43 protein-coding genes, 2 tRNA genes and 1 rRNA gene are annotated in these 43,848 nt (G+C 47.4%); 1 reads left to right on the top strand and 45 read right to left on the bottom strand.

What is annotated here, in order from left to right; translation table 11 throughout:
• Positions 1–359: 359 nt before the first annotated feature.
• The 35 genes from lysS to metG all read right to left on the bottom strand — a co-directional run bounded on the left by lysS (position 360) and on the right by metG (position 36,541).
• Complete coding sequence (lysS, locus tag KNP62_RS14900) at positions 360–1,850, bottom strand: lysine--tRNA ligase (RefSeq protein ID WP_214786226.1); 1,491 nt, start codon at positions 1,848–1,850, stop codon at positions 360–362.
• Between the two features lie 148 nt (positions 1,851–1,998).
• Positions 1,999–2,937 (bottom strand): tRNA dihydrouridine synthase DusB, encoded by a 939-nt coding sequence (gene dusB / locus KNP62_RS14895; RefSeq protein WP_243834802.1) that lies wholly within the window; start codon positions 2,935–2,937, stop codon positions 1,999–2,001.
• Positions 2,938–3,007: 70 nt separating this feature from the next.
• The gene (gene folK / locus KNP62_RS14890) at positions 3,008–3,505 is read right to left on the bottom strand and encodes a 2-amino-4-hydroxy-6-hydroxymethyldihydropteridine diphosphokinase (RefSeq protein ID WP_214786224.1); all 498 of its coding nucleotides are present in this window, start codon (positions 3,503–3,505) and stop codon (positions 3,008–3,010) included.
• A complete protein-coding gene (gene folB / locus KNP62_RS14885; protein WP_214786222.1) occupies positions 3,502–3,867 on the bottom strand; it encodes a dihydroneopterin aldolase in 366 nt (121 codons plus the stop codon). The genes folK and folB overlap by 4 nt, the downstream gene beginning before the upstream one ends.
• Entirely contained in the window at positions 3,860–4,645 is a 786-nt protein-coding gene (folP, locus tag KNP62_RS14880) for a dihydropteroate synthase (protein ID WP_214786220.1), read from the bottom strand. The genes folB and folP overlap by 8 nt, the downstream gene beginning before the upstream one ends.
• 11 nt (positions 4,646–4,656) lie before the next feature.
• The gene (locus KNP62_RS14875) at positions 4,657–5,475 is read right to left on the bottom strand and encodes an aminotransferase class IV (protein WP_214786217.1); all 819 of its coding nucleotides are present in this window, start codon (positions 5,473–5,475) and stop codon (positions 4,657–4,659) included.
• Entirely contained in the window at positions 5,459–6,043 is a 585-nt protein-coding gene (gene pabA / locus KNP62_RS14870) for an aminodeoxychorismate/anthranilate synthase component II (protein WP_214697212.1), read from the bottom strand. The genes KNP62_RS14875 and pabA overlap by 17 nt, the downstream gene beginning before the upstream one ends.
• Positions 6,040–7,419, bottom strand: a complete 1,380-nt coding sequence (locus KNP62_RS14865; protein ID WP_353047539.1) for an anthranilate synthase component I family protein — start codon at positions 7,417–7,419, stop codon at positions 6,040–6,042. The genes pabA and KNP62_RS14865 overlap by 4 nt, the downstream gene beginning before the upstream one ends.
• Positions 7,420–7,513: 94 nt before the next feature.
• Positions 7,514–8,467, bottom strand: a complete 954-nt coding sequence (cysK, locus tag KNP62_RS14860; RefSeq protein ID WP_214786215.1) for a cysteine synthase A — start codon at positions 8,465–8,467, stop codon at positions 7,514–7,516.
• Positions 8,468–8,551: 84 nt separating this feature from the next.
• Entirely contained in the window at positions 8,552–9,481 is a 930-nt protein-coding gene (gene hslO, locus KNP62_RS14855) for an Hsp33 family molecular chaperone HslO (protein ID WP_274665391.1), read from the bottom strand.
• A gap of 19 nt (positions 9,482–9,500) precedes the next feature.
• Entirely contained in the window at positions 9,501–10,265 is a 765-nt protein-coding gene (locus tag KNP62_RS14850) for a type III pantothenate kinase (RefSeq protein WP_214749858.1), read from the bottom strand.
• 93 nt (positions 10,266–10,358) lie between these two features.
• Positions 10,359–12,383 (bottom strand): ATP-dependent zinc metalloprotease FtsH, encoded by a 2,025-nt coding sequence (gene ftsH, locus KNP62_RS14845; RefSeq protein WP_074036633.1) that lies wholly within the window; start codon positions 12,381–12,383, stop codon positions 10,359–10,361.
• A gap of 105 nt (positions 12,384–12,488) precedes the next feature.
• The gene (hpt, locus tag KNP62_RS14840) at positions 12,489–13,034 is read right to left on the bottom strand and encodes a hypoxanthine phosphoribosyltransferase (RefSeq protein ID WP_012727721.1); all 546 of its coding nucleotides are present in this window, start codon (positions 13,032–13,034) and stop codon (positions 12,489–12,491) included.
• 35 nt (positions 13,035–13,069) lie between these two features.
• A complete protein-coding gene (gene tilS / locus KNP62_RS14835; RefSeq protein WP_214786213.1) occupies positions 13,070–14,296 on the bottom strand; it encodes a tRNA lysidine(34) synthetase TilS in 1,227 nt (408 codons plus the stop codon).
• Between the two features lie 68 nt (positions 14,297–14,364).
• Positions 14,365–14,436, bottom strand: a tRNA-Glu gene (locus KNP62_RS14830).
• Between the two features lie 9 nt (positions 14,437–14,445).
• Positions 14,446–14,522: transfer RNA gene (locus KNP62_RS14825), tRNA-Met, on the bottom strand.
• A gap of 142 nt (positions 14,523–14,664) precedes the next feature.
• Positions 14,665–17,277, bottom strand: coding sequence for a YhgE/Pip domain-containing protein (locus tag KNP62_RS14820; protein WP_214786211.1), 2,613 nt, complete (start codon positions 17,275–17,277; stop codon positions 14,665–14,667).
• A 202-nt stretch (positions 17,278–17,479) separates the two neighbouring features.
• A complete protein-coding gene (locus tag KNP62_RS14815) occupies positions 17,480–17,995 on the bottom strand; it encodes a S1 domain-containing RNA-binding protein (protein ID WP_214697200.1) in 516 nt (171 codons plus the stop codon).
• A 74-nt stretch (positions 17,996–18,069) separates the two neighbouring features.
• Positions 18,070–18,444, bottom strand: coding sequence for an FtsB family cell division protein (locus tag KNP62_RS14810; RefSeq protein ID WP_074036621.1), 375 nt, complete (start codon positions 18,442–18,444; stop codon positions 18,070–18,072).
• A gap of 42 nt (positions 18,445–18,486) precedes the next feature.
• Entirely contained in the window at positions 18,487–18,759 is a 273-nt protein-coding gene (locus KNP62_RS14805; RefSeq protein WP_214697198.1) for an RNA-binding S4 domain-containing protein, read from the bottom strand.
• Entirely contained in the window at positions 18,756–20,171 is a 1,416-nt protein-coding gene (gene yabN, locus KNP62_RS14800) for a bifunctional methyltransferase/pyrophosphohydrolase YabN (RefSeq protein WP_214786209.1), read from the bottom strand. The genes KNP62_RS14805 and yabN overlap by 4 nt, the downstream gene beginning before the upstream one ends.
• Position 20,172: 1 nt before the next feature.
• Positions 20,173–21,720, bottom strand: a complete 1,548-nt coding sequence (locus tag KNP62_RS14795; RefSeq protein ID WP_214786207.1) for a polysaccharide biosynthesis protein — start codon at positions 21,718–21,720, stop codon at positions 20,173–20,175.
• Positions 21,704–25,231 carry a transcription-repair coupling factor gene (gene mfd, locus KNP62_RS14790; protein WP_214786205.1) on the bottom strand — a complete coding sequence of 1,176 codons (3,528 nt, stop codon included), beginning with the start codon at positions 25,229–25,231 and terminating at the stop codon, positions 21,704–21,706. Before mfd ends, KNP62_RS14795 begins: the two co-directional genes overlap by 17 nt.
• Before the next feature lie 45 nt (positions 25,232–25,276).
• The gene (pth, locus tag KNP62_RS14785; RefSeq protein ID WP_214697190.1) at positions 25,277–25,834 is read right to left on the bottom strand and encodes an aminoacyl-tRNA hydrolase; all 558 of its coding nucleotides are present in this window, start codon (positions 25,832–25,834) and stop codon (positions 25,277–25,279) included.
• A gap of 55 nt (positions 25,835–25,889) precedes the next feature.
• Positions 25,890–26,846, bottom strand: a complete 957-nt coding sequence (locus KNP62_RS14780; RefSeq protein ID WP_214697188.1) for a ribose-phosphate diphosphokinase — start codon at positions 26,844–26,846, stop codon at positions 25,890–25,892.
• Positions 26,847–26,891: 45 nt separating this feature from the next.
• Complete coding sequence (gene glmU / locus KNP62_RS14775) at positions 26,892–28,247, bottom strand: bifunctional UDP-N-acetylglucosamine diphosphorylase/glucosamine-1-phosphate N-acetyltransferase GlmU (RefSeq protein WP_214786203.1); 1,356 nt, start codon at positions 28,245–28,247, stop codon at positions 26,892–26,894.
• A gap of 184 nt (positions 28,248–28,431) precedes the next feature.
• On the bottom strand, positions 28,432–28,731 hold the full coding sequence (gene spoVG, locus KNP62_RS14770) for a septation regulator SpoVG (protein ID WP_214786200.1): 300 nt from the start codon (positions 28,729–28,731) through the stop codon (positions 28,432–28,434).
• A gap of 140 nt (positions 28,732–28,871) precedes the next feature.
• Complete coding sequence (gene purR, locus KNP62_RS14765; protein ID WP_012727734.1) at positions 28,872–29,696, bottom strand: pur operon repressor; 825 nt, start codon at positions 29,694–29,696, stop codon at positions 28,872–28,874.
• A gap of 73 nt (positions 29,697–29,769) precedes the next feature.
• Entirely contained in the window at positions 29,770–30,633 is an 864-nt protein-coding gene (gene ispE, locus KNP62_RS14760) for a 4-(cytidine 5'-diphospho)-2-C-methyl-D-erythritol kinase (protein ID WP_214786228.1), read from the bottom strand.
• A gap of 100 nt (positions 30,634–30,733) precedes the next feature.
• Positions 30,734–30,970, bottom strand: coding sequence for a Veg family protein (locus KNP62_RS14755; protein WP_012727736.1), 237 nt, complete (start codon positions 30,968–30,970; stop codon positions 30,734–30,736).
• An 82-nt stretch (positions 30,971–31,052) separates the two neighbouring features.
• Positions 31,053–31,931 carry a 16S rRNA (adenine(1518)-N(6)/adenine(1519)-N(6))-dimethyltransferase RsmA gene (gene rsmA / locus KNP62_RS14750; RefSeq protein ID WP_214786198.1) on the bottom strand — a complete coding sequence of 293 codons (879 nt, stop codon included), beginning with the start codon at positions 31,929–31,931 and terminating at the stop codon, positions 31,053–31,055.
• Positions 31,928–32,488: a ribonuclease M5 gene (rnmV, locus tag KNP62_RS14745; RefSeq protein ID WP_214786196.1), complete on the bottom strand. Its 561-nt coding sequence runs from the start codon at positions 32,486–32,488 to the stop codon at positions 31,928–31,930. The genes rsmA and rnmV overlap by 4 nt, the downstream gene beginning before the upstream one ends.
• Positions 32,481–33,767, bottom strand: a complete 1,287-nt coding sequence (locus KNP62_RS14740; protein WP_214786194.1) for a 3D domain-containing protein — start codon at positions 33,765–33,767, stop codon at positions 32,481–32,483. Before KNP62_RS14740 ends, rnmV begins: the two co-directional genes overlap by 8 nt.
• Positions 33,764–34,531, bottom strand: coding sequence for a TatD family hydrolase (locus KNP62_RS14735; protein WP_214786193.1), 768 nt, complete (start codon positions 34,529–34,531; stop codon positions 33,764–33,766). The genes KNP62_RS14740 and KNP62_RS14735 overlap by 4 nt, the downstream gene beginning before the upstream one ends.
• 51 nt (positions 34,532–34,582) lie before the next feature.
• Positions 34,583–36,541, bottom strand: a complete 1,959-nt coding sequence (gene metG / locus KNP62_RS14730; RefSeq protein WP_214786191.1) for a methionine--tRNA ligase — start codon at positions 36,539–36,541, stop codon at positions 34,583–34,585.
• 330 nt (positions 36,542–36,871) lie between these two features.
• Between metG and KNP62_RS14725 the strand changes: the two genes are divergently transcribed.
• On the top strand, positions 36,872–37,165 hold the full coding sequence (locus KNP62_RS14725) for a transition state genes transcriptional regulator AbrB (RefSeq protein WP_012727742.1): 294 nt from the start codon (positions 36,872–36,874) through the stop codon (positions 37,163–37,165).
• 16 nt (positions 37,166–37,181) lie between these two features.
• Here KNP62_RS14725 and rsmI read toward each other — a convergent pair whose 3' ends face one another.
• From rsmI to rrf, 10 genes are all read right to left on the bottom strand, one after another.
• On the bottom strand, positions 37,182–38,051 hold the full coding sequence (rsmI, locus tag KNP62_RS14720) for a 16S rRNA (cytidine(1402)-2'-O)-methyltransferase (RefSeq protein ID WP_214786189.1): 870 nt from the start codon (positions 38,049–38,051) through the stop codon (positions 37,182–37,184).
• Complete coding sequence (locus KNP62_RS14715) at positions 38,023–38,301, bottom strand: GIY-YIG nuclease family protein (RefSeq protein WP_074036574.1); 279 nt, start codon at positions 38,299–38,301, stop codon at positions 38,023–38,025. The genes rsmI and KNP62_RS14715 overlap by 29 nt, the downstream gene beginning before the upstream one ends.
• Complete coding sequence (locus tag KNP62_RS14710) at positions 38,294–39,031, bottom strand: tRNA1(Val) (adenine(37)-N6)-methyltransferase (RefSeq protein ID WP_214697164.1); 738 nt, start codon at positions 39,029–39,031, stop codon at positions 38,294–38,296. Before KNP62_RS14710 ends, KNP62_RS14715 begins: the two co-directional genes overlap by 8 nt.
• 60 nt (positions 39,032–39,091) lie before the next feature.
• Positions 39,092–39,427, bottom strand: coding sequence for a DNA replication initiation control protein YabA (yabA, locus tag KNP62_RS14705; RefSeq protein WP_012727746.1), 336 nt, complete (start codon positions 39,425–39,427; stop codon positions 39,092–39,094).
• 23 nt (positions 39,428–39,450) lie between these two features.
• The gene (locus tag KNP62_RS14700) at positions 39,451–40,281 is read right to left on the bottom strand and encodes a PSP1 domain-containing protein (protein WP_074036570.1); all 831 of its coding nucleotides are present in this window, start codon (positions 40,279–40,281) and stop codon (positions 39,451–39,453) included.
• A gap of 6 nt (positions 40,282–40,287) precedes the next feature.
• The gene (locus tag KNP62_RS14695) at positions 40,288–41,280 is read right to left on the bottom strand and encodes a DNA polymerase III subunit delta' (RefSeq protein ID WP_214749813.1); all 993 of its coding nucleotides are present in this window, start codon (positions 41,278–41,280) and stop codon (positions 40,288–40,290) included.
• Between the two features lie 14 nt (positions 41,281–41,294).
• Positions 41,295–41,624: a cyclic-di-AMP receptor gene (locus KNP62_RS14690; RefSeq protein WP_031421800.1), complete on the bottom strand. Its 330-nt coding sequence runs from the start codon at positions 41,622–41,624 to the stop codon at positions 41,295–41,297.
• Entirely contained in the window at positions 41,624–42,262 is a 639-nt protein-coding gene (gene tmk / locus KNP62_RS14685) for a dTMP kinase (protein WP_214749810.1), read from the bottom strand. The genes KNP62_RS14690 and tmk overlap by 1 nt, the downstream gene beginning before the upstream one ends.
• 3 nt (positions 42,263–42,265) lie before the next feature.
• The gene (locus tag KNP62_RS14680; RefSeq protein WP_214786187.1) at positions 42,266–43,687 is read right to left on the bottom strand and encodes an aminotransferase class I/II-fold pyridoxal phosphate-dependent enzyme; all 1,422 of its coding nucleotides are present in this window, start codon (positions 43,685–43,687) and stop codon (positions 42,266–42,268) included.
• 74 nt (positions 43,688–43,761) lie between these two features.
• Positions 43,762–43,848: ribosomal RNA gene (rrf, locus tag KNP62_RS14675) — 5S ribosomal RNA — on the bottom strand; the annotation flags it as partial.

The following is a 43,848-nucleotide window of genomic DNA, read 5'->3' as shown; positions in this document are numbered from 1 at the left end:
TATAGCTCTTAAATTGACGAAGCTTGCGCTTCATTCAAAAATTGTAAAACTTATTTTTGCCTCATCGTTCAGTTTTCAAAGTTCGTCTGTCGCTCTTTGCGACTCTTAAAATAATACAAGTCATCGACACAGTTGTCAACCACTTTTTTTATTTCTTTCCGCTGCCATCAGCGGCAACGTTTATTACTTTACCGCACACCTTTAATTAACGCAAGGGTTTTTTATAAAGTTTTTTCAAAAAAGTTTTTCCGTTAGAGTTTACCCTTTATTCAACGGCTTGTTTCCAAGCGTTCATCCTTAAAAATAAAAAAAGAGAAGCTGGATTGCACCTACGTACAAACCGGCTCCTCTACTATTATTTACTGTTGATGACGCATTGTAGGGAAAAGAAGAACGTCGCGGATTGATGGTGCGTTCGTCAATAACATGACAAGACGGTCAATCCCGATTCCAAGTCCACCTGTTGGTGGCATACCGTACTCAAGCGCCTCAAGGAAATCGTTATCGAGTTCATGCGCCTCGTCGTTACCTGCTTCTTTTTCAAGCAATTGTGCTTCGAAACGCTCACGTTGATCGATTGGATCGTTCAACTCCGTGAAGGCATTCGCGTGTTCACGACGAACGATGAACAATTCAAAACGATCTGTGAAGCGTGGATCCGTTTCGTTTTTCTTCGCTAACGGCGACACTTCAACTGGGTGTCCTGTCACGAATGTTGGTTGAAGCAATGTCTCTTCGACCTTTTGCTCAAAGAACTCGTTGACGATATGACCGAACGTCATATGGTCCTGAACTTCCACACCATGCTCTTTCGCAAGGGCACGTGCTTCTTCGTCGGACATTTGTTGCCAGAAGTCTACACCTGTCTCTTCTTTAACAAGGTCGACCATGTGTGCACGTTTCCAACCGATGCCGAGGTGAATTGTATCTTCACCATATTGTACATCTGTTGTACCGAGTACTTCTTTCGCTACGTGCGCAACCAATTCTTCCGTCAAATCCATGATGTCGTTGTAATCGGCATACGCCTCATACAATTCGATCATTGTGAATTCAGGGTTGTGGCGTGTCGAGATTCCTTCGTTACGGAACACACGTCCGATTTCATAAACGCGCTCGAGTCCACCAACGATTAAGCGTTTCAAGTGAAGTTCGATGGCAATACGCATATAAAGTTCCATATCCAACGCATTATGATGCGTTAAGAACGGACGCGCCGCTGCTCCACCCGCAATCGTGTGTAACATCGGTGTTTCCACTTCTAAATATCCTTTTTGATTTAAGAAGTTGCGAATCTCAGAAATGATGCGGCTACGCAAAATGAATGTCTGGCGTGAATCTTGGTTTGTGATCAAATCAAGATAACGTTGGCGATAGCGCTGTTCCACATCTTTCAATCCATGATATTTGTCCGGAAGCGGGCGAAGTGCTTTCGTCAAGAGCTCAAACTCTTCCACATGAATCGAGAGTTCACCTACATTTGTTTTAAAGAGCTTTCCTTTGACACCAACGATATCACCGAGGTCTGATGATTTGAACAAGTCAAACGGCTCATCCCCGACATCGTTTTTACGAACGTAAATTTGAATCTGGCCTGTCACATCTTGAATGTGGGCAAAAAATACTTTCCCTTTCCCGCGTTTCGTCATGATGCGACCCGCTAACGTGACTTCTACGTCCTGCTCTGCTAAAGCCTCTTTTTCAACTGATTCATACTGCTCATGTAATTCACCTGCGTGCGCAGAACGATCAAAGCGTTGACCGAACGGGTCGAGACCGCGCTCGCGCATATCGGTCATCTTCTCAAAACGAACCTGCATTTGATCATTCATTTCTAACTCGTGGCTCACTATTCCATTCACTCCTCTATCCATATTGGGTTTATCCCTAACAAAAAACTGTCGACCCGATGGCCAACAGCACAGCCGAAGCCGTTCATTCGTTGTGGTGCACTTTTTCGCCAAACAAGCTTACCATAAATTAGTTCTTTTCTCTAGTTCACACTTCTGACAGTTGTCGTTCGAGTTGATCAACAAATCCATACAGGACCGCTGCGAAAGCCTCACGCGATTCCGTTTCATTGATTTGTTTGCGAATTGGACCACTGCCTTTCAACCCTTTCAAATACCAAGCCGCATGTTGACGCATTTCACGAACGGCCGTCAGCTCACCTTTAATTGCGCTCAATCGGTCGAGGTGCAACATGCAAATATCAATTTTTTCACGAGCTGCTGGTTCCGGTGGAAGTTCTCCCGTTTCGAGGTACTGAACCGTCTGATAGAGCATCCACGGGTTCCCAAGTGCAGCACGCCCAATCATGACGGCATCCACACCGTATTGATCAATGACACGCTTCGCGTCTTGTGGTGTGGCAATGTCCCCGTTCCCGATAATCGGCACGGTCGCGACTTTCTTCGCTTCACCGATCCAATCCCAGTTCGCAGTTCCCTCATATTGTTGGGCTCGCGTACGTCCATGAATGGCAATGGCTGCCGCCCCACCTGTCTGAGCCGCTTTGACGTTGTCCAAAATAAAGATGTGATCATCGTCCCAACCAAGGCGCATTTTCACCGTGACCGGTTTTTCGACCACATTCGTGACGGCATTGACCATCTCATACACTTTATCCGGATCAAGTAACCACTTTGCACCTGCGTCACATTTCGTTACTTTCGGCACAGGACAACCCATGTTGATATCAATGATGTCGGCATTCGTATTTTGATCGACGTACTGCGCCGCTTTGACGAGTGTATCTTTAGAACCACCAAAAATTTGCAAGCTGAGCGGTTTTTCTCGTTCATCGACATATAGCATGCGCATCGTCCGCGCGTTCTCCAGCAAAATCCCTTTATCACTGACCATTTCAGCACAGACGAGTCCCGCCCCGAATTCTTTTGCAATCAATCGGAATGCCGGGTTGGTCACGCCAGCCATCGGTGCAAGGACTGCACGGTTTTTAATATCTATATTTCCAATCTTAAAGCCTGTCAAGACAACACATCCTTCATTTCACCAAATTCGTTAGCAACTGTAACCGAACGACATCTTGGCGGTCTGCCATCGGTAAATCTGCTAGCCATGATGCGACCGTTCGTCCTCGGACGATGAGTTCTGGCGCAATCTCAGCTAACGGAGCGAGCACAAACGCACGTTCCTGCATCCGCGGATGTGGTACCGTCAAGTGTTCTGATTGTATATCTTCCCCATTATAATAGAGGATGTCAAGGTCGATGGTGCGCGGACCGTTCTTAAAGAGACGCTCTCGACCTAACTGCCGTTCAATTTGTTGAAGGGTGTTTAATAAGTCCGTTACAGATTGATGAGTCTCCACTTCGACCACCATATTATAAAATGATGGTTGATTGGTATAACCGACAGGGGCGGTCTCATAAACCGATGATTGCTTCGTGACCGTAACACCCATTTTTCCCATTTCATCAATCGCGTCAGACAATTGTGCGGCCCGCTCCCCGATATTTGCTCCTAATGCGATATAAATCATGTCGTGCGTCTCCTTGTCATCTCAATCGCCACCGAGTCGTAATGTCCTGGGATTGGTGGGTCCGGCTTGATTACTTTTACTGTCACACTTTGAATCAAATCATGATGTGCCAAAATGGCCGTCGTGATTCGTTCTCCGAGTGTTTCGAGTAAATTGACCGGTTCTCCTGTTACAATGTCTTCTGTAACTTGATATAACCCCGCGTAGCTGACTCCATCCTGTAAATCATCTGACTTCCCAGCAGGTGCAAGGTCCAATTCACACATTAAATCCACGTGAAACCGTTGACCGAGACGATTCTCCTCTTCAAACACACCATGATATCCATAAAAGCGCATGCCGTTCACAAAAATCTTATCCATGTCCGTTCCCCCTCATCATCGCATCCATCATCTTCGCTGCACGCATATTCTCTTTCACATCATGGACGCGTACCCAATCGCACCCTTTCATGATGCCTAAACACGTCGTCGCAATCGTCCCTTCCACGCGTTCTTCGGTTGGTAAATCGAGCGTTTGGCCGATAAACGATTTACGGGACGTACCTAGTAACACCGGATAGCCAAGACGCGTGATCAAATCGAGGTGATTCATGAGCTCTAGATTTTGCGCCACGTCTTTTGCGAACCCGATTCCTGGGTCTAGCCAAATATGCTCATCTTTCACACCCGCTGCATGAGCAATCTCAATCGACTCCTGCAAATCACTCACCACATCTTCAATAAAATGATGGTAGTCTCGATTTTCTCGGTTATGCATCAAAATGATGGGGACGCCATATTCAAAGGCGACACGCACCATCGACCGATCTCCCCACTTCGAGCCCCAGACGTCATTGATGATTGTCGCACCCGCTTCTAATGCCGCCCTCGCAACAGCAGGCTTATACGTATCAATCGAGATCGGAACATCTATTTCTTGTACCAATCGTTCGATGATCGGGACGACACGTTCAATTTCTTCTTCTGCAGAAACAAGCGCCGCACCGGGTCGCGTCGATTCACCACCGACATCAATCGCATCCGCACCTTCTCGTACGAGTTGCTTTGCGTGACGTACGGCTTCTTCGACCGCTGTATATCGTCCTCCGTCTGAAAACGAGTCCGGGGTCACGTTTAAAATACCCATGATTTTCGTCATGTTTCAGCCTCCTATCCAAGTGAACGAACGAGCTCCGCCCACACTTCGTTAAATCGTTCCCCGTCTTTACCGGGGTATTGCAGATTTCCATAATGCGTCACCGGAGCGACTTGCTGAATCGAGTTCGTCATCCAAATCTCTTTTGCTGCGGTTAATCCATCAAATGTCACCGATTGCTCCACCACGGGAAAGCAATCGATTACCCATTGTCGCGTCACGCCCGCGAGTGCTCCGCTCGAAAGGGGTGTCGTATACAACACATCATCAGATCCGACCCAAAAGATGTTCGACACGAGCCCTTCCACCACGTAGCCTTGTTCGTCCGCAAACAATCCTTCAGCATCCTGGTCTTGCAAGGTGCGTTTTCCGAGGATATTGTTCATGTAATGATGCGACTTCAATCGAAAAGCCGCTTCAGGACGACTTCTTGGGAAAGGGATCGGTTCGACTCGCTTCTCTTGTGGCACAACTTCTGAGGAGAGCGGTTTGGCAATCAACGTGACGTTCGGTTTTTCATATCGTCCGGCATACAGACCGAGCGGCGCGACTCCTGCCGATACGTTCAATCGGATATACAAGTCAGGAGCTTCATTTTGACGACACAATTGCTGAATCGCCGTCTCGATTTCTTCCTTCGTGTACGGAAAATCAATCCACAGCTCATCTACACTCTTCATCAATCGTTCCCAATGCGCATCGAACAAGAACGGAATGAAATCATATGTTCGAAACGTCTCGAATAAACCCATCCCATATAAGAATCCATGGTCCTCGACGGGAATCCATGCATCCTCTCGCTCAACAAGGTTCCCGTTATGCCAATACCACATGGCGGTACTCCTCGATAAAGTTTCGAATCATCTCTTTTCCATGTTCGGTCAAAATCGCTTCAGGATGATACTGAACGCCTTCAATCGGGAGCGTCCGATGCCGGAGTGCCATGATTTCTTTCGTTTCTGTTTCTGCTGTGACCATCAAACATTCCGGTAAGGTAGAACGCTCCACAGATAACGAGTGATAACGGGTCACGACCGTCTGCTGAGGAATATCCTTGAAAATCGACTTCCCGTCATGTTGAATCTTCGACGTTTTCCCATGCATCAGCCGCTCCGCATGAACGACGTCTCCTCCGAATGCTTGCGCAATCGCTTGATGACCGAGACAAACACCTAAAATTGGAATACGCCCTGCGAACGCTTGAATCGCCTCGACGCTAATCCCGGCTTCGTTCGGTGTACAAGGTCCAGGGGAAATGACCAGGTAGCTCGGAGCAAGTTTCTCAATGTCTTGAATCGTCACTTCATCGTTTCGATAAACGACCAGTTCTTCACCGAGTTCTCCAAAATACTGCACTAAGTTGTATGTGAATGAGTCATAGTTGTCGATTAGTACAATCATGTCGTCTCCTCCGTCATTTGCTTCGCCGCCCATAGCGCCTTCGCTTTGGACAGAGATTCTTCATATTCTGAGACCGGATCCGAATCGATGACGATGCCCGCTCCCGCTTGAACGTATGCAATCCCATCTTTCACGACCATCGTTCGAATGGTGATGTTGAAGACGAGATCATCGTCCCAACTTAACCATCCATATGACCCGGTGTATAATCCCCGGCGAACTGGTTCAAGTTCTTCGATAATTTCCATCGTCCGAATTTTCGGTGCACCGGTAATCGTACCACCAGGGAACATCGCTGCTAGCGCCTCCGCTCCTGATACTTCATCACGAATCGTACCCCGTACGTTCGAGACGATATGCTGAACATGTGAATACTTTTCAATCACCATCAATTCGTCCACATGAACACTACCGTATGCCGCGACTTTCCCGAGGTCGTTCCGTTCCAAGTCGACGAGCATGACGTGTTCCGCTCGCTCCTTCTCATTTTCAAGTAGCGTGTTCGCCAATTCCAAGTCCTCAACATCATCTTTTCCACGTGGACGCGTACCCGCGATCGGTCGCGTTGAAATGTCAGACCCGTGTTTTTCAAGCAATAGTTCCGGTGAAGCGGAGACCATTGTCAGTGCGTCATCCACAAAGTATCCCATGTAAGGAGATGGATTCATTTGACGAAGCGTATCATAAACACGACGGGGGTCGGCGCGTAACGGTTCGGATTGACGAACGCTCAAATTCACTTGGAACACGTCGCCTTCCACGATATAAGACTGAATTCGTTTGACCGCCTCCACAAATTCGTCCTGAGACATGGAGCGCGAACGCTCGACAGGCAATTGTTCAGTCGGCTTGAATGCGTAGTGTGATTCGACGTTCCACATGGCTGCCAAGCGATCTGCTTTACGTTCGGCATTGCCCTCTGCTGTGACCATCAAATAGAGCGTCGAATTCTCTTCGTCGAACACAGCCACTTCATCAAACAACAGAAACGAGACGTCCGGCGTCGCTAAATCATCTTCTGCCTGGCTCGGGAGTCGCTCAATCGTTCGAGAAACGTCATAGCTGACATAACCAATCATGCCACCGAAGAAGGGAGGTGCCCCTTCCGGACGCTCAGCTTCAAATCGTTTCCGCACTTCACTAACCATCTCGATTGGTTTCCCATACATCGTTTCAGTCGTTTCCCCTATTTGTAAGAGACCGACACCGTCTTTTACATGGAAGCGACCGAACGGTTCGATTCCCGCAATCGTATACCGTCCTGCCCTTCCACTTTCTAGCCATGCGTGGTACGGCTGGTCTGCTGTCAACGTCATGTATGCCTCATACATCTTTTCTTTCGTCATCCGCTTCGTTCTGAACGCTGTCGATCTCACTTGTCATTCCTCCGTCTATTCATTCATGCCTTTTATTGTACACAAGAAAAGGCAGCAACCGAAAGAGAATGTCTCTCGATTACTGCCTGAAATGTTATACGCGACTCTCGTTTGATTCTTCATCAAATTGATAAAGCGGTGTGCTCAAGTAACGTTCTCCGTTTGACGGGATAATCGCCAATACGTTTTTCCCTTTACCGAGGCGCTTCGCCGTATCAAGTGCCGCTGCAATGGCAGCCCCTGAAGAAATCCCACCGAGGACACCGTTCGTGCGTGCCGCTTGGCGCGCGTATTCAAACGCCTGGTCTGTCGTGATTTGAAGGACACCCTCATAAATCTCAGTATCCAGAATGGATGGGACAAAGCCGGCACCAATTCCTTGAATCTTATGAGGTCCTGGCTTCCCACCAGACAAGACTGGAGAATCAACCGGTTCAACCGCCAAAATTTTCACGTCTGGATATTTCGCTTTCACGACTTTTCCTGCACCGGTGATCGTACCACCTGTACCGACTCCCGCGATGAGAGCATCCACCGAAAGTCCTGACTCTTCGAACGCCTCGACAATTTCAGGTCCCGTCGTCATTTCATGCACGTTCGGGTTCGCTGCGTTGTTGAATTGTTGCGGAAGGAAGTAGCCATGTTGCTCAGCTTCTTCAGTAGCACGACGAATCGCTCCACCCATTCCTTCTGGTCCTGGCGTCAAGATGAGCTCGGCCCCGTATCCACGAAGAAGGTTACGACGCTCCATGCTCATCGTCTCAGGCATGACGAGAATGGCTTTATATCCTTTCGCGGCACTGACCATCGCCAAACCGATTCCCGTGTTCCCGCTCGTTGGTTCGATGATGGTATCACCAGGCTTCAAGATTCCGTCTTTTTCTGCCGCTTCGATCATGGCGAGAGCAATCCGGTCTTTAACACTTGACCCTGGGTTCATATATTCAAGCTTCAGATACACATCGGCATCTTCTGGTCCAGTCATGCCGTTCAATTTCACAATCGGAGTCTTTCCAATCAAGTCTGTCACTGAGTTTACGATTCGCATTACATTTCCTCCTTCATAATTCCGACTATTCCGATATTGTTATCATACCCTATCGAATTGAAAATATGCAATTTGGAACGTTGCTTACGATTGTGCCTGCTCTTTCATTGTTTCCAACTGTTCAGCCGAGAAATGATATTTTTCACCACAGAAATGGCAAACCGCTTCGGCTCCGCCGTCTTCCTCGATCATTTGGCGAATCTCTTCTTTTCCAAGACCGATAATGGCGCTTTCCATTCGTTCACGACTGCATGTGCAATTGAACTGAATTGGGTTCGTATCGAGGACATCAAGGCTATCGCCGAGGAGTAATTGAAGCATTTCTTCCGGTGTTTTTTCTTCACCGATTAAAACAGATACTGGCGGGAACGTCTGAAGTGCTTTTTCGAGCGCCTGTACGGTCTCTTCGGAGGCGTTCGGCAGCAACTGAACGATGACACCACCTGCAGCAAGAATCGATTCATCTTCTGGTAAGACGAGAACACCTGCTCCGACGACTGATGGTACTTGTTCAGATGTTGCGAAGTAGTATGTGAAGTCTTCACTGATTTCACCTGTTTGAATCTCTGAAGAACCACCGACATAATCTTTCAAGCCTAAGTCTTTAATGACAGAGACCGTTCCTTTTCCGACCGCTTCGCCGACTTTCAACTTCGTCAATCCCTGCTCGTTGACGAACGTCCCGCCATCGACACGAGGGTAAGATACGTATCCACGGACATCTCCTGCCGTATCTGCGTCTACGATGATTTTCCCGATTGGACCATCACCTTCCACTTTAAGTGTGACGCGTGCCGCACCTTTTTGCATGGCTCCGATCATCGAACCGATTGTCATCGTCCGTCCGAGGGCGGCTGAGGCAACCGGTGTCGTTTGATGACGAAGTTGTGTTTCGTACACTGTCTTTGTTGTACGTGCTGCAAAGGCACGCACCTCTCCATTAAAGCCGAGGGCCCGAACGAGATAGTCGTCTTTCATTTGATCGAGTAATACTTGTTGTTCTGAATGAATCATATGAGTTAACTCCTTTAGTTTACTTTTGATTGCGCTCGTAAATGAGGCGGAGGCCTTCGAGTGTCAGGAACGAATCTACATGGTCAATCGTTTCTGCATGTTCACTGATCAATCGTGCCAATCCTCCAGTCGCAATGACGGTCGCTTCACCAACTTCACGCTTCATCCGATTCACGATGCCATCCACTTGGGCGACATAGCCATAATACGTCCCCGATTGCATCGCTTGAATCGTATTTTTCCCGATAACCGTTGGTGGGGTTGCCAATTCAATCCGTGGTAATTTCGCAGCACGTTGATAAAGTGCTTCCACTGAAATCATGATACCTGGTGAGATAATGCCGCCATGGTAGCGACGTTTCTCATCGATGTAACAATACGTGGTTGCCGTTCCAAAATCAACAATTATGAGCGGACCGTCATACTTGGCGATTCCTGCCACCGCGTTGACAATTCGGTCGGCCCCGACTTCGCGGGGATTCTCGACGTGAATGTCTAATCCTGTCTTCACACCTGGGCCCACAACGATTGGACGTACATTGAAGTATCGTTGTGACATTTGTTCAAGTGGGAAAATAACAGGAGGTACGACAGAGGACAAAATGACACCATCGACTTGATCGAACGAGACGTTCGAATGGTCAAAGAGCGATTTCACTAGCATGCCATACTCATCCGTCGTTTTCGTCCGGTCCGTTGAAATTCGCCAATGGTGTACGAGATTATCTCCATCGTACATCCCTAGAACAATATTTGTATTTCCAACATCAATCACTAAAATCATGATATAGTTCCTCACTTTGTTGTCAATTGCAGTTCGCTCGAATTATAACACGAAAAAAGACGAATGCCTCGTCAAGGGCATTCGTCTCATTCATTAACGTGATTCGTTGTTCGGACGTTCCGTAGGAGTCGCCTCTGGCTTATCGCCTTCAGGTACGACATCCGGTTGGCTGTCTTGAACAACTTCAGGTTGATCGACGATTTGTCCGTGTTGCACGGCCGCATCATCTTTCTTCGCTGCGTCGTCCGAGTCCGTTGATGCATCCACGTCTTCTTCCGGCTCATGCGGGAGATATTCACGTGTCTTGATCAAGTGACGAATCTGTTTCGAGTCGAGCGTTTCTACATCAAGCAATGTCTTCGCAACGAGTTCGAGGTCTTCGCGACGTTCTGTCAAAATCTGTTTCGCTTTCGCGTAACAGCGGTTGATGATGTCACGAATCTCTAAATCGATCTCTTGAGCAATCGCATCCGAGTAGTTCTGCTCTGTCTGGAAGTCACGGCCAAGGAAGACTTGTCCGCCATGGTTTGAACCGAGCTGGAGCGGTCCGAGCTTATCACTCATCCCGTAATCCATGACCATCTTACGCGCAATCCCTGTCGCACGTTGGAAGTCGTTGCTCGCTCCTGTTGACACTTCACCAAAGATGACATCTTCGGCGACGCGTCCACCAAGAAGTCCGACAATCTTATCTTCGAGTTCAGGTTTTGTCATGAAGTAACGATCTTCTTTTGGAAGCATGACGACGTATCCTCCAGCGTTACCGCGTGGGACAATCGTCACTTTGTGTACTTCATCCGCATTCTCAAGCTCAAGACCGATGATTGTGTGACCCGCTTCGTGATAAGCGACAATGTTACGTTCTTTTTCAGAAATGATTCGGCTCTTCTTCGAAGGTCCTGCAATGACACGGTCAATTGCTTCTTCGACATCGACAACCGATACTGCCGTACGGTTTGAACGTGCCGCAACGAGTGCTGCTTCGTTCAAGAGGTTTTCCAAGTCAGCCCCAGAGAAACCAGGTGTACGTTGTGCGATTGACTTCAAGTCTACAGTTGAGTCAAGTGGCTTGTTGCGTGCATGGACTTTCAACACTTCTTCGCGCCCTTTTACATCTGGACGATCGACCGTGATTTGACGGTCAAAACGACCTGGACGAAGGAGGGCTGGGTCAAGGATATCCGGACGGTTTGTCGCCGCAACCATGATAATCCCTTCATTGTCACTGAATCCATCCATTTCAACGAGCAATTGGTTCAATGTTTGTTCACGCTCATCGTGGCCACCGCCGAGACCGGCACCACGTTGGCGTCCGACCGCATCGATTTCATCGATGAAGATGATACATGGAGCATTCTTTTTCGCATTTTCGAACAAGTCACGGACACGTGACGCACCGACCCCGACGAACATCTCAACGAAGTCCGAACCTGAGATCGAGAAGAATGGTACTCCGGCTTCTCCGGCTACTGCACGGGCCAAAAGTGTTTTACCTGTCCCTGGAGGACCAACGAGTAAGACCCCTTTTGGAATACGCGCACCGAGTTTCGAGAACTTACGAGGGTCTTTCAAGAATTCAACAACTTCGATGAGTTCTTGTTTCTCTTCGTCTGCTCCGGCCACATCTTTGAATGTGACGCGACGTTTTTCTTGGTCGTATAGTTTCGCCTTCGATTTCCCGAAGTTCATCACACGACCACCACCGCCACCACCTTGCGCCTGGTTCAACAAGAAGAAGAACAAGATGAAGATGATAATGAACGGTAAAATCGCGAAGACGATGCTGAACCAGCTACTGTTCGATTCAGCCTCCTCGATTTGAATATCCGTATTCGCTCGAAGCTGCGTTAATACATCCGCATATTCAGCTTCGTTCGCTGGAATGTTTGTTTCGTAACGCTGGTCGTCATCTCCTGTAAGGTCGCCTGTAATCGAGATAGCCCCCGGGATTTCTTGTACGGTTGCCGTCTCAATCCGATCATCTTCCACATATTCTAGGAATTTCGAATACGAGAGGGTTTCACTCTGACTATTCGGATTCTGCAAATATTGAAGGAACAAGATCAAGGCTAGGAAAATCACACCAAAAACCAATGTGTTTTTCACTGCACGATTCATTCTCTGCCTCCTATTCCGAGAAACGATGTTCTCGCCCATTCAGTATATGCCTATACTTTGGGGATTTCTTTTATCTTACCACGTCACATTTTCAAAAGAAAAACGTTAGCCCCCGTAAACGCTCGGTTTGAGCACACCGACGTAAGGAAGGTTACGATATTTCTCTTCATAATCGAGACCGTAACCGACAACGAACTCGTGTGGAATCACGAAACCGCTATAGTCTGCTGATAAACCATTTTTACGTCCTGTCGGTTTGTCGAGAAGCGTGACGATCTTCACAGACTTCGCTTTACGGTATTTAAGAAGATCGACGAGATAGCCAAGCGTCAATCCACTATCAATAATATCTTCTACAATCAAGATGTCGCGTCCTTCTACAGATGTATTTAAATCTTTCTCGATTTTCACTTCACCTGTTGAAGAAGTACCTCCGTGATACGTCGACACGTCCATGAAATCCATTTCTAAATGGATATCCATTTCTTTGACGAGATCAGACATGAACGGCATCGCGCCTTTCAATACACACACGAGAAGCGGAAACTCTTCTTTATAGTCTTCGCTAAGTGTTCCAGCGAGTTCTTTCACCTTTTCTTGAATCTCTTCACGTGAGATTAAAATTTTCTCCATATCGTTCATTAATGACATCTTGAAATCCTCCTCTTTCTGTTTCGACACAATCATCATTTTACCATTAATCGTAGGCAAATCGCATCCGACTTGTCTAGAAATTCTGAAACTCGTACCCCGACAATAGCGAGAATTCGTCCTGAGGCATCTTCAAGCAGGGGTAGAGTCGGACGAATCGTCCGCTCAATCTTTTCGTCGATCAGGATACGGGACACTTTCTTTGTCCCCACGGCTAATCGCATTCGGTCACCTGGTGCACTTGTCCGAATCGTAAGCGGATAAGTGATCTCATGTAACGGAATGCCCTCTCTCCCCTCCTCGACAGATAAAGAGATAGTTCGGTCTCCGAATTCAACAACGGTCGGCAACGAATCAATTTGAATGGGGTGAAGTGAATCTGGCGTAGAGCGCTGTACAAGATTCAGTACCCTATTCTGCTTCGTCATGAACCACTCGCCTGTCAGATGATAGGTTCCTGTATCCTTTTGACTCTGGAGTAGCTTATCCATCGCCTCGTTCACATTCACCTCGTAACGAGAGGACAGCAATCGACCGACTGTATACCGTTCAAGGAATGATAAGCGCTCGAAATCCTTGAGTTTCACATGAAACGCTTTCATTTCAAGTTCGACATATGCCTCCACCCATTGTTCGCACGATTGATACCTGCTATCCCAATCAGCACGGGCCTCCTTTGCCACTCCGCTGACTTCTCTCACAATCGATGGCCGCATCTGTTTCAGTCGCGGCACAATCTCATGGCGAATTTGATTCCTTAAGTAAGTACGTTCTTGGTTCGTTGCGTCTTCGCGCCACTCTAATTCATTCTGTCGTGCATACTCGATCAGTTGAGCTTTCGACTCATGTAACAACGGACGGATGAGCCTCCCGTTACCAAATTGCCGGCTTTCGGGAATCCCTTTCACTTCGATCACGTTTCGATGTAGTTGAATGAGCACTGTTTCTAGCTCGTCATCCGCATGATGCGCCGTGGCCAATGTGTCATATCCATATTCGTTCATGACGTCTTCAAAAAATTGATAGCGGGCTTCCCGGTATCGGGCTTGTGATCCTCCATCTTGAAAGCAGAGATGCGTTCCATGAAACGGAATATGGTAGGTTGCTGCGACGCGGGCGACGAACATATACTCTTCGTCTGAAGCTTCTCGTACGCCATGATGGACATGCGCCACCGCAACATTCCATCCCTTTTTGACGAGACGATCCAATAAGACAATGGAATCCACCCCACCAGACACTGCGACGAGCACTTTTTTCATGAATTCCCTCCTTGATATAACAAAAGAAGCCATCTCGATTGAGATGGCTTCTTTTCGCTTAGGCTAAGTGACCCGTACGGGATTCGAACCCGTGTTACCGCCGTGAAAGGGCGGTGTCTTAACCGCTTGACCAACGGGCCTAAATAAAATGGTAGCGGCGGAGGGAGTCGAACCCACGACCTCACGGGTATGAACCGTACGCTCTAGCCAGCTGAGCTACACCGCCATGTTATTGTTGTGTCCTAAGCACATTTTCTATAATAACCAGTCACCATTCGAGTGTCAATTCTTTTTTGAATTTTTTTTAATAAAAAAATCGTGCATAGTGTCATCTTCATCACTATACACGATTTCATTACGTTTTTACATCATGCTTCTGATACAACTTGACGATATTTTTTCTTCCATGCGATTCGGAAGTATGCCCACAGTAATGCAAAACATCCAGCAGCCACAAATACTAAATACGTTGTCGCCGTCTGCAAATACTGTGCACCGTCAGCTGACAAGATTTCTTTATATCCGGCAACCGTATACGTCATTGGAAGGAGCGCATTGAACGGTTGCAACGCTCGTGGAATCAACTCGAGCGGGAACGTTCCGGCAGAAGTCGTCAATTGCAAGATTAACAAGACGATTGCTACAAAACGTCCTGGGTTCCCGAGTGTGGTTACGAGTAACTGCACAATAAAGAGGAATGTGATGCTCGTCAACCAACTGAATCCGAAGAACTTCAATGGTTCGCTCACTTCAAGTCCTAATAGTTGCACCATCGCCACGTCTAAAATGAGCGCTTGAAGGAATCCGACGACCATGAGAACACCAGACTTCGACAATACCCATGATAGACTACGTTTTGGACGTCCAGCTGGATCGTACAATGGATAGACGATTGATAAGAGAAGCGCCCCGATAAAGAGTCCGAGTGACATGAAGTATGGAGCAAACCCTGTACCATAGTTTGGTACCTCGTGAATCGAGTTGTCGACGAGCGACACTGGTCCTGCCATCATCTCGACATTTTCATCGTTCAATCCGATGTCTGCATCTTTCGCACCTTTGACTAGAGCGTCACGAAGTTCATCGCTACCTGATGCGAGATCTGTCATTCCATCTGCGAGTTCTCCGCTACCATCTGAAAGTTCTTGTCCGCCGTCCGCGAGCTGATTCGCGCCGTCCGTCAACTTGCTTGTTCCTGCCCCGGCAGTCTTCGCGCCATCGGCAAGTTCACGACTACCTTCTTGAAGTTTTTGCCCACCGTCCGCTAATTGAGTAGCACCATTCGCCAACTCACTCGTTCCCGAACTTGCGCTTTTCGCACCATCGGCAAGCTTCACACTACCTTCAGACAACTGTCCAGTCGCGGCTACGAGTTTGTCACTGCCTGCCGTAAGTTCAGTTGTCCCGTCTTGAAGTTGTGTTGCACCTTGATTGAGTTTTGAACTCGCTGACACGAGTTCTTGTGAGCGGCTAGCTGCGGTTTGTGTTCCTTGTGCGATTTGACTAGAACCACTTGCTAACGCCTGAGCACCTTCCGCTAACTTCGTTTGACCCGTGTTCAATTCAGAAAGTCCTGACGAAAGTTGTCCTGCACCTGTTTCTGCTTGCGCAAGACCTGCCGCCAATGAGGTCTGTCCCTCTTTCACTTGCGTCGCCCCTGCGGCTAATTGATCAAACCCAGCCGCTGTCGCTTGTTTTCCTTCACTGAGTTGTGCTGCGATGGCTTGAAGCATTTCAGGTGACGCAGATTGACCGGATTCAGCAAGTGCCGTTAATTGTCCAATCAACTCATCCTGTTTCGCCGTCAATTCAGATTTCATTTGTCCAATTCCATTGACCACTTCAGTTTGACCCGCGATGAGAGCAGTGTTTCCTTCTTTCGCTTTCGTCAATGCACCTGCTAGTTGGTTTGCGCCGTCATTCAATGCAGACGCCCCTTCTTTTGAGCGCTCGATGCCAGCAGCAAGGTCTTGAACGCCTTGATTCAACGTTTTCGCACCCGTGTGAAGCTCATCCAATTTAGAGGCGAATGCCCCTGTTCCTTCGACGAGCTGGCTCGTTCCGTCTTGTAAGGCGGATGCGCCATCATTCACGCGGTGTACCCCGTCTGACAAAGCAGTTGACCCGTCGTACACTTGCTGACTCCCATCCGCTAGTGCCGATGAACCTTCTGCTAACTGAGTCACACCATCGTTTAACTGGCTTGCACCATTCGCGAGCTCACGTTGTTTCGTGGCGAGTAGTGTCGTCCCGTCCGCGAGTTCAGATGAACCATCGGACAACTGAGCGATTCCGTCATTTAACTCACTTGCACCATCTGCAAGTTCGCGTTGTTTCGTGGCGAGAAGTTCCGTTCCATCCGCCAATTTGACGGCACCATCCTTCGCTGACGTAGAACCGTCGGCAAGTTTTGTCGCACCATCCGCGGCTTCACCAAGTCCGTCCGCCACGTCATTTAATCCATCTTTCAATGCACTGACGTACTGTTTCGATACCTCGGTCGAAAGCTCTGCTTTCACTTGCTCCATTGCAGAGCCACCGATTTGTGCGGCTAGGAAGTTATACGATTCATTCGCAATGTACTTCAATTCAAGTTGCTCTGGATTTTCATCTAGAGCGGTCGTCGCCTTCTCCGAGAAGTCTTCTGGAATCTCGATTGCCATGTAATAATCATGGTCTTTCAATCCAGATTCTGCTTCCTTCTTTGTCGTCTCGACAAACTCAAAGGCTTCCGAATCTAACAACTTATCAATCAGATCGTTCCCGATTTCAAGTGACTCCCCTTCAAATGATGCCCCTTTGTCTTCGTTGACGATGGCGACCGGTAAATCTTTCATCTGTCCATACGGATCCCAGAAAGCCCACAAAAACATACCGGCATACATTAACGGTACGAGCGCGACTGCGAGAATCGGAACCAACACACGTGGGTTCTTAAAGATACTCCGCCACTCCGCCGTCCATAGTTTCCATCCATTCATTTTTTCTCTCCACCTTCACTTATAAAACATAACTATTTTTTCATGTTCCCTATTTTGCTCTCTTCCTCGAAAAAAATCAACTATATTTAGTTATTTTTTATAAATTTTTTAAAACAAAAAAAGTCGTGAACAAAAATGTTCACGACTTGTCTTGTTACAAGACCTATATGGTTACGAGTAGAAGCTAATTGGTATCGAAGGATTACCCGCGTTTGGCTCCACGTCCACCGCGTTTCGAATCTGTTTGACGTTTCAACGTCGAAAGACGCTCGTCGCTGTCTTTCAAGAATTTGCTCATCAACGTATCGAATGTTTCTGGTTCACGGCGTTGTTCACCACGACGACCGCCGCCACGTGGGCCGCCGCCACCGCGTGGACCGCCACCGCGCGGACCACCTTGACCTGGGCCACCTGGGCGTGGGCCACGAGAGAAACGCTCACCGGCTGGACGCTCTGGACGTTCAGGGCGTTCACTTACAGGACGATCGACTGCTTTCTTGATGGATAACCCGATTTTCCCATCATTTTCGACGTTCAACACTTTTACCGTGACTTCTTGACCGACTGTCAACACTTCGTTAATGTCTTTGACGTAAGAGTCCGCCACTTCACTGATGTGTACTAATCCTGTCTTGCCGTTTGGGAGCTCGACGAACGCTCCGAAATGCGTAATCCCTGTAACCTTACCTTGTACCTTGCTTCCTACTTCAATTGACATAAAATAATGTACTCCTTTTTTGATTGATTCTTTTCAATTATACGAGTCGTTTCCTCAACGGTCAACGAACCGACTTATTCCTCTGGGGAGAAGTAGAAAATAATCTCTCCATCTTTGGAGAAGAGGAGCTCGTTTCGCGCTAAGTTCGCGATATAATCCTCATCCTGCAAACGTTCCACTTGTTCCTTCAACTCATCTTGCTCGGCTTTCTGCTCTTGCAACTCCACTTTCGCTTGTGCGTAAGCTTGTTGTTGGTCCGATACATAGCCTACCTTTGAAAAGTAACTCTGTCCAATCAATACCATGACGAATAAAAATAGGAGTGAGGCTGCCGCCAAACGACGTCGAAGATGAACTCTTCGGCGATGTGTGTCTTTTTCCAGCTGTTCTCTACGCTCATCTAGCGCTCGAATGCGCCGTTGTCGATCCATCGGATTACGTCCGTTCATCGCCTCATCCCCCTCCTCTTAATACATTAAGTATACTTTTTTTTACGAGTCGATACTACCGTCCATCTTCTCTTCTTTAAGTAAACGATACATTTCTTTCGCATCTTCTTTACGTGCATGTTCCGCAATCGAGTCGATGACGACCGTGACGAGCTTGTTTCCGAATCGAATTTGCAGCTCGTCTCCGACTTTAACATCGGTACTCGCCTTCGCCACTTGTCCATTTAGCTGAATCCGCCCTTGATCTGCTACTTCTTTTGCGAGCGTGCGTCGCTTGATCAAGCGGGATACTTTCAAAAATTTATCTAATCTCATAACCCTTTCTCCTTTGCCTCGTTCCAAAGAGCATCCATCTGTTCGAGCGTCATCTGCTGAAGGTCACCATTCGCTTCTATATACTCGAATCGACGTTTGAACTTTCGGTTCGTCTGTTCTAACGCTTGCTCGGCATTTAGCCCAACGTATCGCGCGATGTTGACGATGGAGAATAATACATCGCCAAGTTCTGATTCGTCACTCAACTCTTCACGCCACTCGTGCAGTTCTTCTTCCAATTTTTCGAAAGCGCCCGACACGTCATCCCATTCGAATCCGATTTGGCCGGCTTTCTTTTGAAGTTGTTCAGCACGCATCAATGAAGGTTGGTCGACGAGTACACCATCGAGTTGCGATTGTTTCTTTTCCCCTTTTTCCGCTTGTTTAATCGTATTCCAATTTTTTACCACGTCGGAGGCATCTTCGACGGTGACATCTCCAAAGACGTGCGGATGACGGCGGACCATCTTTTCACTGATTGCCCCGATGACATCACGAATATCGAAATATCCTTCGTCTGCACCGATTTGGGCATGTAACATGACTTGAAGCAACACGTCGCCGAGTTCTTCAATGATGGCATCGTCATCTTCTGCGTTGATGGCTTCAATGAGTTCATACGCTTCTTCTAATAAATACTTCCGAAGCGACTCATGCGTTTGTTTGCGATCCCACGGGCAACCGTCCGGTCCACGAAGTGTGGCGATGATTTGTTTGAGCGTTGCAAAGTCTTTTGCCAAATAAGCTTCATCCGCGAGTGGCGGAACATAGAGCGTCGTCAAGTTGTTCACTTCCGCCATGCGGTCCATCTCGAACAACGGAATGTGTTCGATTCGTTCTTGTGTGGTACCCGCAGCTGTCACGAGGGTGACAGGGTGCTCATCCGGATATCGTTCCATCAGCTGCACTTTTACATCTCCCGCTACAAATCCATCGTACACTTGACCAATCAACACATGTTGCGTCACTTGCAGGCGTTCAAGGTCGAGCGCCGTCGCATCCAACAACTGAAAGCCGTTGATTGGATCGATTTGCAAAGCTTGGAACATCGCATCTAAGAAGCTTTGCCCGCCGAGTACGTGAAGGTCCGCTCCACGTTCCACCAAAAGCTCGACAGTTCGCTCGGCGACGAACGGGTGACCGGGTACAGCATACGTGATAGCCATCTCTTCACTTTTGTTCATCAACGTCTCGACAATTTGATCGTACACCTCTTCAAACGTATCACTCGATTCATAAATCGAATCAAACGACTCGAATGCGAGCCCTTCTGACTCTAACTCACGTACGACAGGGTGTTCTTTCGTCCGTAGCCAAACGAGCGGTTGTTGCTTCAAATGACGGTACACTCCGAGTGGCAATTGATTCAGCTCACCAGATCCAAGACCGACCACCGTGATTGTATAACCCATACTAGTTCTCCTTTTTTTCGAGCACATCGAGGAGGCGACCACCGAACGGGATGAACTCCCATTCCGCAAGTGATAGCATTCGCGTGCTCCATAATCTCCATATATAAAGGACGGCTCCGCTACATACCATCCCGATTAACCATCCGAAGGCTGCGATTCGCGAATCGACCCACATCTGACCAACCCAGTTTAACACGGCAACGAGTAATAACATGGGCACCAGCGCTTTCGATAGCGATTTGTAATGCTTCGACCGAAACGACCCGAGCGGAATCGAACGGTCGAGCGCCCGAAAGTTATAGAACGCCATCGCCAAAAAGCCGAGTGAGGTACCGATGGCCGCCCCTTCAATCCCATAGAAGGGGACAAGCCCCACGTTTACGACACCTTTTGCCAAAATCGCGATAATCATACTGCGAGCCGCAATCCATTCACGGTCGATTGCTTGAAGGCAAGTCATGCTTGTAATCGCTAACGATGCCGCAAACGTACTCGTTGCCAATAACACGAGCGCCCGCGTACCTGACCCATCTTCAAACAAGGCAACGTTTAAGAAAAACATCACCCCCATCAATCCGACGGTCGCAGCACCCGCAATGGCTGTTGTCACCCGAATCATCGAACGGAGCCCTTGTGTCGTTTTTTGCAGATGTCCCGCTCGATAGTGTCGGACGAGTGTTGGGACGTTGGCCATACCGATGGTCGTTGCGAACAGGATTGCAAATTGGACAAGTGGGTATCCCCGGTCGAACACGCCTTTGCTCACTTTCGCCTCGTACGTCCCCCCCATTAAATTGACGATTGTAAAGGAGTCGACGAGTTGCATCCATAAGATTCCAAGCGAGGCAAATCCGACCGCGAGCCCTGTCGTCAACAATAGACGCAATCCATGTTGAAACGTGACACGTCGTACTTTTACGATTCGTAGGCCGCGCGCCTGATAGATTAAAAAGGCAATCGCCACAACCCCACCGACAAGCGTCGCGCCATACGCGTATTGACTGAGCGTGTATGCATCTTTTCCAAGACGTACGCCAATCCATAAGAGCGACAGCATGACCGTCACGCGTACAAAATTTTCTAACACTTGCGACCACGCGCTCGGTCGTAAATCATCCCTTGATTGAAAGGCACCACGTAACACGGCGGACGCCGGCATGAGTAAGTAACTCAAACTGATTACGCGAAGCGCCGGGGCTAACTGTTCATCCCCGAGCCACATCGCGAGTGTCGGGGCGAAGATCCACATCGTGACAACAAGCGTGATAGAAAGAAGAAGCAACGCATAAAAACTGCTCCATAACACTTCTAGCTTCTGGTTCGACCCCTTCGCGCCGACTCCTATTTTTGCAATGACTACCGGCATCGCATAAATTCCGAGCGATGCGACAATCGCAGCGAACGGATAGACGGTTTGATAAGCATAGAGTCCAAAGTCACCCGCCAAGTTTTGATATGGGACGCGATACGCGAAGCTGATCAGTTTAGAGACATAACCGGCAAGGGCGAACAGGACGACTCCTTGTGCAAACTTACTTGGCGACCGCATCGCCCACCAACCGCTTCGTCAGTTCTTCTAATACAGTATCGGCATCATTCAAGAGCTCTGTGAGTGGCATTCGACCACTGAGTGACAATTTCAAGGCTCCGTCTTCTTGACCGATTCCTAGTTTACGACCGAGCGGCATCGTCCATTCCATAAAGGATGGTACATCGAGGGCTGTCGTCGAATCTTTCGATAAGACAATTTCAATCCGTCCAGGCGTTTGTTTGATTCGGCTCACTTTCGCCAGTTCTCCGTAAATCCGTAGACGTGTCAGTTGAATGAGAAGGGCGACTGGTTCTGGGAATTCACCAAATCGCTCAATCAATTCGTCTTGCAAGGCAAACAACGCGTTTGGTGTATCGACGTATTTGAAACGCTTATACATCTCAATCTTCAGTTCGCTATCCGACAAATAGTCGTCCGGGATGTAGGCATCCGCTTGGAAGGCGATTTCCGGCTTGAAGACGACTTGTTTCGCCTGTCCACGCATCCGGTCTTTCCGTTCCTCGATTGCTTCGGAGAGCATTTGAGAATACAGGTCGAAACCGACTGAATCGATGAATCCAGATTGTTGTGCACCTAGCAAGTTACCGGCACCTCGAATCGACAAGTCGCGCATCGCGATCTTAAAGCCGCTTCCGAGTTCGGTGAATTCTTTAATGGCTTGAAGACGACTTTCTGCCACTTCGGTCAAGCGCTTATCTTTTCGATACGTGAAGTAAGCATACGCAATTCGATTCGAACGTCCGACTCGACCACGAAGTTGATACAGTTGGGAAAGTCCCATCTTGTCAGCATCATGGACAATGAGTGTATTGACGTTTGGAATGTCGATTCCCGTCTCGATAATCGTCGTCGAGACTAAAATATCCGCTTCCCCTTCAAGGAAACTGATCAATTGGCTCTCGAGTTCGCTCTCGGTCATACGCCCGTGTGCTGTCGCGATACGTGCCTCAGGCAATAAGGCCCGAATCTCTTCCGCTTTCCGCTCGATGCCTTCGACACGGTTGTAGAGGAAGAACGCCTGTCCTCCACGAGCAAGTTCACGCTCTAACGCTTCACGCAAGACGATGCCGTCATATTCCATGACATACGTCTGAACCGGGTAGCGGTTCTCTGGTGGTGTTTCTAACACAGATAAGTCGCGAATTCCAATCATCGACATGTGAAGCGTTCGCGGAATCGGAGTAGCCGTCAACGTGAGTACGTCGATGTTCGTCTTCAATTGCTTCAGACGCTCTTTATGCTTGACGCCGAACCGTTGCTCTTCATCGATGATAACGAGACCGAGGTTCGCGAACGTCACGTCTTTTGACAACACTCGGTGTGTCCCGACGACGATATCAATCGTCCCTTCCTTCAAGCCCTTCTTCGTCGCAGTCATCTCACTCTTTGAGCGGAAACGACTCATGACAGAAACGTTAATCGGAAATTCACTGAATCGCTCGAGCATCGTTTCATAATGTTGTTGGGCGAGGACGGTCGTCGGGACGAGAAACGCAACTTGTTTTCCGGCGAGCACCGCCTTGAATGCCGCTCGGATTGCCACTTCCGTTTTCCCATAGCCGACATCTCCACATAAAAGTCGATCCATCGGACGTGAACGTTCCATGTCTGCTTTAATCTCAGCAATTGAGCGGACCTGGTCCTCTGTCTCAGCATAAGGGAAGGAGGATTCAAATTGCCCCATCTCTTCATCATCCGGTGGAAATGCAAATCCGACCGAAGCTTCTCGTGCCGCATATAATTTAATGAGCTCATCTGCGATATCTTCAACCGACTTGGCGACTTTCGATTTAACTTTCTTCCACTCGGTGCCTCCGAGTTTATAAATCTTCGGTTCTTTCCCTTCGGCGCCGACATATTTTTGAACGAGATCAATTTGATCGACCGGCACATAGAGCGCATCATCACCGGCATACACGAGATGGAGATAGTCCTGATGAATCCCTCCGACCTCGATGGTTTTAATGCCTAAATACTTCCCAATCCCATGATGCACATGGACGACATAGTCGTTCGGCTTCAACTCTTGATAGCTCTTAATCCGTTCTGCGTTCGTTAAGTTCTTCGTCTGACGCTTCCGTTTCGTCACACGTTTAAACAATTCCTCTTCTGATACGACGACGAGACGACTCGTCGACAATTCAAACCCACCTTCGATTTGACCGATGATGACGGATACGCGTCTCGGCTCTAATTCTCCATCGACATTCGTGAACGTTGAATGAATGCCGTAGTCTGAAAGGAGCGCTTCAATCTTGTCCGCGCGTGACTTGTCTCCCGCAAGCACGACAATGCGTTGATCCCCTTGTTGCCAGCGTTCCACTTCTTGCTTTAACAGATGCATCTGCCCATGAAATGCCGGGAGTGGACGACAGCTCAAATGTACCGTCGCGGTTTCCGGAATCCCGGAGCGACGAGATGGAAGTAGCGAGAACGCTACTTGTTTCAAGTCACGAAACACTTTGTGCATCGGGACAGCAAGCGTGTAATTGCTGACCGCCTCCCCTTTTTCGATGAGTGAAGAGAACCATTCCGCTTCTTCCCGCTCCTGTACGTCCGCGGCATCATCGATTCGCGCCACTTCATCTAAAATAAGTACGGCGTCTTTGCCAACATAGTCTAAGAGCGTCGATGTATAAAGGAGTGGCGAATACTTTCCAACTTTATCCGGGAAATCACCACGCTCTAAGCGCTCGATGTCTGTTACGACTCCTTCCTCAAGCGCTTGACGAATCACTTCGTTCTCAATCAACTCGACGGTCCGGTCATATTGCTTTCGGAGTGAACGCCCGGCTTGTTTCAACTGATCGTCAGTGGCGATGAACTCGGTGGCAGGCGTGATACACACTTCCCCTACCACACCGAGCGAACGTTGCGTCTCGGCATCGAACGTGAAAATAGAATCGATCTCGGTATCAAATAAATCAATCCGATACGGACGCGCTTCTGTGAGCGGGTAGACATCCAAAATACTGCCTCGTACGGAAAATTCGCCAGGCGTCGTCACGGTCGCTGTTCGTTCATACCCCATATCTGTCAATTGCTTCGCAAAGTCTGCCAACTCGAGATTACTTCCCGGCTTTAGCATAACGCGACTATGTTGCCACGCCTCCGGGCTCGGCATATAGCGTCGTAATCCACCGAGCGGCACGACAACGACGCCTCCTGTTTGATCAAGGAGACGAGTACGGGCATCGATTCGAGCGGCCAACAGCTCAGGACTAGACGTCAGCGACAGTTCAGCGGCCAGCGTCTCATCAATCGGATAAAGCAATGTTTTGTCCGGTCCGATGAGTGATTCGAGTTGATCGAACATCTTTTGTGCTTGATACATGTTATGTGTCACGACGACGAGACGTCTCGAGGACGATTTCACAAGTCCTGCGAGGACGAGAGCTTTCGCGCTTGTCGTCAGTCCCGTCACCAATTGACGATCTACTTTTTGTAGCCGCTCACGAATCACGTTCGTCTCCGGGAGCGCCACCATAAATCTCTCTAAAGCATTCATTTGTTTTCCTCCAACTCATACGACAAAAAAGGGTGCTATGACCCTTTAGTTGTATCGATTCATCAGCGCTAGCCAATCTGTATCTACGAAATCAGTGGCTGCGGTTACGGCGTTGTCGAGTGTTTCGTTCAACTCCGGCAAGTCCTCTTTCCGATAGTTCATCAACACCCAGTCGACGACTTTGATCGGATGAGGAGGACGTCCAATCCCAAGTTTCAATCGCTTGAATTCTGCAGTCCCTAAATGTTGAATGAGCGATTTGATTCCGTTGTGACCACCTGCACTCCCTTTCGGACGGAAGCGCAGTTTTCCTGGCACCATATCCAAATCGTCATAGATGACAAGTAAATCGTCAATCTCAATCTTATAATAATCTAAAATTGGACGGACGGCTTCACCCGATAAGTTCATATACGTAAGGGGTTTAACAAGTACAACGCGTTCACCATTGATTCTTCCCGTTCCCATAAGGGCGTTAAACTTCGCTTCATTCAGCGAGATCCCATGCTTTTCAGCGAGGCGATCAATTGCCAAAAAACCGATGTTATGTCGGGTCATCTCAAACTTTTTACCAGGGTTTCCAAGACCGACGATGCATTTCATATCATTTCCTCCTGAACAAAAAAGCCCAAAGGCGAATGCCTCCGGGCCTCGTTTTTTAATCGAATAGGGTACTGACCGATTTGTGCTCGTGGACACGCATGATCGCTTCCCCAAGCAAATGGGCAACCGACATCTGTCTGATTTTGCTCGAGCATGGACGACCCGTCAAATCGATTGTATTTAAAACAACCAATTCTTTGATTGATGAGTTGTCGATACGCTCCATCGCTGGACCAGAAAGGACTGGGTGCGTACAAGACGCATACACTTCTTTCGCGCCAGCTTGGACGATTGCATCCGCTGCAAGCGTGATCGTTCCCGCTGTATCGATGATATCATCAATCAAAATTGCTGTTTTCCCTTCAACGCTTCCGACGATGTTCATCACTTCAGCGACGTTCGCTTTCGGACGACGCTTATCGATGATGGCGATCGGAGCTTTCAAACGTTCTGCCAATTTACGTGCACGTGTCACGCCACCGTGGTCTGGAGAGACAACCACGATATCCTTCGCTTGAAACTCTTCTGTTTCAAAGTACGTCGAGATGAGCGGCACACCGAGTAATTGGTCAACCGGAATATTGAAGAATCCTTGGATTTGCGCTGCATGCAAGTCCATTGTGATGACGCGTGTCGCACCTGCTACCGTCAGAAGGTCAGCGACAAGTTTCGCCGTGATCGGCTCACGCGAACGCGCTTTACGGTCTTGACGTGCATACCCGTAATACGGCATCACGATGTTGATCGTACGGACAGAGGCACGTTTGAGTGCATCGATCATGACGAGCAATTCCATGAGCGTTTCGTTTACAGGTGAGCTTGTTGATTGGATGACATACACATCATCTCCACGAACACTTTCCTCGATGTTGATATAGAGTTCACCGTCGCTGAAACGTTTGACTTGGCAATCACTGAGCGGGACACCAATTTCTTTCGCGATTTCTTCAGCAAGCGGGCGGTTCGAGTTTAAGCTAAATAGACGAATTTCTCGTTCGTATACAGTAGACATGTTTAGGATTCTCCTCCATCGTTTTCCATAATGATTGGCAGCAAGTTATCGTTTTGTGTAACCTTCTTTATTCGTTTGGCGTTCACGTGCAATCGCGAGCGCCTCTTCTGGTACGTCATTCGTAATCGTCGAACCGGCTGCGACAATCGCACCTTTTCCGACTTTTACCGGGGCAATCAAGTTGACGTTACAGCCGACGAACGCATCGTCTTCTACCACTGTCTCGAACTTGTTCTTGCCGTCATAGTTTACCGTGATTGATCCACAACCTAAGTTGACACGTTCGCCGATTGACGCATCCCCGATGTAGCTCAAGTGCGAAGCTTTCGCACCGTCACCAAACGACGATTTTTTAATCTCGACGAAGTTTCCGACGCGTGTGTTCGCACCAAGTACAGCTTGTTGACGTAAGTGAGCGAACGGTCCGACCTGAGCCGCTTCACCGATTTTGCTATCTGTCACGACAGATTGACGCACGACAGCATGATCTTCAATCACACTGTTGCGGATATCTGAGTTCGGTCCGATGACACATTCCGAACCAATTGTCGTCTTCCCAAGGATAACCGTACCCGGATAGATGATTGTATCCGAACCAATCATCACATCTGGAGAAATATACGTCGATGCCGGGTCCATGAACGTGACGCCTTCACGCATGAGACGTTCGTTCGTACGTTTGCGCATGATTGCTTCCGCCTGTGACAAGGCAACGCGGTCATTGACCCCAATTGTCTCATCAAACGTTGGCGCCGTATGTGCTGCGACAACTTCGCCAGCTTCTTTTGCAATCGAGATGACGTCAGGCAAGTAGTATTCGCCTTGCGCGTTATTGTTTCCGACTTGTTTGAGCGCGTCGAACAATAACTCGTTATCGAACACGTACGTTCCCGTATTGATTTCATTGATGGCAAGTTCTGTCTCAGAAGCATCTTTATGCTCAACGACTTTCGTCACGTTCCCATCTTCACCACGAACGACACGACCGTATCCTGTCGCATCATCTGCAATCGCAGTCAACACAGTAACTTTCGCTTGTTGCGCTTCGTGATGAGCGAGAAGGGCTTCCAACGTTTCTGCCGTTAGTAACGGTGTATCTCCGCAGACGACAAGTGTCGCCCCTGCTTTACCCGCAAGCTCTGATTCCGCCATTTGAACAGCATGCCCTGTTCCAAGTTGTTCTTCTTGGACCGCATATTCCACTCGTGTGCCGAGCGTATCTTGTACCGCTTCCGCCCCATGGCCAACGATTACGATTTGACGACTGACACCGATTTGGTCTAACTGGTCGACAACGTGCTCGACCATCGGTTTTCCTAGAACCGGATGAAGTACTTTATAAAGCTTTGACTTCATTCGCGTCCCTTTTCCTGCTGCCAAAATGACTGCAAAACGCTCCATTCTTCATTCGCTCCTATCTCACAACAGCTGTGATTGGTCTGTATAGTTCGGCTTTTCTGCAACTAAATCCTATTTACACCGTTTCTACTATATCGAAACCATGCCTTCGTTTCAATAGTTGTACCATTCCTTAACCAATGAAACGCAAAAAAACAGCGGTAGGTAACCTAACCGCTGTTTGCTGTCATTCATTCGTGCCATACGACACGTGCTGGGCGTCCAGTACATCCACTTCCATTTTGGAATAGGTTTCCAATACAGCCGCTTCAACTTTCTGTCGCATCTCCCCGTTAATCGGATGCGCGATGTCCCGAAAAATACCTTCTGGTGTCCGTTTGCTCGGCATGGCGACAAATAGACCGCTACTCCCTTCGATGATTCGAAGGTCATGTACAACGAATTCATGGTCAAGTGTGATTGAGGCCAACGCTTTCATTCTGCCTTCTGTCGCGACTTTGCGAATTTTTACGTCTGTGATCTGCATGTTTCGCATCCCCTTTTTCATCGTTGTCTATGCCATGGTGTGGTCTTCTGTAAGGTTCAGTTGGTTTCGAACGAACGTCATGACTCGATATTGATAACTCTATACCCTCTAATCATAAATCGAAATCAAAATTTTGCCAATCATTTTAGGAACTGTTCCACATTCCCCCGTGAAATGGTGACAAGACCTTCATCTGGGTCGACGTTCGTCAATTTCATCAAGCTGACGTATTCGCTGACCATCTTCTTCTCGGCGCCTTCTGCTTCCATCAAGACACCAACACCCGCAAGGTTTGCTTCGAATTCATTCAAGAGACTCATCATCCCCCGAATCGTTCCCCCCGCTTTCATGAAGTCATCGATCAAGAGCACGTTCGCCCCACGTGGCAGGCTACGACGTGCGAGCGCCATTGTGCGAATCGCCTTCGAAGAACCTGATACATAATTGATACTGACCGTCGATCCTTCCGTTACACGACTATCTGAACGAACGATGACGAATGGTACACCTAATTGTTCTGCGACGGCATAAGCAAGGGGGATCCCTTTCGTCGCAATCGTCATGACCACGTCGACTTTACGATCGGCGAATACAGACGCAAAGACTTGTCCCATCGGTTTCACCTGACTCGGATTGCCTAGTACATCTGTGAGGTAGAGATAGCCCCCAGGTAAGAGACGCTCCGGTTTTGATAATTGCTCACAGAGCGTATCAATCATCTCAAGCGATTTTTCTTTACTCCAGCCTGGGATAAACATGACGCCGCCCGCTGCACCAGGAACGGTCACAAGCTTTCCGATCCCGTCATGAGACAGCATTTCACTTACGATGACAAGGTCTTCACTGATCGACGACTTTGCAGCTTTATAGCGACTTGAAAACATCGACAACGAGACAAGCTGATGCGGATGGTCAAGCAAATAACGGGTCATATCGACGAGACGACCACTTCTACGAATTTTCATACGGATTCTCCTTCACATCTTCAATAATAAACGAATGTTCTATTGAGAATATATCACTTTCATTCGTTTTTGTTCAATGTCTTTTGCCGAGAATCCGAACGACGAACACTTCTGGGCAAAATCCTTTTAGACCATTATAGATGCGATGAGCCTTTTGCTCATGCTCAATGAGCGCAAAGACAGTCGGTCCACTACCGCTCATGAGAACACCTTCTGCCCCACAATGCCGCATCGTTTCTTTGATTTGTTTCACTTCCGGATGAAGCTTGAGCGTCACACTCTCGAGCGAGTTTCCAAGATTTTCGCAAATCCCATGAAAATCTTTTTGACGAATCGCTTCTACCATGGCACCTGTGTTCGGATGATGAACTTCATCCATACGCACGGCGCGATACACATCTGCAGTCGATACTCCTAGCTTGGGCTTTCCGAGTACGACGTAGCATGGCGGCGGTGCCTGAATCATTTCTAACTGTTCACCACGACCTCGAGCAATGGCTGTCCCACCGATGACACAAAATGAAACGTCAGACCCAATCTCCGCACCGAGCTCTGCTAGTTCCTCTAATGACAAGTTTAAAGAGAATAACTCGTTCATCCCACGAAGCGTCGCCGCCGCATCACTCGAGCCACCAGCAAGCCCAGCTGCCACTGGAATTTGTTTATCGAGTACAATCTCCACACCTTGTTGAATATTAAAACGTTCCCGCAACAACTCTGCTGCACGATATGCCAAGTTCCGATGATCATTCGGCACATAGGCGTGCTCTGATTGAATCCGAATCTCATCCGAATCTAAAATCGTCAACTCTAAGCGGTCTGCTAAATCGACTGTCGTCATTACCATTTCTACTTCATGATAGCCGTCCGGACGCTTTCCGAGGACATCGAGCGTCAAATTAATTTTTGCCGGCGCTTTCACACTGATCGTGCGCATCACGTTCACCCTTCCCATTTGTCTCCTGTTCGACATTGTACCGTAAACAGGCGCACAAAAAAAGAAGCAGCTGCCAATGCATCCGCCCCTCATTTATAAATCAATTGCCGAATTCAATTTTAACTGTATCCGTTAGGACATCAGCGTAGCTATACGAGACACGTTCCACATTATGCAGGTCTTCATCCAATTTCACAACGAACACCGCAGGATATGTCTCAACGAGCGTTCCAAACCGAGTAACGACTTTCTTACGACCGCCGTTTGCTTTCAACGTCAATCGTTCACCAACATGCGATTCGAGTTTCTGTCTGATTTCTTGTAACGTCTTTGGCATACGCTTCACCTCACTGTTACAAGTATAGCATAATTGAATATGAAAATAAAGTTTAACATTATAACGACTCGTTTTAAGGTCGTCAACTATTTTTAAGTGGTAAAATTGTGTCAGACAATCGTGCGAATTCTTCTAGACTTAACGTCTCTCCCCGACGTTTCGGATCGATTCCTGCCTCAAGAAGAGCGCGTTCAAGTTCGACTTTTTGTTCTTTTCCAATATAGTTTGTTAAGTTGTTCAGAATGGTTTTACGGCGTTGTGCGAAGCTTGCGCGTGCGATATCAAAGAAAAAGGCTTCGTCTTTCACCTGCACCGCCGGCTCTTTGCGCATACGGAGTGTAATGACTGCCGAATCGACGTTCGGTGCCGGAATAAACACGTTCTTTGGAACGACAAAACTGACTTCGGCCTCTGCATAATACTGAATCGCAATCGATAGCGAACCGTACGCCTTCGTCCCAGGTTTTGCCCCAATCCGTTCTGCCACTTCTTTTTGAATCATCATCACGAGCGAGCGGAATTTCACACCACTTTCAAGCAATCGCATGATAATCGGTGTGGTGACATAGTATGGTAAGTTGGCAACAACCGAGATGTCTTCAATGCCTTCTTTCAAAAATTCCTGTTCCACAATCTCGCGTAAATTTAATTCTAAAGCATCTCCATGGATGACTTTCACGTGAGGATACGGAGACATCGTATCTTCCAGAATCGGCAAAAGACGCTGGTCAATCTCAAGCGCTACGACTTTCTTGGCACGCTTGGCCGATTGTTCTGTCAACGATCCGATTCCAGGACCGATTTCGAGCACACCGCTCGATTCGCTGAGTTCCGCCGCACCGACAATCTTACTTAAAATGTTTAAATCGATTAAAAAGTTTTGACCGAGCGATTTTTTAAATGAAAAACCATGTCGCTCTAAAATGGCTTTCGTTCGTTGGATTGTTGCAATATCTTTCAACCCTGTTCCTCCTCTAATTGAGCAAGTGCTTGCTCCCACTCTTCGACTGTGACGCCGAGTGCTTCGACTCGTTTCACGAATTGTTTCGCATTCGGCTCGCCGATTCGAAGCAATACACCGAGTCGCTTCCGACGTTTCGCTGCCGCTTCTCCACCGATCAAATCCGCGTCTAACACCATTTTTCGCGTGACAATCGGCTGGTTCGTTTCAACACGTGGTTCAAACACGGCGCGTAAAACACGACGAAGCGACTCCGGGCTCGCATGTTCCACTCCGATTTTCCCACGTTTTCCTTTTGCCTCAGCACGTGGCAGATGGGCATGCTTACACCCTTTGACCCGCTCTTCGACGATTGCTCGAATACGGTCTCCTGGATAATCCGGATCGGTCAAAATGATGACCCCACGCTTTTCTTGCGCACGGCGAATTCGTTCAATCGTCTGATTGGATACGGCAGAGCCATTCGTCTCAATCGTATCGACCTCAAACACTTCCTGAAGCCGCGCCGTATCGTCACGCCCTTCTACGACGATAATTTCTTGTATTTTCTCACGCATTGTCTGTTCCTTCTTTCTCTTCTTCCTGCTTTGGAATGACCCAAATGGTAAGCGGCTTGCGACCAAACGTCACGGCCTCCTCCTTTTCATCCATCATGATGTCGATTTTTTGACCTTTGATCGCACTTCCCGTATCTAGCGCAATCGCCATGCCAATCCCTTCCACATACACGCGGGTACCGAGAGGAATGATGGCCGGGTCGACGGCGATGATGCGCATGCCCTCAAAGAGAATCGTATCCGTCACATCATAACCGCTTCTTGTCAGTACTCGTCCGTCATACGTCACCGTGTCTTCTGGATTGTTCGTATAAGCTGTTGCTTCTACGAGTAACTGCTTCGCGGATGAGAAATCTAACACATCGTCCGTTTTCGGTGGCTCTGCTATCTCGACTTCAGCTTCCGGGATGAACGGGCTCGACTCGTCCGCTGTCGTAGGCTCTGTAACGGGCTCTGTGACCTTTTTCGTCCCGACTTTGATGATCTGTGGCATTGCTTTACGTAACGTCTCGACATCCGTTTTCGTACGATTTGTAATTGTACCATTTTCCACAGTAAGTGCATACCTTGTCCGTTCGAGTCCAGGAACTCCGACCTGCACGGTTTGCTTCACACCTTCTTCAAGCGTGTCGTCTTCTTCCTCGACCATATCGTACGGAATCAATTGACTCTCGTATTGAACGACATCACGATTCGTATTGACCGTAATCGTCATTCCTTCCCGTATCGGTGTCGATGCGTCTGGTAGCACCGTGTCACGTTCTGTCACGTCAACATTCGCTTCCCTCAGTAACTGTGCTACATCCGTTGCCATCGTATAGATGGTTGACGCATCTTGCCCGACGATTAAATTGACTCCAACAACAGGCTGGTAGCGAATTGTCATCCCATTCGTCACAGCAGTACGTACAGACGGATAAACCGTATCTCCGTCTCGTACAGTCACCCCGTACCGCAGTAAAACATCCTCTACGGTCCGCTCTCTCGTTTGAATGACTTCTGTTTGTCCGTATCCGATTTGAAGCGAGACCTCATGTGAACGTTCGATTCGAATGAGACGATCTTCCGGAACGTCCTCGCTCAATGCCGGAGTAACATAATCCGTTTCGTCTAACGTGATATTCAATTCCTCGAGTACCTCGAGGACGGAATCGGCCCGTGTCTCATGCTCAATTACCACGCCGTCATCGATGACCTTGATTGGTTCAGGTTGCAACATGACGTATGCGACAGACGCAGTCACAATCACGCCTATACTGGCGAATACACGCTTGATCATGGGAGGCGGAACAGTTTCTTCGCGTTGACCGTCGTCGCTTCTGCCAACTCCTCATACGAGATGTCTCGAAGTGACGCGATTTCTTCCGCAACGTACTTCACATAGGCCGGTTCGTTTCGTTTTCCGCGGAACGGAGTTGGCGTCAAGTATGGGCAGTCCGTTTCGACAAGAAGACGATCTAACGGTACTTCTTGTGCGACTAACTTTGGAACTTTCGCATTTTTAAACGTGACCGGTCCTCCTAAAGAAATATAGAAGTTCAAGTCTAGGCAACGAGGGAGAAGTTCTACTGACATGCTGTAACTATGGAAGACCCCACCGACTTCCTCTGCATGTTCTTCTTCCAAAATATCGAGCACGTCTGCCGTTGCTTCGCGGTTATGGATGACGATTGGCATATTTGTCCGTTTCGCGATGGCAATCTGTTGACGGAATAGGCGCTGTTGTACATCTTTCGGTGACTTATCCCAATGATAGTCGAGACCGATTTCACCGAGTGCCATCACTTTTGGGTGACTCATGAGTGTCTCGATCCGTTCTAAATCCGCATCCGTACAGTCGATCGCATCGACCGGGTGCCATCCGACGATGGCATAGATGTCTTCATATGTTTCGGCTAGCTCGATGGCTCGGTCGATGGTCGGCGTATCAAATCCGACGACGAGTAGCGGAGAAACGCCGGCTTCTCTTGCCCGCTCAATCGTCTCCTCCACATCTTCATTGAACTGCTCCGCATTAATGTGCGTGTGTGTATCAATCAACATCTTGGTTCCTCCTTAGAAAAAGAGAGGGAGACCGTGGTCTCCCCCATTTCATTATTTGACGATGGCACCGTTCGGCATTTGATCAGAGACTGTCGCAAGTTCTAACTTGCCGTCACGGTCCGCAGCTAAAATCATCCCTTGTGATAATTCTCCACGGAGCTTGACTGGTTTCAAGTTTGCGACAACAATCACTTTCTTGCCAACTAAATCTTCAGGGGCATACCATTCAGCAATACCTGACACGATTTGACGCGTCTCTTTCCCGAGATCAACTTGAAGTTTCAACAGTTTTTTCGCTTTTTTGATCTTATCGGCTTCTACGATTTGACCGACACGGAATTCGACCTGATCAAAGACATCGATCGTGATTTCAGGACGAACGTCTTCATCGACTTCTTCTGTCGCTGTCTCCGTTTCCTCAATCCGCGCTTTCGATGCTTGACGCATCATTTCTTGGATCGCATCCACTTCTTCCTTCACGTCACGACGTGGGAAGATTGGTGTCCCGTCTGTCACGACAGCGTTATTGAAGTCGGCAAACGTCTCTAACGCTTCCCAAGACATGTCTTCCCCTTCGAGTCCGAGTTGACGGAACATTTCTTTCGGTGCACGTGTCATGAACGGTTGAATCATGATGGCAACGTGACGAAGTACGCCCGCGAGGTGTGTCATGACAGAAGCGAGTTCTTCGCGTTTCGATTCATCTTTCACGAGTACCCACGGCTGCGTCTCATCAATATATTTATTCGCACGGCTGACGAGTTGCCAGATGTTTGTGAGGGCGACCGAAAACTCCATGTGTTCCATGGCTTCTTCTGTTTTACGAGTCGTTTCTTTCACCATGCTCAATAACGCGTCATCAAACGCTGTGACATTTCCGGTGTACGCCGGGATATTCCCATCGAAATACTTTTTAATCATCGCGATGGTACGATTCAATAAGTTCCCGAGATCGTTCGCTAAATCAAAGTTCAAGCGATCGACGAACGCTTCCGGTGTGAACGTACCGTCTGCTCCGAATGGTACTTCACGAAGAAGGTAGTAACGAACAGAATCCAATCCGTAGCGGTCAATCAACGGAATCGGATCCACCACGTTTCCTTTTGATTTCGACATCTTCCCGTCTTTCATGAGCAACCAACCATGCGCAAACACTTGTTTTGGTAACGGAAGGTCAAGCGCCATCAAGAGAGCTGGCCAAATAATCGTATGGAAACGAACGATTTCCTTTCCGACTAAATGGACATCAGCCGGCCAATAGCGATTGAAGAGCTCGTCGTTGTCTGTCCCGTACCCGAGTGACGAGATATAGTTCGTGAGCGCGTCGACCCATACGTAAACAACGTGTTTTGGATTCGATGGGACTTGTACGCCCCAATCAAACGTCGTACGTGATACAGCTAAATCTTGAAGACCTGGCTTCAAGAAGTTATTGATCATCTCTGTCTTACGAGATTCTGGCAAAATGAAATCAGGATGTGACTCGAAATATTCAATCAAGCGATCCGCATATTTGCTGAGACGGAAGAAATAACACTCTTCACGCACGAGCTCGACCGGATGTCCGCTGTCAGGACTTTTTCCATCGACAAGCTGAGACTCTGTATAATACGTCTCATCTGGTACAGAATACCATCCTTCGTATTCACCAAGATAAATGTCTCCATTTTTAAGTAACGTTTCAAAGACGTGTTCGACAACCTTCTTATGACGGTCTTCTGTCGTACGGATGTAATCATCGTATGAGATCTCAAGACGGTCCCATAGGACTTTGATTTCTTCGACAACTTCATCGACGAAGGCTTGTGGCGTCACGCCTGCTTCTTTCGCCTTTTCTTGAATCTTTTGACCATGCTCATCCGTTCCCGTCAAATAGCGGACGTCAAATCCTTTTAAACGTTTGTAGCGAGCAACCGCATCACCTGCTACCGTGGTATATGCGTGTCCGATATGCAATTTTGCACTCGGATAATAAATTGGGGTTGTAATATAAAAAGTCGGCTTCGCCATGATTTATTCTCCATCCTTTCGACATATGCAATTCTCATTATACACGGTTCGACAAAAGAATTTCCAAACCTAATTGTTTGGAATTATTTTGCGTTTAATTCGTCATAAATGTTCCAAAAATACCCTTTCTTTGTTTCAAGTTCAAACTATCGGGGAAATTTAGGTATATATCGCTCTTGATTCGACAAATTTCGAAAAATTGCTTTTCCAGATAGTAAGCAGTTGACTGCAATTGGAAAGTTTAGTATGCTTTTTGCTGTAGTCACATTGTCGAATTTTGACGATTCATGTCACCACGAGATTTCGACACCATTGGAGGAGGAAACACAAATGAAATCTACAGGTATTGTTCGTAAGGTTGATGAGCTTGGTCGTGTCGTTATTCCAATCGAATTGCGCCGTACACTTGGGATCGCAGAAAAAGATGCTCTCGAGATTTACGTCGACAACGATCAAATCGTTTTGAAAAAATATAAGCCAAACATGACTTGCCAAGTTACAGGTGAAGTATCAGACGATAACTTCAAATTGGCAGATGGCAAACTTATCTTGTCACCAGAAGGTGCACAACGTGTTCTCGTTGAATTGAAGAACATGCTCGAAAACTACTACAGCGAAGAGTAAGCAAGGATTTCCTTGCTTACTCTTTTTTGTGCAGTTGATGATACGCATCATAGACATCGTTTCGTGATTCACCACGATCTTTTGCGGTCTGTTTAATGGCCGCGTTTGGCTTCAATCCCTCTTCTATATAATGAACAACATGTTCATAGACAGAGAGCGCTTCCCACCACATTGTCGTAGGTGCCGCTTCTGTCGCACCGCTCACAAGAACGACGAACTCTCCGCGTACTTCACCTTCGCACCACTGTAACGCTTCATCGACTGATCCTCTCAAAAACTCTTCGAACGTTTTGGTTAACTCTCTACCTAATACAAGCTGACGGTTACCAAACACTTGTCGAATCGCCGTTAACATCTCCTTTAATCGATGAGGGGCTTCATAGAAAATAATCGTACCCTGCTCATATCGAATCGACTCGAGGACATCGACGCGATCTTTCTTTTTACGTGGTAAAAAACCGTAATAGAGGAAACGTTCTGTCGGAAGACCTGAAGCAACCAACGCCGTAAGTGCTGCATTGGCACCTGGTAAGACGACCACTGGAATGTTTGTCTCGATGGCTAACCGTACGAGATCACTCCCCGGATCTGAAATACCAGGCATTCCAGCATCCGAAACAACCGCAACTGACTTTCCAGCTAACAAATCTTCAATCAGTCTCGGTCCACTTACTTCTTTATTGTGTTCATGATAGCTAATCAGTTTTGTTGGAATTTCAAAATGGCGACAAAGCTTCATCGTTTGGCGAGTGTCTTCCGCTGCGATCAAATCCACTTCTTGAAGCGTTCGCACCGCTCGATATGTCATATCTTCCAAATTGCCGATTGGCGTTGGTACGACATACAATGTTGGTTGTTCAGTTTGATAACTCTTCTGTGAATTCATTAGTCGTCCCCTCCATCAACTTCTCTTTTTGCGCGCGGGTCAATTGTTTAATGGACCATTCGTATTGCATGGCCTCCCGTTTCGTATCGAACGATTGCACATACCGAAGTCGTACGGGAAGTCGAGCTTTCGTATACTTCGCTCCTTTCCCGGCATTATGTGCAATGATTCGCTTTTCCACGTTCGTTGTATAGCCTGTATAATACGTCCCGTCCTGACATTCCACGATATACGTATAATGTTTAGGCATCGAGAATGGCTCGCATCGCTTCCGTATACGTATCGTCTTCTTCATATACAACAAATGGTGGTAAAATTTTAAGACCTGCTTTTCCATCTTTCGATCCCTCGATTAATAACGTATTCGCTTCGCGTCCAGCTTTCGGATATACGAGCTGCATTCGCTTCGGTTCAATTCGGTAGGTACGCATCAATGTCAGGATATCGAGTAAACGTTCTGGCCGATGCACGAACGCCACTTTCCCTCCTGGTTTGACGAGTTGACTAGCCGTTTTAATACAATCTTCTAGCGTGCACAACACCTCATGGCGTGCAATGGTATGATGTTCGTTTTGATTCCGCAATGACGTTTCATTTGCTAGAAAATACGGGGGATTACACGTGACCACATCATAACGAGCGTGCCCGAGTTGTGCCGCTGCCGCTTTGACGTCCCCCTCTACAACTTGAATGCGATTCTCGAGGCGATTGACCGCCATGCTTCGATTCGCCATATCAACGAGTTTCGATTGAATCTCTACACCTGTAATCGTTCCTTTTGTACGATACGACAAGAAAAGTGGAATTGCTCCCGTACCGGCGCACAAATCGACCAATTGCCCTTTTTGAATCGGTACCCATACAAACTCTGCCAGTAGTACCGCATCTAATGAAAACGAGAACACATCGTCACTTTGAATAATCTTGCCAGGGCGTCCAAGCAAATCATCGAGGCGCTCTCCATCCTTTACCGTTACCATTGTTTCCTCCTTCTATAAAAGAAAGGCGACGGATAGGGAATCCCTATCTATCGCCCCGTATTAATGTTTATTGAGCATCGACAAACAGAAGAGACAATCCCCATCTTTTCGTACCTGTCCGTAATGGAGGTTACAAATATGGAATCCTTCTTGATACAGCGCAGCCAAATTGTTCTGCCCTTTTCCAGACAATGCGATTTGTGAATCACCATTTGTCGTATCAACTTCTGCCAATTGTTCGACTTTTTCGCGCAAGTGATGATTCTCTAGATACATATGCTGATTCTCTTCAAGCAAATAGGCGAGCTGTTCTTTTAATACGCCTAAGTGCTCCGTCAAGAGTTGCATCTGTTGCTCGATCGCATCTACACGCATCATCACTTCTTTTTTGTCCATTCTTTCCACTGCTCAGCACCCCATCACTGTTTTGACGGTTTTCGTTTAATCGCACCCACTTCAACAAGTTCATCAATCGTATATGTGACGACACGCGTCCGATCGTGGAGTTCAACTTGAATAAGTTGGTCCAAAATGTTGAGACCGATTACACGACCATCACCTTCTGGAATTTTGATTCGCTTGCCGACGTCTGGTAAATCGCGTTTTAATTCTTCGTATGTGTCATTCTCATATTTTAAACAGCACATCAAACGACCACACACTCCAGAAATTTTATTCGGATTTAACGAAAGATTCTGGTCTTTGGCCATTTTGATGGAGACTGGTTCAAACTCCCCAAGAAATGACGAACAACAAAGAACTCGACCACATGGTCCAATCCCACTTAGTAGCTTCGCTTCGTCACGAACACCGATTTGTCGGAGTTCGATTCGTGTCCGAAACACGCTAGCCAAGTCCTTTACCAATTCTCGAAAGTCGACGCGACCCTCGGCAGTAAAATAAAAGATCACTTTATTGCGATCAAATGTATACTCAACATCGACTAACTTCATGTCTAATTGATGTTCTCGAATTTTTTCTTCACAGACGGCGTGAGCATCAACGGCTGCCAGTCGATTATCGCGTACGATATCCGCATCCTTTTGGTCCGCGACGCGAAGGATTGTCTTCAACGGCATGACGACTTCATCTTCGCCGAGCTTTTTATCGACTTGGACGACTTCGCCATACTCAATGCCACGTACCGTTTCAACGATGACATGTTCCCCACGTTTAAGCGTTGCATCGCCTGGTGAAAAGTAATAGATTTTTCCCGCTTCTTTAAAGCGGACTCCAACTACTTCAAGCACGCGCTTCTATCCTTTCTGCAAATCGAACGAAAGTCGTTCGAAAGTTAATTGAGGATTGACGTTTGCCTCGAGTCGTCGAATTGCCGCATGCACACTTTCAATTGCATGTGTGAGTTTAGAGACAGATCGATTCTGAATAAATGCGTGATATAAAGCAGCCTCGTTCTTAAATAGCTTTGGAGTATACGTATCTCGCACTTTTAAATGAAGTGCCTCCTCTAGCCAATGTTCGAATAATTCGAGACCAACTCGTAACTCATTTCGTCCTTTGAAATGTCCTAACCATTTTTCCTGGGCGAACAAGAGCAACTCTTGAGGTCGTTTCGTCAATACTTCAATTAATTGTACCACTAGCCCATACGCCTGTACAAACCACTCCTGCTCAACTGCTTCTTTCGCATCATCCCATTTTGGATAAACGGTCAAAGCAAGGTAAGCCAAATCGTACGTACACGACAATTCTTCTGACATCGTTTGTGCTAACTTCGCGCGGTCAATCGGACGAAAAGCAAGTTGTTGAGCTCGCGAACGAATCGTCGGAAGAAGTAACTGTGGTTGTGTCGTCACCAAAATAGCAAGTTTCCCCACACCTGGTTCTTCAAAGAACTTCAATAAACTATTTGCCGCTTGAGTCGTCATCTTATGAGCTTGATGGATGACATACACTTGGCGATCTCCTTCAGCACCTCGTAACGATAGGTCACTGAGTAATTGTTGAATCTGTTCTTTTTTGATGCTAGCCCCATCCGGCTCCACTTCGATATAGTCAACAATGTTTTTTGAATCCATGCGTCGACAGTTTCGACACACTCCACACGGTTCTGCTCCCTGTGGTGATTCACAAAACAAGGCTTTCGCAAACAATGTGGCTGTTTCAATTAAGTAGGGTTCATAATCGCCCGAAAAGATGTACGCATGCCCAACTTTATTCGAAATGATTGAATTTTGAATGATTCGAGCAACCACTGTTTGCGACTCATTTAATTCCTGAAAACGCATACGCCCAACTCCCATTAAAACTGATGGAATCCTTCAATCGGCAAGACGAATACAGTCGCACCTCCAACTTGTACTTCGACTGGGTAAGGAATATACGAATCAGCATGTCCTCCCATTGGAGAGATTGGCGTAATCATTTGATCACGACTCGAACAGTTCGATTGAATCACATCCATTAAATCATCGAGGCGTTCCTGTGGAATACCCATCATAAACGTTGTATTCCCCTCTTTTAAAAATCCACCTGTTGTAGCTAATTTCGTTGCACGAAAATCTTGTTCGACCAATGCATCAGACAAACGTGCGCTATCCTTATCATGTACAATTGCAATTACCATTTTCATCATTGTTGTACGCCTCCTTGTTGTAATCGTTCTATTGTATAATCGAGTACCTCATCTTGAATACATTCAATCGATTGATCGGCATCAATTCGGATAATTCGTTCTGGGTACTGTTTGAGTAACGTTTGAAATCCTTCGTAAACACGCTCATGGAACGCTTGATCACGACTTTCAATCCGATCGAGTTGCCCTCGATCTTTCATTCGTGTACTCGCTCTTTCAGGGCTCAAATCAAACAAAAAAGTCAAATCCGGTGTCAAACCGTTCGTTGCCCATTCATTCAGCGACTGGATTTGATCAAGGTCATATTGTAAACCGTATCCTTGATAAGCAATAGATGCATCGATGAAGCGATCACAAAGAACAATTGCTCCTCGCTCCAATGCCGGACGAATCACTTGTTCCACATTCTGTGCTCGTGAAGCAGCATAAAGCATCATTTCCACTCGTGGCGTCATCTCATGATGATCCGGGGATAATAAGACTTCGCGGATTTGATTGCCCACAGTTGTTCCTCCGGGTTCACGGGTTACAACGATGTCATATCCTTTTTGTTTTAGACTCTCGACTAATAGTTGAAGTTGCGTAGACTTACCTGATCCATCTGGTCCTTCAACCGTTATAAACATTCCGCTCACTTTTTAAAACTCCTCTACAATAACATCAATTTGCTCTATCATAACATGCTTACTTGCTTGAAGCTTCCTCCCTAAAGAAATCCACTCTAGGAGCACTCGTATTTTTTCCTCGGTAATCCGTTCTCCTTTTAGAATCCATGGAATCCCTGGTGGATATGGAATCACCGTTTCTGCTGAAACAAATCCGATTGCTTGTTTGAAAGATAAACGTTGCACTTGTTCATTCCCTACTAACGTATAAAGTTCAGATACACGTTCTGTTTGAGGGAAGGGAAAAATCGTTTCATCCTCATCAATGATTGGCACATGTGTAGCTGCCTTTTTAATTAATTTAATCCAATGCTCAATTTCCTGCTTTGTTATTTCCCTTAATGGCAAACAGAATAACACATGATCCACTGCAGCTAATTCAATATCGATTCCGATTGATGCAAGATGTTCACTAAAGACTAATCCATTTTTCGGATACGTCATGACCGTTACTTTCGTAAAATCGTCCCCCACTTTGACAGTAAAACCTGCACGCTTCAGCTCAAGTACAAAATGAGCATGACTCTTTTGAATAGAAGACCATGCTTCGTCCGTTAGAAGACTTTCTAAATAGGACCGTGCATAGTCTAATGAAGCCATAATAAGATAAGAAGGACTTGATGTCTGAAATGAAGATAATGCATGCTTTAACCGAATTTCATCGATGTCTTCTTTATAGTGAATCCAAGCTCCCATCGTCAATGCAGGTAGCGTTTTATGTGCAGACTGTACAACTGCACTCGCTCCCTCAAAAATCGCAGAACGCTGAAGCAATTTAGGATGAATTAAATGGGCACCATGTGCTTCATCGACGAGTAATGGAATCTCAAGTGAAAACAAATAATTTGAAATCGCACGAATATCAGCCATGTCTCCATAGTACGTAGGAGACGTTAACATGACGGCTCGTCCTCCTGGGAATTCTTGAACAGCCTGTTCAATCGTTTCTAATGTCACCACGGTTGGAATTCCTGTGCCACGTTCAATTGTAGGTGTTAATAGGATTGGTTTTAACCCTAGCCATTCAATTGCGTTCCAGACCGACTTATGTGAGTTTCGTTGAACGTATACTCGCTCACCACGTTTTACAGTTGCCGCAAGCATGCTCCAATTTCCAACAGTTGAACCATTGACGAGCCACTTACTTTTACTTTCATACAGTTTACCCAATGCTTTTTCAGCTTGATCGATAATCCCAGAAGCGTCATGCAAATCATCTAAATGTGCCAGTTCCGTCAGGTCATATGGCATCACCTTGGCAAATGCACTCGGTAACGTATGATCAGTCACGGTACCATTATGATGCCCCGGGACGTGAAAAGATACGCGATGTTCACTCACATGCTGTTCTAGAGTCTCTAGAAATGTAAAAGGATTTTTCCGAGAAGGAGCCATCTGTTATTCCTCCTTAACTATTGACTATGAAAAAAAGACGATCAAGCATATGCTTGATCGTCTACTGCGTTGTTGCCTGGCAACGTCCTATCCTCACAGGGGGAGATCCCCCAACTACTTTCGGCGCTGAGACGCTTAACTTCCGTGTTCGGCATGGGAAC

Origin of the sequence: Exiguobacterium sp. s183 (assembly GCF_018617655.1) — a bacterium.
Lineage (GTDB): Bacteria > Bacillota > Bacilli > Exiguobacteriales > Exiguobacteriaceae > Exiguobacterium > Exiguobacterium aestuarii_A.
Note: the sequence above shows the minus strand (reverse complement) of the source record. Positions and strands in the feature narration are given on the sequence as shown.

What these genes read in the sequence shown, in the direction of transcription:
- pabA (WP_214697212.1), bottom strand. Translation starts at nt 6,043, where the DNA reads ATGATTGTACTAATCGACAACTATGACTCATTCACATACAACTTAGTG.
- KNP62_RS14755 (WP_012727736.1), bottom strand. Translation starts at nt 30,970, where the DNA reads ATGCCAAAGACGTTACAAGAAATCAGACAGAAACTCGAATCGCATGTT.
- KNP62_RS14715 (WP_074036574.1), bottom strand. Translation starts at nt 38,301, where the DNA reads ATGCCTAAACATTATACGTATATCGTGGAATGTCAGGACGGGACGTAT.
- KNP62_RS14690 (WP_031421800.1), bottom strand. Translation starts at nt 41,624, where the DNA reads ATGAAAATGGTAATTGCAATTGTACATGATAAGGATAGCGCACGTTTG.
- folB (WP_214786222.1), bottom strand. Translation starts at nt 3,867, where the DNA reads ATGGATAAGATTTTTGTGAACGGCATGCGCTTTTATGGATATCATGGT.
- spoVG (WP_214786200.1), bottom strand. Translation starts at nt 28,731, where the DNA reads ATGCAGATCACAGACGTAAAAATTCGCAAAGTCGCGACAGAAGGCAGA.
- folP (WP_214786220.1), bottom strand. Translation starts at nt 4,645, where the DNA reads ATGACGAAAATCATGGGTATTTTAAACGTGACCCCGGACTCGTTTTCA.
- folK (WP_214786224.1), bottom strand. Translation starts at nt 3,505, where the DNA reads ATGATTTATATCGCATTAGGAGCAAATATCGGGGAGCGGGCCGCACAA.
- KNP62_RS14820 (WP_214786211.1), bottom strand. Translation starts at nt 17,277, where the DNA reads ATGAATGGATGGAAACTATGGACGGCGGAGTGGCGGAGTATCTTTAAG.
- cysK (WP_214786215.1), bottom strand. Translation starts at nt 8,467, where the DNA reads ATGCGAATCGTAAACTCAGTGACAGACTTGATTGGAAAGACTCCGATT.
- yabN (WP_214786209.1), bottom strand. Translation starts at nt 20,171, where the DNA reads ATGGGTTATACAATCACGGTGGTCGGTCTTGGATCTGGTGAGCTGAAT.
- KNP62_RS14680 (WP_214786187.1), bottom strand. Translation starts at nt 43,687, where the DNA reads ATGGCTCCTTCTCGGAAAAATCCTTTTACATTTCTAGAGACTCTAGAA.
- KNP62_RS14875 (WP_214786217.1), bottom strand. Translation starts at nt 5,475, where the DNA reads ATGTGGTATTGGCATAACGGGAACCTTGTTGAGCGAGAGGATGCATGG.
- dusB (WP_243834802.1), bottom strand. Translation starts at nt 2,937, where the DNA reads ATGGCTGGCGTGACCAACCCGGCATTCCGATTGATTGCAAAAGAATTC.
- ftsH (WP_074036633.1), bottom strand. Translation starts at nt 12,383, where the DNA reads ATGAATCGTGCAGTGAAAAACACATTGGTTTTTGGTGTGATTTTCCTA.
- metG (WP_214786191.1), bottom strand. Translation starts at nt 36,541, where the DNA reads ATGGCGAAGCCGACTTTTTATATTACAACCCCAATTTATTATCCGAGT.
- rnmV (WP_214786196.1), bottom strand. Translation starts at nt 32,488, where the DNA reads ATGCGTGAGAAAATACAAGAAATTATCGTCGTAGAAGGGCGTGACGAT.
- glmU (WP_214786203.1), bottom strand. Translation starts at nt 28,247, where the DNA reads ATGGAGCGTTTTGCAGTCATTTTGGCAGCAGGAAAAGGGACGCGAATG.
- KNP62_RS14805 (WP_214697198.1), bottom strand. Translation starts at nt 18,759, where the DNA reads ATGAGATTAGATAAATTTTTGAAAGTATCCCGCTTGATCAAGCGACGC.
- pth (WP_214697190.1), bottom strand. Translation starts at nt 25,834, where the DNA reads ATGAAATGCATCGTCGGTCTTGGAAACCCTGGTAAAAAGTTTGAGATG.
- KNP62_RS14810 (WP_074036621.1), bottom strand. Translation starts at nt 18,444, where the DNA reads ATGAACGGACGTAATCCGATGGATCGACAACGGCGCATTCGAGCGCTA.
- hpt (WP_012727721.1), bottom strand. Translation starts at nt 13,034, where the DNA reads ATGTCATTAATGAACGATATGGAGAAAATTTTAATCTCACGTGAAGAG.
- KNP62_RS14695 (WP_214749813.1), bottom strand. Translation starts at nt 41,280, where the DNA reads ATGCGTTTTCAGGAATTAAATGAGTCGCAAACAGTGGTTGCTCGAATC.
- tilS (WP_214786213.1), bottom strand. Translation starts at nt 14,296, where the DNA reads ATGAAAAAAGTGCTCGTCGCAGTGTCTGGTGGGGTGGATTCCATTGTC.
- KNP62_RS14815 (WP_214697200.1), bottom strand. Translation starts at nt 17,995, where the DNA reads ATGTCAATTGAAGTAGGAAGCAAGGTACAAGGTAAGGTTACAGGGATT.
- rsmI (WP_214786189.1), bottom strand. Translation starts at nt 38,051, where the DNA reads ATGAATTCACAGAAGAGTTATCAAACTGAACAACCAACATTGTATGTC.
- KNP62_RS14740 (WP_214786194.1), bottom strand. Translation starts at nt 33,767, where the DNA reads ATGATCAAGCGTGTATTCGCCAGTATAGGCGTGATTGTGACTGCGTCT.
- KNP62_RS14710 (WP_214697164.1), bottom strand. Translation starts at nt 39,031, where the DNA reads ATGGTAACGGTAAAGGATGGAGAGCGCCTCGATGATTTGCTTGGACGC.
- KNP62_RS14795 (WP_214786207.1), bottom strand. Translation starts at nt 21,720, where the DNA reads ATGCGGTCGCCAAGTAAGTTTGCACAAGGAGTCGTCCTGTTCGCCCTT.
- KNP62_RS14850 (WP_214749858.1), bottom strand. Translation starts at nt 10,265, where the DNA reads ATGATTTTAGTGATTGATGTTGGAAATACAAATATTGTTCTAGGGATG.
- KNP62_RS14780 (WP_214697188.1), bottom strand. Translation starts at nt 26,846, where the DNA reads ATGTCTACTGTATACGAACGAGAAATTCGTCTATTTAGCTTAAACTCG.
- ispE (WP_214786228.1), bottom strand. Translation starts at nt 30,633, where the DNA reads ATGCGCACGATCAGTGTGAAAGCGCCGGCAAAAATTAATTTGACGCTC.
- KNP62_RS14735 (WP_214786193.1), bottom strand. Translation starts at nt 34,531, where the DNA reads ATGTTGATTGATACACACACGCACATTAATGCGGAGCAGTTCAATGAA.
- yabA (WP_012727746.1), bottom strand. Translation starts at nt 39,427, where the DNA reads ATGGACAAAAAAGAAGTGATGATGCGTGTAGATGCGATCGAGCAACAG.
- KNP62_RS14725 (WP_012727742.1), top strand. Translation starts at nt 36,872, where the DNA reads ATGAAATCTACAGGTATTGTTCGTAAGGTTGATGAGCTTGGTCGTGTC.
- mfd (WP_214786205.1), bottom strand. Translation starts at nt 25,231, where the DNA reads ATGAATGCTTTAGAGAGATTTATGGTGGCGCTCCCGGAGACGAACGTG.
- hslO (WP_274665391.1), bottom strand. Translation starts at nt 9,481, where the DNA reads ATGATTCATTCAGAACAACAAGTATTACTCGATCAAATGAAAGACGAC.
- purR (WP_012727734.1), bottom strand. Translation starts at nt 29,696, where the DNA reads ATGAAAATTCGTAGAAGTGGTCGTCTCGTCGATATGACCCGTTATTTG.